We start from the raw sequence: 54,759 nt of genomic DNA on the forward strand, positions 1-54,759 counted from the left end.
ACGAGGGGCCGGGCTCGGGGCCGGTGGCGGCGCTCAGGGGCCGGATGCTGCTGTTCGCGGCGCCGGGAACGGCCCAGCGGCTGCCGTCCCTGCTGCGCTGGGAGGAGTTCGGCCGTACGGCCGCGATCCCACCGCTGCTGTGTCACGGCACCGGCGACGCGGTGACCGTCCCGCCCCCGCTGGGCACCGCGAAGTCCACGCTGACGACCCGCTGGCTGGTCGCCCCCGACACCCGTCATCCCTGGCTGCCGGGGCCGGAAATCCTGGTCTGGGCGGCCGTGCGGGCGGCCCGCACGGCGGTGCGGATATCGATTTTTCCCCCGGCCGATCAGGATGCTAAGGTCTACGACGTCAGCAGGCGCCGCTAGCTCAGTTGGTTAGAGCAGCTGACTCTTAATCAGCGGGTCCGGGGTTCGAGTCCCTGGCGGCGCACAGACAACGAAGGCCCTCCGTGCAAACGGAGGGCCTTCGACATTGCGGCGAGCCGTTCCGACACCCGAGCAAGCCGCGGATCCGGAGTTCGGGTACCCAGTGGCGCACAACACGGGCAGGCTCTTCGCGTCGTGGGGAGCCTTTCGCGTACCGCCGGCTACCGGGGCGTGATCTCCACGTTCCATGCCCCCGAGGCGGTCCGGCCCGTCACCTTCACCCGTGCTCCGTCCCCCGGCACCGTGAAGCTCTCGCCCACGCTGACGGGGGCGTCCGCGAGGGGTGGGTAGACGGAGTTCTCCCAGCAGGCCTCGGTGCGGGGGTGGGCGTCGATGACCTGGACGGGGCCGCCGCCGGACGCGGCGCCGCTGTGGACGCGGTAGACGAGCACGCCCTGCCGGCAGACCGCCGCGTCGTTGCCGACCGCCCCGCGCGCCTCGAAGGCGAGCGCGCTGTCGGTCCCGGTGCGCACGACCGCGAGTTTGGTGCCGCGCCCCGGTCCGAAGATCCCGGCGTTGCCGGGGCCGGTCTCGAGCGGCTCCAGGGTCAGCCGGGCCGGCCGCGGCCCCCGTACGCACGCCACCTGCCGTCCCTCCAGCCAGCCCATCTTCCACTTGTGCCAGGCGAACAGGTCGGGGGCGAGACCGAACTGGCTGCCCATCAGGTCCCAGTCGCCGACGTACGTGTCCCAGTCGCCCTTGCCGTCCATCGGCCGGTGGTAGAGGTCCGGCAGGTCGAAGACGTGACCGGTCTCGTGGGCCAGGACGAGCCGGTCCGGCGGGTGCTTCTCGAAGACCGTGACGACCCGCCGGATGTCCGTGCCGTCGGCGCGCAGCGGGACGTCCAGGTTGACGACCTTCGTGGCGTCCGAGTCGACGCCGGGCGCGTCCGGGTCGGCGACGAAGTAGACGACGTCGTAGCGCGAGAAGTCGACCTGCCCGTCGGATGCGGCGAGCGCGTCGCGCAGGTAGGCGGCCCGGTCCTTGGCACTCCAGTCGCGCTGTATGGCGTACGCCGTGGACGGGTGCGGCATCCGGATCCAGTGCCGCAGCGGGTGCGGGCGCAGGGTGAAGCGGCCGTAGGAGGCACGCTCGAAGAAGCGGGTGGTGGCCGGGAAGTGATCGGCGGTCAGTTCGGCGGGGCTGGTCATGGGCCGGGCGTCCGGGAAGGAGAGGAAGACCATCACCGCGTCGAGGGAGCGGGCCGGACGCGGATAGGCCGTGTTCCAGGTGTCCACCCCCTCCGAGTGGTGGGCCTCGGTGCGCTCCAGCGTGCAGGGCCCCGAGGAGAAGGGTTCGGCGACCGAGGGTCCGGTGACGAGGGACGTGGCGGCGAGGGCCGCCACCGTGGTGAACACGGCCGCGGTGCTGCGCAGTCGGGGGCGCGGAAGGGTGCGCGGAAACGGGCGCGACAACGTGACCTCCGGGAGCGGTTCGCGGGACACCGCACCCAGCCTGTTCGTATTTGCGGTAATACGCCCTGTTTATCTGCACCGGATGAGTGAGATGGCGTGACCTGTCGAACCGCCCGACACCCCCGAATCACTCACGGAACGTCACAAGCGGTCCCGGGACCGAAGAACCCGTCCAGCTGCGGGCAGAAACGATCTGTCAGAAGGGGTTGCCGGTCATCGAGACTGGGCAATGGCTGGAAGGGCCTGGGGGCAACCTCTATGATCGGCACACTTTCCTGCGCGGACAGCGATCGAGTGCACTGCGGGAGCTAGCGGTGAACGGAACGTCCGAAGGGCCGGCGCCCGCGACAGACCTCGACGGGGCAGCCGTGACAGAGAGTGACATCACTGCGTCTGCTCGTATCGAGCCCCCGACGCACCGCGCGGCTTTCGCGGCAGCGCCGCTGGCCATGGCGGTGGTGGACCGCGAGGGCACGGTCGTCGACGCCAACCCGGCCTTCGGCGAGCTGCTCGGCGCCGTGCCGGAGGAGCTGGCCGGAGCGCTCGCCGCCGATCTGGTGGACCTGGCCTCGGAAGCCCGCACCTGGCACACCTACCGCGAGGTACTGCGCGGCCGGCAGGCGAAGCTGCGCTGCAAACGCCGGCTCAAGCATCCCGACGGACACTCGCTGTGGGCGCAGATCACGGTCGCGCCGCTGGCTGAGGGCCCCGAGGGCTCCCCCGGTGTCCTGCTCTCCGTCGCCGACATCACCGCCCGGCGTGAACTCCAGGCGCGGCTGCGGCACTTGCAGATGCACGACCCGGTGACCCGGCTGCCCAACCGCACCCTGTTCTTCGAGCGGCTGACGGCCACGCTGGAGGCGGAGTCGTACGAACAGGGCGGCACGGGCCGGATCGGTCTGTGCTATCTGGACCTCGACGGTTTCCAGGCCGTCAACGACACCCTCGGCCACCGGGTCGGCGACCGGCTGCTGGCCGCCGTCGCCGAGCGCCTGACGCGCTGCGCGGACGAGGCGGGCCACGGCCGGGCGACCACTCCCCTGGTGGCGAGGCTGGGCGGCGACGAGTTCGCCCTGCTCGTCGAGGACTCCACGGGCACGGATCAGCTCGCCGACCTCGCCGAGTCGCTGCTGAAGGCGATCCAGGCGCCCTTCGACGTCTCCGGTCACCGGATGTCGGTGTCGGCGTCGATCGGGGTCGTGGAGCGACAGGCGGAGGGCACCTCGGCGACGGGTCTGATGCAGGCCGCCGACACCACCCTGTACTGGGCCAAGGCCGACGGCAGGGACCGCTGGACGCTCTTCGACCCCGAGCGCAACGCCCACCGTGTGACCCGTCAGGCCCTCGCCTCCACGCTCCGTCCGGCCATCGAGCGCGGCGAGTTCCAGCTGGAGTACCAGCCGCTGGTGTGTATGGAGGACGGCCGGCTGCGCGGGGTCGAGGCGCTGGTGCGCTGGAACCACCCGCAGTTCGGGATGCTGACGCCGAATCGGTTCATCGCACTGGCCGAGGAGGACGGTTCGATCGTCCCGCTCGGCCGCTGGATCCTGGTCACCGCCTGCCGGCAGGCCCGTCAATGGCAGCTGGACCACCCCGACGAGCCGCCGATCTTCGTCAGCGTCAACGTGGCGGTCCGCCAGGTCTGGGACTCCGACCTGGTCGCGGACGTGGCGAAGACCCTCGCGGAGACCGGCCTGGCCCCCCACCTGCTCCAGCTCGAACTCACCGAGTCGGCGGTGATGGGCTCGGCAGGCCGCCCGCTGCAGGCCCTGCAGGCGCTGAGCGACATGGGCGTCGGGATCGCCATCGACGACTTCGGCACCGGCTACTCGAACCTCGCCTACCTCAGCCGGCTGCCGGTCTCCGTCCTGAAACTGGACGGTTCCTTCGTGCGCGGATTCCAGTACGAGGGTGAGGGCGTCGCCCCCAACCCGGCCGACGAGGTCGTCGTCGAGGCGATGATCCAGCTCGCCCACCGCCTGGGCCTCACCGTCACCGCGGAGTGCGTCGAGACCTCGGCCCAGGCCACCCGCCTGCGTCGTATCGGCTGCGACACCGGCCAGGGCTGGCTGTACTCGCGGCCGGTGTCGCCGGATCGTATCTCCGGGCTGATGGAGGCCCAGGTCTGAGCGTCAGACCGTCGGCAACCCGTAGGCGTCCGCGAGGAGTTCGTAGGAACGCAGGCGTACGTCGCCGCTGTGGGCGTTGCCCGTGAGCATCAGCTCGTCGGCGCCGGTGCGCTTGTGGAGGTCGTCGAGGCCGGAGCGGACCTCGTCCGGGGTGCCGTGGATGACGTTGGAGTTCCAGGAGGCGGCGAACTCCTCCTCCATGGGGCTGAACTCGTAGGCCTCGGCCTCCTCGGGGGTGGGGACCAGGCCGGGGCGGCCGGTGCGCAGCCGGATCATGTTGAGGGCGGCTGCGCGGACCTGGCGGCGGGCCTCCTTCTCGTCGTCCGTGGCGAGGGCGGAGACGCCGATGAGGGCGTACGGCTCGTCGAGGACCGCGGAGGGCCGGAAGGACTCGCGGTAGAGGCCGAGGGCCGGGACGGTGTTCTGCGCCGAGAAGTGGTGCGCGAAGGCGAACGGCAGACCGAGGGTGCCGGCCAGCCGGGCGCTGAACCCGGAGGAGCCGAGCAGCCAGAGCGGCGGGCGGTGCGGGGACTGGACGCCGCCGGGCGAGGTCGCCTGGACCGGGCCGGGGACCGCGTGGATACGGCGGTATGGGTGGCCGTCGGGGAAGTCGTCGTCCAGGAAGCGGGTGAGCTCGGCGAGCTGCTCGGGGAAGTCGTCGGCGCCCTCGTTGAGCCGGTCCGTGCGTCGCAGGGCGGCCGCGGTGCCGCCGTCGGTGCCGGGAGCCCGGCCGAGGCCCAGGTCGATGCGGCCCGGGGCCATCGCCTCCAGGGTGCCGAACTGTTCCGCGATCACCAGCGGGGCGTGGTTGGGGAGCATGACACCGCCCGAACCGAGCCGGATGCGGGTGGTGTGGGCGGCGAGGTGGGCGAGGATCACCGCGGGCGAGGAGGACGCCACGCCCGGCATGGAGTGGTGCTCGGCGACCCAGTAGCGGTGGTAGCCGCGGGACTCCGTGAGCCTGGCGATGGCGACGCTGGTGCGCAGGGCGTCGGTGGCCGTGCGTCCGGCGCCGACGGTGACCAGGTCGAGTACCGAGAGAGGTACGGGGGCGGTGCCCTGTGCAGTACCTCGGATCTCGTCTTCCGCCACGGTGGGGTGCCTCCTGCTCATGTGCCGTGCGCTGTCGTCCTGGCCACAACAGGAGAGTGTCCCCGGTTATTCCCGGGGCTCGGTCGCATGTCTCCCTGGAGCCCCATCTTCCGTATCCCGTACGGCACTTGACCGCTTGTCGCAGGGACCTCCGGGTACCCGGGGCGCACAACCTCACAAACTGGAGGGATCGCCCATGACGCGGGAGAACACGTCGCGGCCGTCGGACCTCGGACCGCTCGAACCCGGCACCGCACAGCGCGCCCAGTTGTCCGTCCGTATCGCCGACATCGCGTGGACCGCGCTGAGTGTCGTCGCCGCCCTGTGGGTGGTGCTGGCCACCGTCGACGCCGTGCGCGGCACCGGCTCGTGGGCCTACTGCGCGGTGTCCCTGGTACTGCTGGCCGTCGGCCTGACGATGCGCGTTCTCGGCATCCGCCGACGGGCCCGGACCAGCCTGTGAGGGAGGACACCGTGGAACGCGTCAACACCCTGCTCAGCAGGCATCTGTGGCTCCGGTTCGCGCTGTCCGTATTGCTCGCCTCCGCCATGGTCCTGCTGCTGTTCCCCGAGCAGTCGACCGCGTCGGTCCTGGTGCGCGTCGCCTTCGCCTCCCTCGGCGGGATCGTCGTCGTGATCGCCGTGCGCCGCAGGGAGAAGCGGGTCGCCGGATCGACCGGCGGTCTCGTCTCGCTGGACGGGAAGCTGCGCCGCGGCGAGGTCCCCACCGCGCCCGAGGAGCGGCAGGCCATGCGAGACCTGGTGGAACAGCGTCTGCATCGCACCCGGCATCGTGTCGCGGCCCAGATCTTCCTCGCCGTTCTGTCGGGAGCCGTCGTGGTGCTGACGGCCCTGACCGCGGGACCGCGGCAGACACTCGGCTTCGCCGGGTTCGGCGCTGCCTTCCTGGGCTGGCTCGTCCTCCAGGGCAACCTCCAGCACCGCCGGCTGCGCACCATGCGCACGGCGCTCACCACCGACGTCCCGCAGGAGCGTCGGTGGTGAGCGCCTGAAGCCACCTCGTGTCAGACCTGGACGATCGGCTCCTTCGTGAACAGCGCGCCCAGCGCGGGGGCGTTCACCCTGCGGTCCGTCAGGCGCAGGGCCTCCCAGACGGTGACCTGGTTCGCGGTGAGGACGGGCTTGCCGAGTTCCTTCTCCAGGGCCGGGATGTGGGTCGCCGTGTGGAGGGCGGTGTCCGGGAGGAGGACCGCCTCGGCGTCCGGGGAGTCGGCCGCCCGGGCCAGTGCGAAGACCTCCTCCTCGCCCCAGGTGCCGACCTCCGCCGCCGTGATGATCCCGGCGCCGTGGACCTGGACGACCTCCACTGCGCCCGCCCGCAGGAACCGCACGAACAGGTCCGCCACGTCGTCCGGGTAGGTCGCCGCGACCGCCACCCGCCCGGCCCCGATCTCCCGCGCCGCGTGCACGAAGGCGAAGGAGGTGGAGGAGGCGGCCATGCCTGCCGTACGGGCGAGGGCACGCACCTGCTCCTGCGCGCCCTCCCAGCCGTGCACGAAACTGCCGCTGGTGCAGGCCCAGACGACGGACTCGGCACCCGACATGCGCAGTTCCTCGACGCCCGCGGCGAGCCGTTCCGCCGAGCCCATCTCCAGCAGCGCGTCCACGCGGTGGGCGTCGGTGCCGATGTCGGTGTGGACCACGTCCAGGCGGATGTCGCTGCCCAGCAGCTGTTCGATGCGCGGATAGTCGTCCTCCGCGGAATGGCCCGGGTAGAGGAATCCGAGTGCGGTCATGTCCAGCCTTCCTGCTGCTGTTCTTCGTCCGGCAGTACGGGGCGTACGGGACCGCTCCTCGCCGCCGGGTCGATCAGCGCCTGGTACGGTCCCACGGCTCGGGTACCCAATCGGCGCAGCGCCGCCCACATCGTCACCTGGTTGGCCGAGATCACCGGGATGCGCAGTTCCGCCTCCAGTTGCGGGATGACGTCGTAGGTCGGCAGGTTGGTGCAGCTGATGAACAGCGCCTGGGCGTCGTGCCGTACGGCCTGGTGCGCCATCTCGGAGACCTGGCGGTACGGCACCTTCCAGATGTGCCGGGTCAGGCCCATGTAGGCGCACCCGGTGACCGTCACGCCCGCCTCGGCGACGTACTCCTCCAGGGACCGGGTCACCGACTCCGTGTACGGCGTCACCAGCGCCACGCGCGCCACGCCGAGCTCGGCGAGCGCGTCCAGCAGGGCGCCCGAGGTGGTCAGGGACGGGACCGCGCCCGCCCTGGTCATGGCGGCGCACATGGCCCGCTCCCCGGCGGTCCCGCCGACGAAGCTGCCCGAGGTGCAGGCGTAGGCGACGACCTCGGGGGCGATCGCGTGGAGGGTGCGCACCGCCTCGTGCAGGGTCTCGTGCTCGCTGACCAGGCGGGCCAGGTCGAGGCTGACCTCGACGGGGACGTACGGCGTGCGGGTCAGATGGAGCGAGATCTCGTCGGGGACCCAGCGCCACAGCTCGCGGTCGAGCGCGAAGTCGAAGGGGGCGACGACACCGACACCGCGCTGAGGGCGCGGACCACCCGGAAAGGAAACGTCCATGGCAGAGACCGGCCTCACGGTGAGAGACGGTGGGACAGCGGAACGTGCTCAACGCCTGTGTTGACGAAGGTAGGTTCGGGTGCGAGCGTGGTCAATCCGCCCATGTCACGCACACATCACATCGGTGTCACCGCCGGTGTTCCCGCCCACGTCAGACACCCGGCAGCCCCGCGACAATCCGCAGAAAACGGTGCCTCGATGTCCGTCCCCATCCTTCTGGTCCTTGACGCGGACCCCCCGCCGCGCCTCGGGAGCCTCACCGGCCGGGCCCGGATCCTGCACACCGACGAGGCCGGGCTCGCCGAGCGGCTGCCGGTCGCCGACGTGCTGCTGGTCTGGGACTTCACCTCGACCGCGGTGCGCGAGGCGTGGCCGGGCGAGGGCTCGCGACCGCTCTGGGTGCACACCGCGAGCGCGGGCGTGGACCATCTGATGTGCCCCGAACTCGTCGCCTCCGACACGAGGGTGACCAACGCCCGCGGTGTCTTCGACCAGCCGATCGCCGAGTACGTGGCCGCGCTGGTCCTGACGATGGCGAAGGACCTGCCCCGGACCCTGGAGCTGCAACGCGAGGGCGTGTGGCGGCACCGGGAGTCCCAGCGGGTGGCCGGCACGCGCGCGTGCGTGGTCGGTTCCGGGCCCATCGGGCGGGCGATCGTGAGCACCCTCAAGGCGCTCGGTATGGTCACCGCCCTGGTCGGCCGCCGCTCCCGCACCGGGATTCACGGCCCCGACGACCTCGACCGTCTGATGGCCCGCGCGGACTGGGTGATCGCGGCCGCCCCGCTCACCGCGGAGACGCACGGCATGTTCGACGCCCGCAGGTTCGGGATGATGCAGCCCTCCGCCCGCTTCATCAACATCGGCCGGGGCCAGCTGGTCGTCGAGGACGCGCTGGTGGAGGCGTTGTCCAAGCGGTGGATCGCCGGTGCCGCCCTCGACGTCTTCGACACCGAACCCCTGCCGCCCGACAGCCCGTTGTGGCGGGTCCCGGGACTGATCGTGTCCCCGCACATGAGCGGCGACACGATCGGCTGGCGTGATGAACTCGGCGCCCAGTTCGTGGAGTTGTACGACCGCTGGGAGGCGGGCCGCGCGCTGTCGAACGTGGTCGACAAGCAACGCGGGTACGTACCAGGGCACTGAACGTCGACGGAGGGGCACAGATGCAGGACCTCACCGAACTGACCGCCGTACAACTCGTCGAGGGTTACCGCAAGGGCGAGTTCAGCCCCGTCGACGCGACCCGGGCGGCCCTGGAACGGGCCGAGCGGATCCAGCCGGAGGTGAACGCCTTCGTGCGCGTGACCGGGGAGGAGGCCCTGACGCGGGCCCACGCGTCGGCCGACCGGTGGCGGCGCGGGGAGCCGTCCGGCGCGGTCGACGGCGTGCCGGTCACGGTGAAGGACATCCTGCTGATGCGCGGGGTCCCGACGCTCAAGGGCTCCAGAACGATCTCGGAGCAGGGGAGTTGGGAGGAGGACGCCCCTTCGGTGGCCCGGCTGCGGGAGAGCGGCGCGGTCTTCCTCGGCAGGACCACGACCCCGGAGTTCGGCTGGAAGGGCGTCACGGACTCGCCGTTGTCGGGTGTGACCCGCAATCCCCACGACCCGACGCGTACCGCGGGCGGCTCCAGCGGGGGCGCCGCGGCGGCCGTGGCGCTCGGCGCGGGGCCGCTCGCGCTGGGCACGGACGGCGGGGGCAGTGTCCGTATCCCGGCCGCGTTCTGCGGGATCTTCGCTCTGAAGCCGACGTACGGCCGGGTGCCGCTCTACCCGGCGAGCGCCTTCGGGACCCTCGCCCACGTGGGCCCGATGGCCCGCGACGCGGCCGACGCGGCGCTGCTGCTCGACGTGATCGGGGTGCCGGACTCCCGCGACTGGTCGGCGCTGGGCCCGGCGGCCGGCCCGTACACGGCGGCGCTGCCGGGCGGGGTACGGGGCCTGCGGGTCGCGTACTCCCCGTCCCTCGGCGGCCAGGTCGCCGTGCAGCCCGGGGTGGCTGCCGCGGTCCGCCGTGCCGTGGAACGCCTCGCCGAACTCGGCGCGTACGTCACCGAGGCCGACCCCGACTTCGCCGATCCGGTGGACGCCTTCCACACCCTGTGGTTCAGCGGGGCGGCCCGCGTGACCCAGCATCTCGGTCCGCACCAGCGGGAGTTGCTGGACCCGGGGCTCCGGGAGATCTGCGGTCTGGGGGCGCGCATGAGTGCGCTGGACTACCTCGCCGCGGTGGACGTCCGGATGGAACTCGGCCGCCGGATGGGGCGTTTCCACGACTCCTACGACCTGCTGGTCACCCCGACCCTCCCGATCACCGCGTTCGAGGCGGGCACCGAGGTGCCGAAGGGCTCGGGGCACCACCGCTGGACGGGCTGGACGCCGTTCACGTACCCCTTCAACATGACGCAGCAGCCGGCGGCGAGCGTGCCCGTAGGCACCGACGGCGACGGGCTGCCGGTGGGACTCCAGATCGTGGCCGCCCGGCACCGGGACGACCTGGTGCTACGGGCGGCTCACGCGCTGTACGAGGCCGACGCGGCGGGCATCCGGCCGCCTGCCCGGGTCGGCGTGGAGTGAGCGCTACGCCCGGCTGAAGCGGAGGCTCTCGCCGAGGGCGCCCGCCCGCCAGAGGTCGTTGCAGCCGTCGGCCAGGGCGTCCAGTCCGTCCACGACCTGCCCCCACACGATCCCCGGCACCCAGCCCACGTCGCCGTTCAGGAGCAGGTTGTTGCGCTCGTAGAACAGGGCCAGGTCGACCAGGGTGGTGCCGGCGCGGACCTCGCGGTCGTAGCCGTAGGACTTGGTGCCGAGTTCGGCGCCCGCGAAGGAGAAATAGCAGAGATCTCCGGGAATTGGAGTAACTGTCGGATTTTCCAGTGGTGGTTCCGTTTCCGCGAAAGGTGGGAAAAGGGCGTAGATCTCATTGCGCGCGTATTTCGCGTGATAGACGTCACCGGCGAGCGGGAGCGCGTCCCACACTGCGCCGCAGGTGATCGGTGCCCGGTCGTCGAGAAGCTTTGCCGTGGCGGTGATCCCCCGCTTGACCAGCGAGACTTCGATGTAACGGTCAGCCATGCATTCCATGGTGCCCCGCCGGTCAAGAGGGCATCGGCGCGGAACGGGGCTCAAATCGGCCTGCATAAGTCGCATCCGGTCGGGTAGCCGCGCCGCCATGGCTCCACCACTGGAACATGGCGAACACATATCCGGGACCACCCGCCGATCGCTGCTCGCGGGGGTGGCGGCGCTCGGTGCCCTGGGCGCGGCCGGCTGCTCACGCGTGGCCACCGCCTCCGCCACAGGCGGCGGTGAACTGCTCGACCGGCTGCGCGCGGCAGGTGTCGTACGGCTGGGAATCGCGGGTGAGATCCCCTTCGGGTACATCGACAAGAACGGCGATCTGACCGGGGAGGCACCCGAACTCGCGAGGGTCGTGTTCAAGCGGCTCGGGGTGGACCGGGTGCAGCCCGTGCCGACCGAGTTCGGGTCGCTCATCCCGGGGCTCACGTCGCAGCAGTTCGATGTCGTGGCCGCGGGGATGTACGTGACCCCCGAGCGCTGCGAGCAGGTCATCTTCGCCGACCCCGACTACCAGATCCAGGACTCCTTCGTCGTACGGAAGGGGAATCCGCTGGGTCTGCACAACTACCAGGACGTCGTCAAGAAGAAGGCGCGGTTCAGCACGGCGACGGGGAACGCGCAGATCGACTACGCCATCGCCGCGGGGTACAAACGGAGCGACATCCTGCTCGTCCCGGACCAGGTGGCGGGGCTGAACGCCGTGGAGGCCGGCCGCGTCGACGTGTTCGCCGGGACCGCCGTCACCACCCGTGCGGTGGTACAGAAGTCCAGCAAGGCGGAGGCGACCAAGCCGTTCTCCGCGATCGTGGACGGCAAGCCGCACATCGACGGCGGCGCCTTCGCGTTCCGGCCGACCGAGACGAATCTGCGGGACGCCTTCAACGTCGAGCTGCACAAGCTGAAGAAGAGCGGCGAGGTGCTGAGGATCCTCAGGCCCTTCGGGTTCACGCAGGCCGAGATGACGGACCTGACCGCGAAGGAGCTCTGCGGCGGATGACTACCGGACTCTGGGAACTGGTCCTCAAGGGCATCTGGACGACCGTCCAGCTACTGGTCTTCAGCTCACTCCTCGCCGCCGCCGTGTCCTTCGTGGTCGGCGTCGCGCGCACCCACCGGCTGTGGATCGTCCGCTTCCTCGCGGGCTTCTACACCGAGGTGTTCCGCGGGACCTCGGCGCTGGTGATGATCTTCTGGGTGTTCTTCGTGCTGCCCCCGGCCTTCGGCTGGCAGCTGGTCCCGATGTGGGCGGGCACGCTCGCACTCGGGCTGACCTACGGGGCGTACGGCTCCGAGATCGTGCGCGGGGCGCTCAAGGCGGTCGACCCGGCGCAGCAGGAGGGCGGGATCGCGCTGAGCTTCACGCCCTGGCAGCGGATGCGGCTGATCCTGCTGCCGCAGGCGGTGCCGGAGATGATCCCGCCGTTCTCCAACCTGCTGATCGAACTGCTCAAGGGCACCGCGCTGGTGTCCGTGATGGGCATGGGCGATCTGGCGTTCAGCGGCAACCTGGTGCGGCTCGCCCTCCAGGAGAGCGCCGGGATCTACACGTATCTGCTGCTCATCTACTTCGTGATCGCGTTCCTGCTGACCCGGTTGATGCGCGGTCTGGAGAAGAAGCTCAAGGCGGGGGTCGGCAAGGAACCCACGCGTGAGGTCAAGGTGCCCCAGCCTGTCGGAGGTGGTGTCGGATGACATGGGACTGGAGTGCCGTAGGCGACTTCATGCCGCAGTTCTGGGACGGACTGCTGGTCACCCTGCAGGCCCTGGCGCTGGGCTCGCTGATCTCGTTCGCGCTCGGGCTGGTGTGGGCGCTGCTGATGCGCGCGCCGTCGCGGTTCGTGCGCTGGCCGGTGGGGGTGGTCACGGAGTTCGTGCGCAACACCCCGCTGCTGGTCCAGCTGTTCTTCCTCTTCTATGTGCTGCCCGAGTGGGGTGTGACGCTCTCGGCGCTGGCCACCGGTGTCATCGGGATCGGGCTGCACTACTCGACGTACACCATGCAGGTCTACCGGGCCGGTATCGAGGCGGTGCCCGCCGGCCAGTGGGAGGCGGCGACGGCGCTGAACCTGCCGCGGGTGCGGACCTGGCAGGTGGTGATCCTGCCGCAGGCGATCCGCCGGGTCGTGCCGGCCCTCGGCAACTACGTGATCTCGATGCTCAAGGACACACCGCTGCTGATGGTGATCACGGTCCTGGAGATGCTCGGCCAGGCGCGGCTGTACTCGCAGCAGCACTTCCAGTTCACCGAGCCCCTGACCGTCATCGGCGTGGCCTTCATCGTCATCTCCTATCTGGCCTCCCTTCTTCTGCGATCCCTGGAGCGACGTCTTGTCCGCTGACACCCCTCTCATGAAGGAATCCGACGCCAACACCAACCCGCCGGTGGACGGCAGCGAGCTCATCCGCTTCGAGAACGTGACCAAGCGCTTCGGGTCGAACACGGTCCTGGACCGGCTGAACTTCTCCGTGGACTCCGGCAAGCACGTGACGCTGATCGGTCCCTCGGGGTCCGGCAAGACCACGATCCTGCGGATGCTGATGACGCTGACCGAGCCCGACGAGGGCACGGTCTCCGTCGACGGCGAGAAGCTGTTCCCGGCGCCCGAGAAGCAGCTGCGCGAGGTGCGGAAGAAGATCGGGATGGTCTTCCAGCAGTTCAACCTGTTCCCGAACATGTCGGTGCTCAGGAACATCACCGAGGCCCCCGTCACCGTGCTCGGCCTGCCCAAGGACGAGGCGGAGGCACGCGCGCGTGAGCTGCTCGACCTGGTGGGGCTCGCCGACAAGGCCGGCGCCCGGCCGACCCAGCTGTCCGGTGGGCAGCAGCAGCGGGTGGCGATCGCGCGGGCGCTGGCCATGCGGCCGCGGGTGCTGCTGCTCGACGAGGTGACCTCGGCGCTCGACCCGGAGCTGGTCGCGGGCGTGCTCGACGTACTGCGGGACATCGCCCGCACCACCGACATCACGATGCTCTGTGTGACCCACGAGATGAACTTCGCCCGGGACATCTCCGACCAGGTCCTGATGTTCGACTCCGGTCGCATCATCGAGTCGGGAACCCCGGAAAAGATCTTCAGCGACCCCGAGCAGGACCGCACCCGGGAATTTCTCAGCGCGGTTCTCTGACCACAAGAAGTGAACGAAGTTCAATCTTCGAGGTCCCCGGCTCGGGTGGTGCCTGTGGCATATGCCAGCGTGTCAGCGCCCCTGCTGGGAGGCCCGGGCCGGGGCCTGAATCTCGTCAACACCCGCTCACTACCGGCCTTTTGACGGCTATCGTGGGAGGGATCGCTTTTCGGATACTGCCCAGTAGTAGTGCACCGAGCGAGCCGCAGGGGGAAACACCGTGGCGCTGAAGCACGAGCCGACCGCGCCGTACCACTCGGCCCAGGACGCACTGCGCGTCCTGGAGACGGTGGCACGGCACTCCACCGGAGTCACCGACGTCGAACTCGCCCGCACCACCGGTCTGGACCCCGAGCGGCTGACCGCGCTCCTGAGGATGCTGCGCCGCGAGGGATACGTCGAGCAGGTCGCCGACGGCGCGTACGTGACGGGCGAGGCCCTGACCAGGCTCAGCTCCACCCACGAACGCGACCAGGCCCTGCGCGCCCAGCTCCAGCGCACCCTGGACGAGCTGCGCGACTCGATCGGCGCGGCGATCTACATCAGCCGGTACGTCGACGGCGAGGTCACCATCTCCCAGTACGCCGACGGTCCCGCGACCCCCGCGGTCAACGAGTGGGTGGACTTCCGCTCCTCCGCGCACGCCACGGCCCTCGGCAAGAGCCTGCTCAGCCAGCTCGACCACAACGGCCGCCGCGACCACCTCTCGCGCCACCGCATGACCCGCCTCACCTCGCGGACCATCACCAACGACAGGCTGCTGCTCTCCCGCCTGGAGGCCCAGCCGCCGACGGTCCCCCACCTCGACCTCCAGGAGTACGCGGTGGGCACGGTGTGCGCGGCCGTCCCGATCACGGCGGGCTCGTCGGTGGGCTGCCTGGCCCTGTCCCTCCCGATCGCCCAGGCCCATCGGCTCCGCCAGGCGACGGACCGGTTGAACAGGGCCGCGGCACCGGTCCTGCTGTCCCTGGCGATCTGAGGCCCCCGCAGGTGGTCGGAAGCACCCCCGCGGACCGGGTATTATTTTCCCTGTCGCCAGCCGCCGAAGGCGGAGGGCGAGAGTCATGCGCCGCTAGCTCAGTTGGTTAGAGCAGCTGACTCTTAATCAGCGGGTCCGGGGTTCGAGTCCCTGGCGGCGCACCGGTGAAGGGCCTCTCGTGGGAGCGAGGGGCCCTTCGGCGTACCCCGGCCCACCGCGGGGCGGCTGGGGGTCTGGGGGTTATCCCCCAGAAGACACAGCATCAGCGGGTCCGGGGTTCGAGTCCCTGGCGGCGCACCGGTGAAGGGCCTCTCGTGGGAGCGAGGGGCCCTTCGGCGTACCCCGGCCCACCACAGGCAGGGTCTTCGGCGTCCCGCAGGCGGCGGTACGTCCGCTCGCCGGGTGGTCGCCACCAGACCGGGTCGGCGCACCGCACCCCTTCCTTCCGCAGCCGGGCCCGGTGGATCTTGTTCGTCGCGGTGACCGGCATCCGCTCGACCACCCGTACGAACCGGGGTGCCATCTTCGTCCCGAGATCGGGCTGGGCGGCCAGGAAGTCCGCGAAGGCCACCGGCTCGAAGGTCCCGGCGATCGTCGCCATCACCTGGTCCCCGGTCACCGGATCGGGCACCGCGTACACGGCGACGGCCGCCGCCCCCTCGTACCGCGCGAGGATGTTCTCGATCATCGCGGCGGCCAGGTTCTCGCTGTCGACGCGGAGCCGGTCGTCGGTGCGTCCGGCGAAGTAGAGGTAGTCGTCGGCGTCCCGGTAGAAGAGGTCGCCGGTCCAGTACCAGCCGTCCCGGAGCCGCTCGGCCTGCGCCTGCGCGTTCCGCCAGTACCCCTCGAAGGGGTTCGGCCCCTTGTTCACCAGTTCCCCGATCGCCTCGTCCCCGTTCAGCAGCCGCCCGGCCGCGTCGAGAACGGCGGGCGGGCACTCCGCTCGTGTCTCCTGATGCAGTACGGCGAGCCCCGGCCCGGCCCGGCCGACCGCCCCCTCTGGAGTGCCGGGCGCCCACTGGATCGCCGCCCCGCCCTCGGAGGACCCGTACCCCTCGACCAGCCGCACCCCGAACCGCCGCTCGAACGCGGCCGCGTCCACCGCACCGGCCTCGGTGCCGAAGCCGAGCCGCAGGGGGTTGTCCCGGTCGTCCTCCCGCGGCGCGGTGGCCAGGACGTACTGGATCGCCCGGCCGACATAGGTGAAGTACGTCGCCCCGTACTCCCGTACGTCCGCCAGGAACCCCGACGCCGAGAACCGGCGCCTGAGCGCGACCCCCGCCCCGCTCGCCAGCGCGGGCGCCCAGTCGGCGATCACCGCGTTGCCGTGGAACATCGGCATGCAGACATAGTGCACGCCGTCCGGGCCGAGCCGGAACTGGTCGGCCAGCGAGCGCCCGGCGGCGGCCAGGCGGCCCTGGGAGCAGAGCGCCGCCTTGGGGGCGCCGGTCGAGCCGGAGGTGAAGTAGAGGAGGAGGCGGTCGTCGGGGGCGGCGCGGGAGGCGTCCGGTTCGGCGCCGGCGTAGGGCGCGAGCAGGGTGTCGTACTCCTCGGTGCCGGTCACCAGCAGGCGGACACCGGGCAGGTCGAGGCCCCGCAGCAAAGGCAGTTGGGACGGCTCGGTGATCAGCAGGCGGCACTCGGTGTGCAGGATGTCGCGGGCGAGCTCGGGTCCCCGGCGGGTGGGGTTGATACCGGCGACGGCGGCACGGGAGAGCGCGGCCGCACTCAACCACAGAGGATATTCAGGGGTGTTGTCGAGGAGGACACCGATATGGGCGCCCGGCGGCAGCAGATCGGTGAGCAGGGCCGCCCGTGCGGCGGCGCCCGCGGCCACCTCGTGGTGGGTGTGCGCCCGCCCCTCGAACCACAGCCCGGGACGGTGGTCGCCCCACCGCCCGGCGACGAGCTCCGCGACCGTGCGCATCCTGGAGTCCATGGATCCGCACGGTAGTTGACGGACCGTCAGATGTGGAGCCCTAGGACAGCGCGGTGACGGCGATCATGAAGACCCCGCAGACCAGTACGACCACACCGGCGCCGGCGACCACCGCGCAGGCGGCACACCCGTGCCCGCCACGGCCGGGGCGGGCCGTCGCCACGACGTCCGGGCCGTCGGCGTAGTGGACGGTGACGATGTCGCCCTCGAGCGTCGTCCCCGGACCGCCCTCCTCCTCGAACCGGACGACCCGGCCGTCACGGGCCCTGAACTCGTACACATGGCGCAGGCTGGTGTACACCCGGGTGTCACCGCCCCCGCGCGCCGTCGCGTACACCCGCAGGCACCGCGCCTCGGCGGTCAGCCCGCTCTGCCAGGCACTGCGCGCCCGGTTCCAGCGCCGCACCACGAGGTACGCGCCGAACAGGGCCACGGCCATGATCTGGACGGGAATGAGGTAGAAGAAGACGTCCATGACAGATCCCCCGAGGTCAGGCACCGATCGCATGATCGTGTGGGGGAACCTACCCCGGGGGAAGCCTGGACTGCCTCAAGCGATGCTCAGAACGTGACGTCCGAGCAGGCGTAGAACGCGTTCGTGGTGTCGGCGACCGTCCACACCGCGACGATGACGTGCCGTCCGCTGAGCCCGGACGGCAGGGTGCCGCTGTGCGAGAGGGTCGAGGGGGGTCGTTGGCCGTTGTAGGGGACGGTCAGGAACGGGGTGAGGTTGAGGTCGGAGCGGGCGAGGTTGTGGTTCTGGTTCCAGCCCGCCCTGGTGACGTAGTACTTGAAGTCGGTCGTGGCGTGCATGGCGGTGAACTGCCAGCGGAACGTGTAGCTCTGACCGCCCGTCACCTTGGTCGCCGGCCAGGCCGTGCCCGCCGGTGTCCTCGGTGCGCTGAGCTGGCTGAAGCGGCTCGCGCCGCCGTTGCATATCTGGCCGTCGGCGGGTCCGGCGGCCGGGAAGCCCTTGAGGCCCTCGACGCTCTGCGGCTCCCACTGGATGTCGCCGCAGTTCGTCACGGTGCCGTTCTGGCAGAGCTTCTGCCTGCTGATGGGGAGGTCGGTGTAGCCGTGGCCGCTCGCACCGCCGGACGAGAGCACCAGCGCGCCCGTCGTCGTGAGCCCGAGCGCGGCGGCGTACCACTTGGTCTTTTTGCGCATGCTGCCGCTCCTGGAGAACGTGGGGGATGTTCCGTGAGGCGTGCAGGTCTAGACCAAGTCCCAGAATATTGCCGTTACTTGAGCATGTCCAGACCAATCACTGGCCCGTCTCTCCCCGTCCCGAACAGAAGGCCACCGTCAGGTCCTTGACCAGCGCCCTGCGTTCGTAGTCGTCCATCTCCACCAGGCCCCGCATGGTCAGCCGGGTCACCGTGTCCTCCACCGAGTCCACGACCGACGTCAGCACGGTGGCCCGGTGCTGGGCGTCCAGGGCGGCGATACGGCGGCGGTGCATCGCGGCGGCGACCTCGGGGGCGTACTCGATGCGCAGCGGCTGGACCGAGAACACCTCGACGCCGACGGGCGCCGTCTCCGCGGCCACCAGCCGGGTCAGCGCCTCCCCGGCCGCGTCGGCCGAACCCCGGCCGGACCCCGGCGCCTCCACCGGGACCCTGGCCAGCGCGGCCTCGACGCACTCGCGCAGATACGTCTCGTGGTCGTCGACGCCCAGCGTGGCCCGCGCGGTGTCCCGCACCCGCCACACCACGAGCACGACGACCCTCAGCGCGACCCCGCTCGCGTCGGCGGCGTGCATCGGCTCGCCGCGCCAGTGCCGCAGCCGTACGTCGACCCGGCGGCGCAGCAGCAGCGGGTTGACCCACATCAGACCGGTGCGCCGGACGGTCCCGCGGTAGCGGCCGAACAGCCCGAGCACCCAGGCGCGCCCGGTCCGGCCCCGGGCCAGTCCGCCGAACCCGAACAGGCCGAGGGCACCGGCCCCGGCGTACGCCGCCCACTGCGCCGGACCGAGGCCCGCTCCCGCGTACCACGGCAGCCGCAGCGCCTGCAGGGCGAGCGGCGGCAGCACGCCCGCCCACCACGAGGTGACCGCGCACCCGGCCAGCCCGCAGGCGCCCGCGAGGACGCCCACCGAGCCCGGCAGCACCCGTGCGGGGTGCTCGGCCAGTTCGGGGTCGACCTCGGGGGCGGACCGCGGGGTGACCTGAGCGGGCCCGCGCAGCCGGGGCTGCTCCCCCGTGCCCTGCCGGCGCGCCACCACCGCGGGCCTCAGCGGCACCGACACCGGGTCGGGGTCGTCGCGGAACAGCAGATGGACCGGGATCTCGGTGGTCGCCTCGTTCTGGATGAGCCGGGCGGGACGTGCGTGCCCCTCGGACTCCGGTGTGGGTGAAGTGGTCGTGCTCATGCGTGTCTCCAGCCTCCGCGCCAGATGTCACAACAGGTGATTACGAGAAGAGCCGCCGCCAGGTCTCCGGTCCCGGGTAGCCGTCCGCCGCGCCGCCGCGCCAGCCCTGGGCGCGCTGGAAGGCCTCGACGCCCCGCCGGTCCGGCTCGCCCCAGCGTGGCCCCGGGGGGCTCGTGTAGTACTTGCCGAACCCCTTCTTGACCAGCTGTCTGCCGAGCCGGGTGACGTACTCGTTGGTCGCGCCGGGCCGGAACATCGCGCGGCCCGGGTAACCGGGGACGCCGTGCGAGGAGGGGGCCGGCGGTCCCGCCGCCCCCGCGACGACGTCCTTGCCGCCGCCGGTGATCAGCAGCGTCCAGGTCTGCGCCCCGGGCAGCCCGTCCGCGTCGTCGCCCCGCCAGCCCTGCGCCTGCTGGAACGCCTGGGTGGCCCTGCGGTCCGCGTCCGTCCAGCGGGGGCCGGGACCGGAGGTGTAGTAGCGCCCGGCGCCGCGCTTCACGAGCATGCGGCCGAGCTGGGTGACGTACTTGTTGTTGGCCCCGGGACCGAAGTAGGCGGCCCCCGGGTAGGGCGTCACCTCCGGCGCCTCGGGCTTGGCGGTGTCGGGTTCGGGGGTGCCTGTTTCGCCGCCCGCCGTACCGGCCGCGAGCCCCTTGTACCGGTAGGCGACGTACCGGGCCGAGTTGCTCCAGTAGGCGTACGGGGTGGCCTGCTTGCGGGCGTTCGGGCGGGTCTCCTCGTAGGCGAGGTAGTAGGTGTGCGTGTAGTCCGTCCAGCCGCCGAACAGGACGACGTGGGAGCCGTTCTCGGGGTTGTCCGGGTTGTGGAAGAGCAGGATGTCGCCGGGCTGGAGGTCGTCCTTGGCGATCCGCACCCCGTACTGGCCGAGGCTGCCCGTCCACTCGTTGCCCGGCAGGTTCCAGGCCATGGACACGAAGCCCGAGCAGTCCTGCCGGTAGCCGTCGCCCCAGTACGCGGACATGCTGTACGGCACCTTCGCGGCGACCCACAGCTTGGCGCGCCTGATGATGTCGGCACGGGTGGTGACCGGCGTCCTGATGACCGCCGGCCGTCCGCCGGGACTGTGCAGCGGGGCCTTGTGGCCCTGCGGGGTGGTGGGTTCGTCACCTGCGGGAACGCCCGGACGGGAGGGGACGTGGGGGGCGGCGAAGGCCGGGGCCGCGTGCATCGCACCGAGGGCGGTGGAGGCCGCGGCGGCGAGGATGAGGGCCCGGGCGGCGGCGGGGTGGCCACCGGTCGACCGCGGGAGGACACGCCGCCAGTGGACGCATCCGGGGCAGTCGCAGTCGTCCGCGGGATCGATGTCCTCGAATACCGGAGTCTCCATGCGACGCCCCTCACACTCCAGGTCAAAATGTCCGCAACTGTGCACATTGCCCAGTTTCTCAACTGTCGCCCCGACGCGCATGCTGACGGTCCGAATGATGTACGGCGTCCCGGAGCACCCTTCGGCGTCCGGTACAGTTGCGCAGGTCAGCAGGCGCCGCTAGCTCAGTTGGTTAGAGCAGCTGACTCTTAATCAGCGGGTCCGGGGTTCGAGTCCCTGGCGGCGCACTGACGAAGGGCCTCTCGTGAGAACGAGGGGCCCTTCGACGTATCCCCGGCACACCGCGAGACCGGCTGGGGGCCCGGGGGTCGCCCCCCGGAAAGACACAGCATCAGCGGGTCCGGGGTTCGAGTCCCTGGCGGCGCACTGTCGAAGGGCCTCTCGTGAGAACGAGGGGCCCTTCGACGTATCCCCGGCACACCGCGAGACCGGCTGGGGGTCTGGGGGTTACCCCCAGAAGACACAGCATCAGCGGGTCCGGGGTTCGAGTCCCTGGCGGCGCACAGACAACGACAGGCCTCCGTGAAAGCGGGGGGCCTGCCATGTTTCCTGGAGCTGCTTCGACGCCCGGGGACGGCCGAGGGCCCGGGGGTCGGGTCCCTGGTGGCGCGCGGGCATGTGAGGTTTCTCGCTCGGGCCGGGGGGCCTTGTTGTATGACAGGCGCCACATTGAACGCGTATGACCGGTAAACACCGCGTTTCGCATCTTGCGATCATGATGAGCACCGTAGAACCCTGGATTTCAAGATGCTGCGTATACGCGGCAGTTGGGGGGCAAGGAGCCGGTTGCCGGTCTTGCGGGGAAAGGGGGCCCCGTTGCCGAGGACGCCGAGGGGGGCGTCTGCAACCGGAAGGTCGCGGTTACCTGTCTATTGCTGTGAAGATTGTGGTGACTGCGGCCCACCACTGATACGCCTGTGAAGGTCGAGGGGGACCAGAGCAGTCGTAAGGAACCGACGACACGCGGTTGATCCGTGTGTGGGGGGATGACTCATGACGTCGACGCCGACGGGCGCCCGGCAGAACTTCGACCCGTCCGAAACGACGCAGCTCAGGCTGCCATCACATCGGACCGGCGCACTGGGCCGGATAAAGAAGACGCTTCCGAAGTACGACTACGAGCACTACAGCAGACTGGCAGGACCCCTCACACAGCCCGACCCGGACAAGCCCTACAAGGTCCAGTACCGCTCGCTGATCTCGCAGGAGCCGCACCGCATCCGGGTCGCCCTGATGCTGGCCGCCGCTCCGCTGCTCTCGCTGGTCCTGCTGGCCTGGCTGCTGCAGCCCGAGCACTGGACCGAGCGCGACTACCCGGCCTTCTCCTGGCTGCCGGCCCTGGACATCGTCATGCTCGTCTCGATCGGCCTGATCGAGTTCTTCCGCTGCATGAACGTGCTGTCCAACGCGCACGCCACCCTGGTCGCCCGCGACCCGGTACCCGTCGTGCCCGAGACCGGCACCAGAGTGGCGTTCCTCACCTCCTTCGTGCCCGGCAAGGAGCCGCTGGAGATGGTGACGAGAACGCTGGAAGCCGCGGTGAAGATCCGCCACCGCGGCCTCCTGCATGTCTGGCTCCTCGACGAGGGCGACGACCCGGCGGTCAAGGAGGTCTGCGCCCGGCTCGGCGTGCACCACTTCTCCCGCAAGGGCGTGGAGAAGTGGAACCAGCCCAAGGGCCCGCACCGCGCCAAGACCAAGCACGGCAACTACAACGCCTGGCTGGACGCGCACGGCGACCACTACGACTACTTCGCCTCCGTGGACACCGACCACGTGCCGCTGCCCAACTACCTGGAGCGGATGCTCGGCTTCTTCCGCGACCCGGACATCGGCTTCGTGATCGGCCCGCAGGTGTACGGCAACTACGACAACTTCGTCACCAAGGCCGCCGAGTCCCAGCAGTTCCTCTTCCACGCGCTGATCCAGCGCGCCGGGAACAGGTACGGCTCCCCGATGTTCGTGGGCACGTCAAACGCCGTACGGATCAGGGCGCTGAAGCAGATCGGCGGCCTGTACGACTCGATCACCGAGGACATGGCGACCGGTTTCGAGATGCACCGCCACAAGAACCCGGCCACCGGCCGCAAGTGGCGCTCGGTCTACACCCCGGACGTGCTCGCGGTCGGTGAGGGGCCCAGCGCCTGGACGGACTTCTTCACCCAGCAGATGCGCTGGTCGCGCGGGACGTACGAGACGATCCTCAAGCAGTACTGGAAGGGCTGGTACTCGCTGCCGCCGAGCAAGCTCTTCAACTACACGATGATGATCATCTTCTACCCGATGTCCGCCCTCAACTGGATCCTCGCGGCCCTGAGTTGCGCGCTGTTCCTGGGCCTGGGCGCCTCGGGTGTGAACATCGACCCGACTGTGTGGCTGATGCTCTACGGCAACGCCTCCGCGCTCCAGATCGGCCTGTACATCTGGAACCGCCGGCACAACGTCTCCCCGCACGAGCCCGAGGGTTCCGGCGGTGTCGCGGGCATGGTGATGTCGGCACTGTCCGCCCCGCTGTACGCGAAGGCGCTGGTCGACGCGCTGCTGCGGCGCAAGAGCACGTTCGTGGTGACGCCCAAGGGCGACTCGGCCAGTCCCGACCGCTGGTTCGCGACCTTCCGGTACCACTGGTACTTCATCGCGATCTTCGGTGGCTCGATCGGCACCGGTGTCGCCCTCGGGCACTCGCACCCCGCCATGATCACCTGGGCGATCTTCGCCATGCTGATCACCGCGACGCCGATCCTCACCTGGCGGCACATGCTGCGGCAGGCGAAGAAGAAGCAGGCGGGCGGATCTCCGGCGGCCGTGGTCCCGGCTCAGGTGCCGGCGCAGCCGCAGTACCAGCCGCAGCCGCTGCCGACGCAGCACGCCCCGGCCCACAAGCCGACCTGGGCCGACTCGAACGCGCGCAACGAGGGCAACGACCAGACGATGCAGATCGCCCTCGGTGGACTTGGGGGACGTAAGGAATGAACGACCGTGCAGGCCGCCGCCGCGCCCGTCGGCTCGCGATCGGTACGGCGGTGGTGCTCGCGCTGGCCGGGATGAACGGGCCGTGGGTGTACCGCTTCGGGACCGGGAAATACCACCAGTACCAGATCAACAAACCGGAGTACAAAGCCGACAACGGCAAGTGGGACATCGTCCAGTTCCCCGAGAAGTACCGGCAGAACACCATCCACGCGGCGCTGCTGCGCACCGGGAAGGTGCTGCTGGTGGCGGGTTCGGGCAACAACCAGGACAACTTCGACGCGAAGAGGTTCGACACCCGGATCTGGGACCCGGTCAAGGGCACCATCAAGAAGGTGGACACGCCCAAGGACCTGTTCTGCACGGGGCACACACAGCTGGCGAACGGCAATCTGCTGATCGCCGGTGGCACCAAGCGGTACGAGAAGCTCAAGGGTGACGTCACCAAGGCCGGCGGCCTGATGATCGTCCACAACGAGAACCCGGACGAGCCGATCACCCTGCCGGCGGGCACCAAGTTCACCGGCAAGGAGGGCGGCAAGACCTTCGTGTCCAAGGACCCGGTCGTCGTGGAGCGGGCCACGAAGGTCTTCGACAAGGCGACCGGGAAGTTCCTGCGCAACGACCCCGGGCTCGGGCGCATCTACGTCGAGGCGCAGAAGAGCGGCCGCAAGTACGAGACCGGTACCCAGGACAACTACCGGATCCAGGGGCTCACCGGGACCGACGCCCGTAACACCTACGGCATCGCGCAGAAGCTCGCCCTCGACAAGAAGGACTTCCAGGGGATCCGGGACGCCTTCGAGTTCGACCCGGTCGCCGAGAAGTACATCAAGGTCGACCCGATGAAGGAGGCCCGCTGGTATCCGACGCTCACCACCCTGAGCGACGGGAAGATCCTCAGCGTCTCAGGGCTCGACGACATCGGGCAGCTGGTGCCGGGCAAGAACGAGGTCTTCGACCCGAAGACCAGGACGTGGACGTACCTTCCGACGACCCGCCAGTTCCCGACCTACCCCGCCCTGTTCCTCATGCAGAACGGCAAGGTCTTCTACTCGGGGTCGAACGCGGGGTACGGGCCGGACAACGTGGGCCGTGTGCCGGGCATCTGGGACGTGGAGAGCAACAAGTTCACGAAGATCCCCGGGCTCAGCGACGCCGACAGGATGGAGACCTCCGGGACCGTGCTGCTGCCGCCGGCGCAGGACGAGAAGTTCATGGTGATCGGGGGCGGCGGGGTCGGTGAGTCGGCGCGGTCCAGCAACAGGACGCGGATCGTGGACATGAAGGCGGCCGACCCGAAGTTCGTGGACGGGCCGACGCTGGAGAAGGGCACGCGGTATCCGCAGACGTCGATCCTTCCCGACGACAGCGTGCTGGTGTCCGGGGGGTCGGAGGACTACCGGGGTCGCGGTGACTCCAACATCCTCCAGGCCCGGCTGTACCACCCGGACACGAACTCCTTCGAGTCGGTGGCCGATCCCCTGGTGGGGCGGAACTACCACTCCGGGTCGCTGCTGCTGCCGGACGGGCGGGTGATGTTCTTCGGGTCGGACTCGTTGTACGGGGACAAGGCGAACACGAAGCCGGGTGTCTTCGAACAGCGGATCGAGATCTACACGCCGCCTTACCTGTACCGGGATTCCAGGCCGTCGCTGTCCGGGGGGCCGCAGACGATCGCCCGGGGTGCGTCGGGGACGTTCACGTCTCCGCAGGCCTCGGTGATCAAGAAGGTGCGGCTGATCCGGCCCAGCGCGTCGACCCACGTGACCGACGTCGATCAGCGGTCCATCGAGCTGAAGTTCACGGTCTCCGGGGACAAGGTCAAGGTGACGGTGCCGGAGAACAAGAACCTGGTGCAGTCGGGGTGGTACATGCTGTTCGTGGATGACGATCAGGGGACGCCGAGCAAGGCTCAGTGGGTTCGGGTGCCGTAATGCCAAAGACGCTCCCGCACCCTGGATTTCGGGTGCGGGAGCGTTTTGGGCTGGTCGCGCGCACGCGGCGGAGCCGCAGATCGATACAGCCCCGCGCCCCTAGGAGGTTGAGGCCTCTGCCAGCTTCATGGCGTAGGTCGGCCACCATTGGCCCGCCTTCGGGCCGCCCTTGCACTCGCCGTCCGACTCCCCCGGGCGCTTGACCCAGAGGTACGCGTCCACCAACGGGTCCGCCGTCTTGATGGTCGGCGTCTCCCCCAGCGCCCGGCCCGGCGGGTTGCACCAGCGTTCGTTCTCGTCGCCGGACTTGTAGGGGCCGTTGCCGTTGCGGCTGGTGTCGATGACGAAGTGCTTGTTGCCCACCTTGGAGGAGAGCTCCTTGCCGTAGGCGATGGAGTCCTCGGTGGAGTAGAAGTTGGAGACGTTCACCGAGAAGCCGTCGGCCTTGGCGATGCCCGCCCACTTGAGGGGCTCGAAGATCTGGTCGGGGTGGCCCCAGCCCGCGTTGCCCGCGTCCAGGTAGACCCTGGTGTTCTTCAGGGACTTGAGCTTTGCGACGGCGCCGCTGAGGACGTCGTAGCGCTCCTCGTGGAACTCGTCCTCGGTGCAGCCGTCGACCAGGTGCAGTACGGCGTCCGGTTCGAGGATCACCGTCGTCGCGCGGTCGCCGATGCCCGCGGCCACCCCGTCGATCCAGGTCCGGTAGGCGTTGCCGTCGGCGGCGCCGCCCTGGGAGTACTGGCCGCAGTCCCGGTGCGGGATGTTGTAGAGGACCAGGAGAGCCGTACGTCCGGCCTTGTCGGCGGCCTCGGTGAAGCCGCGCGCCTCCTGCTCCGGGTTCTCCGGACCGATCCACTCGCCGGTCGGCTGCTGGGCGATCTTGCGGATCTGCTCGGCCTTGTCGTCCTGGCCGCTCTTCACGTACGCGGCGACCTGCTTGGCCGCGTTGCCCGCGGGGTTGACCCAGAACGGGTCGGCCTCCTTGGGCTGCTGGGTGATCACGGCACCCGGTTTACCGCCTTCGCCCGTCTTGTCGCCGTCGTCCGGCGAGGAACACGCGGCGAGCAGCAGTGCCGCCCCCAGCACCGCCGCGGAAGCCCTCGCACGGGTCCTCCCCCTGGCCCCCCTGCTGACGTACATCCATTTCCCCCCTGGGTGCACCATGCCAAGTCCCAATCGTGACACACCCGTCGCGCCGCCCACGAGATCGCCGGAGCCTTGTCCAGGAGCTGTTACAGCGTCGAGGGCCGGGGTAGATGCGCGTCTGTACGAGGGCGCTCGTCCATGAAGGGGAGTGCGTCTGGGATGCAGGACACCACGAGGGAGATCCGGCTGGCCTCAGCGCTGGTGGAGGCGGCGGACACCCTCGACGAGGGTTTCGAGGCGCCGCAGTACTTACAGCGGGTGTCCGACCACTGTGTGGAGTTGCTGGACGCCTGGGCGGCCGGGGTGATGCTGATCGACGCGGGCCGGCCGGTGTCGCTGGCCGCCAGCAGCCGCAACGAGGACGTGGTGCTGGAGCTGCTGGCGGCGCAGCACGGCGGCGGTCCCTGTGTGGACAGTTACGGCTCGGGAAGGCCCGTGCCGCCCGTCTCCGTCCGGGTCGCCCACGCGAGCGCCCGCTGGCCCGACTTCACCGAACGGGCGCTGCGGCACGACATCGTGACGACCTACGCCGTTCCGATGCGCCGCCAGGAGAACCTGTTCGGCGCTCTCAACGTGTTCGTGCCGACGCTGCCCGACGACACCCCGGCCGATGCCGCGCCGGAGCTCCACATCGCCCAGGCGCTCGCCGACGCCGCCGCTCTCGGCCTGGAGAACCACCGTACCTGCGAGCAGTACCGCACCTTGTCCGGGCAGTTGCAGGAGGCGCTGTCCAGCAGGGTCCGCATCGAGCAGGCCAAGGGCAGGCTCGCCGAGCGCTGGGGAGTCCGCACCGACCAGGCGTTCTTGGCGCTCAGGCAGTACGCGCGACGGCACCGGCTGCCGCTGGACCGGGTGGCCGGCGCGGTCGTCGAGGGCGTCGAGGGCGTCGCGGACCACGTCGAAATGCGCCGGGAGCTCGACGGAAACGCCGACGGACCCGCGTAGAACCCTGGGCGACCAGGACGTATGACGGAGAGCCAAAGCCCCGGACCTGGCGCCAACCGCCTCTAGGCCCGGGCGCTCATCCGTTCTAGAGTCATCTCATACGGCCCCAGCCCCTGGCCGCAGTCATCACCACCGAGCTTCCAGGCCTCCCGCGCCTCGCCGGGTTACTCCCGCAACCCGAGCGCGCGCGGTCGAGGACCGGCCCGGTCGGCGACCTCCGGGGGGAGCGGATCGCCGGCCGGGCCAGGTAGAGGTCCTAGGAGCCGGTCAGATACGCGGAGACGACGACGTTCGCCGTGTAGCTGCGGCTCGTCCGGTCGAAGGTGCCGCCGCAGGTGATCAGCCGCAGTTCGGCCCGTCCCGAGGTGTGCTGCCCGTAGGCCCGTCGGGCGTCGAAGCGGTCGCGGGTGAGGACCTGGACGTCGTCGACGGTGAACTCGGCGACCCTGCCGTCGTCGCGGACCACCCGGACCGTCTCGCCGGGCTTGAGGGCGCTGAGCTTGTAGAAGACGGCGGGCCGGGTCTCGGTGTCGACGTGGCCCACCATCAGCGCGGTTCCGGCAGCCCCCGGTTCCGCGCCGGCCGCGTACCAGCCGACGACCCCGGGCTGGTCGAAGGGCGGCGGGTCGGGGGCGCCCCGCGCGTCCAGGCCACGGGCCACCACCGGCGCCTGCACGCCGAGCTCCGGGATGTCCAGGCGCTGTGGCCGCGCACCCGTCAACGGCCGTGCGGGGGGCGGGAGTTCGAGATCCGGCGGGCGGCCGACGGCGGCCGCGTCGCCCGTGGTGGGCGCGGACCCGCCGTGCCGTAGGTCGCTCACCTCGCGGCCCCACAGCCACAGGCCGAGCAGCAGCACGGCCCAGGCCACTGCGGTCAGCAGGCGTCCGGTCCCGGAGACACCGTCCTGTCCCGCGGGTTCGCCGCCCTGGTCCGAGAAGCGGTCGGACATCGCCGGTCAGTCCGTCCTGCGGCTCCGGCGGCTGCTCCGCAGCACGACGGCCACCGCCGCGACCCCGGCGAGCACCAGACCGGTCACCGCGTGCCCGGTGCCGGGGCCGGTGGCGCGGGGCTGCATGGCGGAGAGGTGGGTGGCGGTCCAGCCGCCGCCCGCGTTCACGGGTGCGGCGGGGGATGCGGGGGCGGTGGTGCTCTTGTCCGCTACGACGGTGATCCGGCCCTTCACCTCGAAGTCGGCGCAGGTGATCTTCACGTCGTACGAGCCGGGCTTGACCGAGGAGCGGACGCGGGTCTCGCCGGCGAGACTGCCGCCGGCCCCCGTCAGACGGGCGTCCGCGACGAACGCGGCCGAGGCGGCGGTGGCCGTCCTCCCCGCGCAGCCGGTGACCCGCAGCGTGAGGTCGGCGCCGGGTGCGGGGGACGACGGGGTCACGGTGACACTGCCACCGTCCGCGGCCCGGGCGACCGGAGCGAAAGCGGCGACGGCCAGGACCGCGGTACAGAGAGTGAGGCGTAGGGAACCCATCGTGAACCTCCAGATATCTGGAGAATCCCCCGGGGAGCCCGGTCCCGCATCCCGGGCGGTCCGGTACTGCTCCAGACGGGTCGCGGTGTCCGGGGGCGCGGCGCGGGAAGTGACCGCGGGTTGAGATGCCCTGGCACGGCCGTTGCCGCCGTGGGGCGACTGCATAGCATGGTCGTCTCACACGTACGCATGCACCAGGAGCCCGCGCCCATGACTGACCGCAAGCCCATCGAATCGTGGCTCACCGACATGGACGGGGTGCTGATGCACGAGGGCGTCCCGGTGCCGGGTGCGGACGCCTTCATCAAGAAGCTGCGGGATTCGGGACGGCCGTTCCTGGTGCTGACGAACAACTCGATCTACACCGCGCGTGACCTGCACGCCCGGCTGAACAGGATCGGCCTGGACGTCCCGGCGGAGAACATCTGGACCTCCGCCCTGGCCACCGCGACTTTCCTGGACAACCAGCATCCCGGCGGAACCGCCTATGTGATCGGGGAGGCGGGCCTGACCACGGCGCTGCACGACGCCGGGTATGTGCTGACCGACTCCGACCCGGACTTCGTGATCCTGGGCGAGACCCGCACCTACTCCTTCGAGGCGCTGACCAAGGCCATCCGGCTGATCAACAACGGTGCCCGATTCATCGCCACCAACCCCGACAACACCGGCCCCTCCCCCGAGGGCGCCCTTCCGGCCACCGGGTCCGTCGCCGCGCTGATCACCAAGGCGACCGGCAAGGAGCCGTACTTCGTCGGCAAGCCCAACCCGCTGATGATGCGGACCGCGCTGAACACCATCGGCGCGCACTCGGAGACCAGCGCCATGATCGGCGACCGTATGGACACCGACGTCCTGGCCGGGCTGGAGGCCGGGATGGAGACCTTCCTCGTGCTGACCGGGCTGACGAGCAGGGCCGACGTCGACCGGTACCCGTATCGGCCGACGAAGGTCGTCGACTCCATCGCGGATCTCGTGGACCGCGTCTGACGGTCGCGTCCCCTGGCGCGGAGGGTGTCGCGGCCCGGTCAGCGGCGCCTGCGGGCCAGCAGGATCGCGCCGCCGGTGACGAGGAGTGCGACGGTGGCGGCCATCGCGACGCCGGACGTGCCGAGGCCGGTGCGGGCGAGTTCGTCGGCGAAGGGCAGCGGGGTGTCGCTGGTCCCGGGGGCCGGGGTGCGGTCCGGTCCGGCGTCGATGCCGAACCGGTAGTCGTTGGACTGTCCGACCCAGTCCCCGTCGTCCGTGTGGCGCTGCACGACGGCCGCGGCGGCGGTGACACGGTTCGGGACGGCGTCCGAGGTGATGCCGAGCCTGACCTTCACGGTGCGTGTCCTGCCGGCGGCGACGGTGAAGCCGGGGAAGCCGTCGTCGAAGGCGCCGACGAGTTCGTTCGCGTCGGTCTCCTCGAAGCGGACGGGGTGGGGGCGTTCGCCGTCGTAGAACTCCAGACGGGCCTGGGACGGTGCGAGTGCGCTCTTGTCGTCGACGAGGACGACGACGGGGTGGATGTCCGTGCGGGTGCGGTCGGTGGTGTTGGTGAGGTCCAGGTACCAGGTTCCGAGGCCGCCACCGGCGGCGTAGGTGTCCGGGCCGCCGTGGATTCGGGTGGTGATCGGGAATCCGTGCCCGTCGGGGCCGGGATCGGCGTGGGCGCGCGGCATGGGCGCGGTGAGGAGGGCGGCTGCCGCTGCGAGGCTGACGTTGACAGGCGTACACAGTCGCATGAACACATGACCATGCCGGACGGGGACGGCCGGACGGCGGCGCCATTCCGCTCGGCGCCCTCGAACGTCCCGGAGACCGCCCGATCGGCCGACCGCACATCCCGTCCCCGTCAGCCGTCGGCCCTTCCGAACAGAGGCCCCAGCAGCAGCTGAGCCGCCCCCTGCGCGACCGCCCGCGCACCACCGGGCGCGAGCCGTACCGGTACGGCGTCCTCGCCCCGGGTGCGTTCCGCCAGCGCGGCGGCGACACCCCGTACGAACACGTCCGGTGTCGCGGTGACGGTACGGCCGCCGAGGAGCACGAGGTCGATGTCCAGCAGGCCGACGAGGTTCGCGGCACCCGCGCCGAGCACCCGGGCCGCCTCCTGCGCGTCCTGCCGGGTCATCGCCCCGAGGCACAGCGCCTCGACGCACCCCCGGTTCCCGCAGGTGCACGGCGGTCCGTCGAGCTGCACGACCTGGTGCCCGAACTCCCCCGCCCCCGTCCGGGCTCCCCGGTGCACCGCACCGCCGATCACGAGTCCGGCCCCGAGTCCCGTCCCGAGGTGCAGGTAGGCGAAGGAGCCGCTGCCGCCCTCGCCGGCCGCCGCCAGTCCCAGCGCCGCCGCGTTCGTGTCCTTGTCCACCACGACCGGCACCCCCAGCCTGTGCTCCAGCACCTCGCGGAGGGGGAAGCCGTCCCACTCGGGAAACCCCGTCACCCGGTGCAGGACCCCCCGCACATGGTCGAGCGGGCCGGGCAGGGCGACACCGACGCCGAGAAGGGAAGGCACCCCGGCGGCGGCGGTGTTCCCGGCGAAGGCTTCGCCGAGCACCGCTTCGACCGCGTGCCCCACCTCCGCCACGACGGCTTCGGCGCCCGCCCCCAGATCCAGCGGAGCACACCGCTCCGCCACGACTGCCCCGTCCAGGTCGACGACCAGCGCCCGCAGCGCGTCCCGGTCAAGGTGGACGCCCACCGCGTGGCCCGCCTCGGGGACCAGCCGCAGCACGGTCCGCGGTTTGCCGCCGGTGGAGGCCCGGCGGCCCGCCTCCGCCGCGAGGCCCTCGTCCCGCAGCCGTCCGGTGATCTTGCTGACGGCCTGCGGGGTCAGCCCCGTGCGCTCGGCGAGTTCCAGCCGGCTGATCCCGTCGGCACCTGCACGGCGCAGCAGGTCGAGCACGAGCGCGGCGTTGTGGCTGCGCAGGGCCAGGAGGTTGACGCCGCCGTTCGTCCTGTTCACGCGGTCCATTGTCCTCTGCGCTTGCACTTTGGCAACACCGTTGCGAAAGTGGACGGCATGACTGCTGCTGACCTCCGCGTGGGCCTCGTCGGCTACGGCCTCGCGGGCTCCGTCTTCCACGCCCCGCTGATCGCCGCCACCGAGGGCCTCACCCTCGACACCGTGGTCACCTCGAACCCCGAGCGGCAGGAACAGGCCCGCGCCGAGTTCCCGGACGTCCGAACGGTCGCGGGCGCCGACGAGCTGTTCGCGCGCGCGGCCGACCTGGACCTCGTCGTGATCGCGTCCCCCAACAGGACGCACGTCCCGCTCGCCACCACCGCCCTCAAGGCGGGCCTGCCGGTCGTGGTCGACAAGCCGATCGCCGGCACGGCGGCGGAGGCGCGCGCACTCGCCGCCCTCGCCGAGGAGCGCGGCCTGCTCCTGTCCGTCTTCCAGAACCGGCGCTGGGACAACGACTTCCTGACCCTGCGCCGGCTTCTCGACGAGGGCGAACTGGGCGACGTATGGCGGTTCGAGTCCCGTTTCGAGCGGTGGCGGCCGCAGCCGAAGGGCGGCTGGCGCGAGTCCGGCGACCCCGCAGAGGTCGGAGGTCTCCTGTACGACCTCGGCAGCCACGTCGTCGACCAGGCCCTGTCCCTCTTCGGTCCCGCCGCCTCCGTGTACGCCGAGGCGGACATCCGCCGCCCGGGCGCCTCGATCGACGACGACACGTTCCTCGCGATCACCCATGCGAACGGCGTCCGCTCCCATCTGTACGTGTCCGCCACCACCGCCCAACTCGGCCCCCGGTTCCGGGTGCTGGGCTCGAAGGCGGGCTACGTGAAGTACGGCCTGGACCCGCAGGAGGCGGCGCTGCGGGACGGCGAGCGCCCCGGCACGTCGTCCGACTGGGGCCGGGAGCCCGAGTCGGCGTGGGGCCGGCTCGGCTCCGGGGAGTCCCCCCTGACCGGCGGCGGCAGCCCCGTGCCGACCCTCCCCGGCGACTACCCGGCTTACTATGCGGCCGTGGCCAGGGCTCTGACCGAGGGCGGCACCAACCCGGTGACCGCGCTGGAGGCGGCCGCCACCCTCGACGTACTGGAGGCGGCGCGCCGTTCGGCCCGCGACGAAGTGGCGGTGCAGCTGTGACGCACAACTCCGGGCTGACCCCGAAGTTCCAGCCGGAACTCACCCCGCCCCTGGAGGAGCTGGAAGCACAGGAACGCCACCTGGTCTTCCGGCAGTTCACCCACGAGGACGCGTGGGCGCTGGGCTCCCTGCTCGTCGAACTGGCCCGGGAGCGGCAGGCCCCGGTCGCCATCGACATCCGCCGCGGCGGCCAGCAGCTCTTCCATGCCGCCCTTCCCGGCTCCACCCCGGACAACGACGCGTGGATCGACCGCAAGCGGCGGGTCGTCGAGCGCTACGGCTCCGCCTCCTACCTGGTCGGCGCCCGCTTCCGCGCCAAGGGCAGCACCTTCGAGGAGTCCTCGCGCCTGGACCCCGACACGTACGCGGCCCACGGCGGCTCCTTCCCGGTCACGGTGGAGGGCGTCGGCGTCGTCGGCACGGTCACGGTGTCGGGACTGCCCCAGCTCCAGGACCACCGGTTCGTCGTGGAGGCACTGGAACAGTTCCTGGGCCAGGGGGACTGACGGGAAGATCCCGAGGCACCCTCCGGTTGGCACCCGTGACCTTCACACCGACCGGAGGAGATCACCCGATGACCGTCAAGGACCTCAAGGAAGCCGTCGGACGGTACGGCATCTGGAACGGCGGCGGGCTGCGCTCGAAGGAACCGGACCGCCGCGGGGAGATCGCCGAAGCGGCGGCCGAGTTGGAGGAGCTGGGCTACGGCGCCCTCTGGATCGGCGGCAACAGCGACGCCGACCACGCCGCCCCGCTGCTGGAGGCGACCTCCCGGATCGTCGTGGGCACCAGCATCCAGAGCATCTGGGAGCACGAGCCCGAGACCGCCGCGGCCCGGTACGCCGAACTCGACACGGCCCACCCGGGCCGCTTCGCCCAGGGCCTCGGCGTCAGCCACGCCAAGCTCGCGGACCAGTACCGCCGCCCGTACTCGGCCCTGGTCGCCTACCTGGACGCCCTGGACAAGGCCGGCGCCCCCGCGCACGGCCGCCTCCTGGCAGCGCTGGGCCCGAAGACCCTGGAGCTCTCCCGGGACCGCGCGGCCGGCGCCATCCCGTACCTGGTGACCGCGGAGCAGACCGCCAGGTCCCGTGAGCTGCTGGGCGAAGTCCCGCTGCTGGCACCGGAGTTGAAGGTCGTACTCGAAACCGACCCGACGACGGCCCGCACCCTGGCCCGCAACTACCTGTCCATCTACCTGGGCCTGCCCAACTACACCAACAACTTCCTCCGCAACGGCTTCACGGAGGACGACATCAAGGACGGCGGCAGCGACCGCCTCATCGACGCGGTCTTCGCCTGGGGCGACGAGACGGCGATCCGGGCCCGCGTCGACGACTTCTTCGAGGCGGGCGCGGACCACGTGGCCCTGCAGATCGTGGACGGCGGCCCGCGCTACGACCTCCCGAGGGATGCCTGGCGCAGGCTCGCGTCGCTGCTGGCCTAGCTGTACCGCCCCGAGCGCTCAGGCGTCCTTGAACTCCTGCCGCTGGCGCCCGAGTCCGGCGATCTCGAGCTCCACCACGTCGCCGCCCCGAAGGAAGGGCTTGGGCTCGGGCGCGCCCAGGGCGACCCCGGCCGGCGTGCCGGTGTTGATGACGTCACCGGGGTACAGGGTCATGAACTGGCTGACGTACCGCACCACTTCACCCACGGGGAAGATCTGCTCGGCGGTCGTGCCGTCCTGCTTCAGCTCCCCGTTGACCCACAGTTTCAGCGAGAGGTCCTGGGGGTCGCCGACCTCGTCCGCCGTCACCAGCCACGGGCCCAGGGGGTTGAACGTCTCGCAGTTCTTCCCCTTGTCCCAGGTCCCGCCCCGCTCGATCTGGAACTCCCGCTCGGACACGTCGTGCGCGACCGCGTACCCGGCGACGTGGGCGAGACCCTCCTCCGGGGACTCCAGGTACCGGGCCGTGCGGCCGATCACGACCGCAAGCTCGACCTCCCAGTCGGTCTTCACCGACTTCCGGGGGACCAGGACCGTGTCGTAGGGACCGACCACGGTGTCCGCGGCCTTGAAGAAGATCACCGGCTCGGCGGGCGGCTCGGCGCCCGTCTCGCGGGCGTGGTCGTGGTAGTTCAGGCCGATGCAGACGATCTTCCCGATGCGGGCGACCGGCGGCCCGACCCGCAGCCCGGTGGCGTCCAGCGCGGGCAGTTCACCGGTCTCCGCGGCCGCGCGGACCCGGCCGAGTGCCGCGTCGTCGGCGAGGAGCGTCCCGTCGATGTCGTCCACGACACCGGACAGGTCCCGCAGGACCCCGTCGGCATCGAGCAGCGCGGGCGTCTCCGTTCCCGCCGTACCGACTCGCAGCAGCTTCATGATCACTGTCTCCCTAGCTCGCGGGGTGTCGTCCGGCGGGTGCAGCCATCGGATGACTGGTCGATCCTCCAAGCTCGGTGTCCACTCCGCAATACCCGGTTCACGGACTGGACCGGTCAGCGGTAGAGGGCTGCCCTCTCGACCGCGGCCCACGTCGAACTGGTCACCACGTACAGCGCGGCCGCCAGCGGCACCACGGCCACGGTGAAGAGCGTGAAGAAGGACATGAAGGGCATCAGCCTGCTCACCGCGCCCACCCCGGGCACCGCCTCTCCGCCCGGCCCGCCGGAGGCGCCGGGCAGCGTCGGATTGGCGGCCATCATCCGCTTCGTACGGCGGAAGTTGAAGCAGGCGACGAGGGTGACCACGACGAACAGCCCGACGTACACGAGGCCCGCCCCGCCGAACGCTCCGCCGTCGCCGAGGGCGTCGGCCCAGCGGCCGCCGAGCGGGGCGGCGAACAGTTCGTGACTGAGCAGCTCGTTGGCCCTGCCGCCGATCGTCGTGTTGGAGAAGAGGTGGTACAGCAGGAAGAACGCGGGCAGCTGGAAGAGTCCGGGCAGGCAGCCGGACATCGGTGACACCTTCTCCTCGGCGTGCAGTTCCAGCACCGCCTTCTGGAGCTTCTCGGGACTGCCCTTGTGCTGCCTGCGCAGTTCGGCGATCTTCGGCTGGAGCCTGGTGCGGGCCTTCTGGCCGCGGGCGGCGGCGCGGGACAGGGGGTGCACGAGCAGTCGTACGAGGGCGGTGAACAGGACGATCGCGGCGGCGGCCGCGGTGGCGCCGAAGAACGGCTGGAGCAGGTCGGCCAGGTCCTGGACCAGGCCTGCGAACACGGAGAAGACGGACATGGGTGAGCCCTCCGGGGGTCTCGTCGTGCCGGAAGTGACGAAGGCGGCATGACGACCCGCGCGGGGTGTCCTGGCAGGAGCGGTCCCTACGCGACGGTCGCCGGGAGGGCGTGGCCGGGCGCTCGGGGGCGGGGGCGGCCCTTGGCGTCGGGGTCGCGTTGCGGGAGGAAGGCCGTGCGGCGGTCGCGGTCGCGGATGGCCGTACGGACCCGGGTGGGCGGTACGGCGGGCGCGCAGCGCGAGGCGATCAGCGAGCAGGCGGCGAACGCGGAGCCGGCCGCGGCGGTCGCCGCCAGCGCGACGGCGGCGGAGAGGCTGCCGGTGTCGAGCAGGACGACGTCGAGGACGAGAAGCAGCAGCACGGCGGCGGGACGCACACTCGTCCAGCTGCGGATCATGGCGCTCCCCCTCTCGCTGCGGTCTCCCCTCGGTTATACCTGATCGGCTCGGTTATACGTGATCGGCCAGGAGCGGCTGCAACAGCCTCCTCGGCTTGAGCAGGGCCCGGCTGACCGGGTCCGCGGGGCCGGGATCGAGTCCGGGGCCCGGGATCATGAGGACGTCCCCGACCGGTACGACGGTGGCGCAGGCGGGGCATTCGCCGTAGGAGCCGATCTCGGTGCCGCACTCCGCGTGCTGGAAGATGCGCAGCGCGGGCTCGCCGTGGTGTTCGCGGCCCCAGCGGCCGAGGGCGCGCAGGGCGGGCCACAGGGCGATGCCGCGGTCGGTGACGACGTACTCGTCACGCGGCGGCGACTCCTGGTAGCGGCGTTTTTCGAGGATGCCCTCCTCGGTGAGCATCTGGAGGCGGCCCGCCAGGACCGCGCGCGGGATGCCGAGGTGGACGAGGAAGTCGTTGTAGCGCCGGACGCCGTACAGGGCGTCGCGGACGACGAGCAGGGTCCAGCGCTCGCCGACGATCTCCAGCGCGCGGGCGATCGAGCATTCCTGTGTCGCGTAGTCCTTGCCCAGTGCCATGACGCCCACTGTAACCATTTTCCTTCCGTAGGTTCAATGAACGAACCTACTCTGTTACGGTGACCCCCATGGCTAGGTTCAACGAACGAACTCTCCCCGATGCGAAGCCGTCGGCCGCCCCCGCGGAAGCACCCCCGCACCCCGGCGCCACCCTCGCGCTGACCAGCGCCGCCACCGTCGTGGCCCTGATGACGTACACCGCGCCGATGGTCACGCTCCCCGAGGTCGCCGCCGCCCTGCACACCCCCGTGTCCGCCCAGGCCTGGCTCCTGAACGGCACCCCGCTCGGCCTCGCCGCCCTCCTCCTGGTCGCCGGCAGCCTCGCCGACGACTACGGCCGCCGCCGGATCTTCGTCGCCGGCACCCTGGCACTGGGCCTCACCACCGCCCTCGGCGCCCTGACCTCGTCCACCTGGCTGTTCACCCTCGCCCGCATCGCCCAGGGCGCGGCCAGCGCGGCCCTCCTCGCGAGCAGCCTGGGCCTGATCGTCCACGCCTTTCCCAGCCCGCGGGGCCGACTGCACGCGACCGGGGTGTGGGGCGCGTTCGTGAGCGGCGGCATCGCACTGGGCCCGATCGTCACCGGCGCACTGCCGAACTGGCGGATGGCGTACGGGGTTCTCGGCGCCGCCGCCGTGCTCGTGGCCGCCCTGTCCGCACGGCTCCTGTCGGAGTCCCGGGCCCCGCGCGGCGGCCGCCCCGACCTCGCCGGCGCGGTGACGTTCGGGCTCGCCCTGGTCGCCCTGGTCGCGGCGCTCACGCTCGGCCGGGACGGGTGGCTGCGGGCGCCGGTGGGCCTGCTGCTGCTCGCGTTCGCCGTGCTGCTGGGACTGTTCGCCGCCGTGGAGCACCGCACCCGTACCCCGATGATCGACCTGGGCCTGCTCCGCCGGCGCCACTTCCTCGCGTCCTCCTCCGGCGGACTGTTCACAGGGCTCGCGGTGATCGGCCTGTTCAGCTTCCTCCCGGCCCTCCTCCAGCAGACCCTCGGCCTGTCCGCGATGGACACGGCCTGGCTCTTCCTGCTCTGGTCCGGCCTGTCCTTCGCGGTGGCCCTCCAGGTCCGGCGGCTCGCGGGCCGGGTACCGCCGCGATGGCAGCTCGCGATCGGTTTCCTGCTGCACGCGGCGGGCGTCCTGGCCATGCTGGGCTCACTCGACGCGGGCTCCTGGGTACGGCTGCTGCCTGGCCTGATGATCGCGGGCGTCGGCAGCGGCCTGCTGAACGCCGCGCTTCCGCTGCTCGCGGTGGAGTCGGTACCGGCGGGGCGGGCGGCGATGGGCTCCGGCGCCCAGCAGACCTTCCGGTACATCGGCTCCTGCGCCGGAGTCGCCCTGACGCTCGCGATCGCCACCTCGTCGGGAGCCGGCCTCGCCCACGGCGCGGACCTCGCGATGCTGGTGTCGGCGGGGCTGGCACTCGTCGCCGCCGCGAGCGTGGTCGCGCTGCGGGAGCGCTGAGCCCTCCGGGAGCGACCACCCCTGCACGACACCCGCGCGATCGCGACGCCCATGCCGACCGGACTGGCACTCGCCGCCACCACGAGCGTGGTCGCACTGCGGCAGCGCTGAGCCCTCCGGGGGCGACCACCCCGGCACGACACCCGCGCGATCGCGACGCCCATACCGGCCGGACCGGCACTCGCCGCCACCACGAGCGTGGTCGCACTGCGGCAGCGCTGAGGGCTTCGGGGCGGCGGGTATTGCGGGGCGGCGGAGGGGTCGGGGCAGGCGGGGCTGCCCGGCTACTGCGCGGCGGCGGAACGTTCGAGGCGGGCGGCGCTGCCCGGCTACTGCAAGGCGGCGGAACGTTCGCGGCTGGCTGGGCTGCCCGGCGCCGGAGGGGGCGGGGCAAGCGGGGCTGCCCCGACCCCTGCGCCGCGGCGGAACGTTCGAGGCGGGCGGCGCTGCCCGGCGCGGGAGCGTTCGGCGGGCGGTGCGGGGCAACCGGCGCCCTCGACGCGGTCCCGGTGCGGACATCGCGGGAGCGCCCACGTGCTCAACGCGGCCGCATCGAGACGAGCTTGCCCCACACCACCAGCCGGTACCGGGACGTGTACTCCGGGGTGCAGGTGGTGAGGGTGATGTAGTACCCGGGGCTGGTGTACCCGTAGGCGGGATGGACCGTCGAACGCGGGACAGGGCGGATCACCCCGGAGTCGCGGGCCGAGGTCTGGCCAAGGGTCCTGTCCACCACGTACGTGTAGACCGCGGCCTCGGTCTCCACCTGGAGGGTGTCCTTCGGGGCGAGCCGGTTGATGTACCGGAAGGGCTCGCCGTGGGTGTTGCGGTGCCCGGCGAGCGCGAAGTTCCCTGCCTGGCCCGGCTGTTGACTGTTCCGGTAGTGGCCGACGTACCCCTTGTTGAGCACGCTCTGCTTGTCCACACCCTCGGCGACGGGGACCCGGAGGTGGAGACGGGGGATGGAGAGGACGGCGTACGCCCGGTACCCGGCGGGGTTCGCGCCGGCGGTGTCCGGGACGGTGACGCGGACGCGCCCCTCGCCCGGGGCCGGAGAGGAGTCCGTGGCCGGAGACCCCGAGGAGGCGGCCGTACCGGAGTCGCTACCCGCGCCCCGCCCCCACTCTCGCCCCCACTCCCGCTCCAGCGCCTCGACCTTCCGCTGAGCGCCCTCCTTGGCCTCCCGGTTGGTCCACCACAGCTGGTGCACGACGAGCAACAGCAGCACGATCCCTGCGGTGACCAGGAGTTCTCCACCGGTCCACCACGCCCGTCGGCGACGCTCACGGCGGCGCCGGGTTCCGTGCTCAAGGACGACGACCCGCATGGCGTACGTCTCCCTCCACCGGGCCCGCACGATAAGGGCTCCGCCGCCAAGTGGCCAGGCTTCCTGCCCGCCGGAAGCCCGCCCGGAGCCCGCTACGCAGGCCGCCCGCAGGCCGCCCGGAGCCCGCTCGGAGCGCGTTCGGAAGCACATCCGGAAGTCCGCCCAGAACGACCACCCCTTGTCATAACCATTGGAGAAATAGAAAGCCCGATAGAAAGAAAGCGCTGTCACACCTCTCGACAACCTCACCCACCACACCTGATGCTTCGTGGTGGCACGCGGGGGACGAGTTGGGCGAGCCACTTGGTTTTCACTGCTCGGCCGCTGTTGAGGGACAGCGGCCGAGCCCCACAATGAGGTGGAGAAGACAGCCATGATCCGACGCAGAACGCTGCTGACAGCCGCAGGAGGCACTCTCCTCGGCAGCGCCCTGGCCACCGGCACCGCCCGTGCGGACGCCACGATCGCCGTCACCCCGGGCACGTCGTACGGCACCTGGGAGGGCTGGGGAACCTCCCTGGCCTGGTGGGCCAACGTGTTCGGCGCCCGGGACGACTTCGCCGACATCTTCTTCACCACCAAGTCGACGTCCTACAACGGCACTTCGCTGCCCGGCCTCGGCCTGAACATCGCCCGCTACAACCTGGGCGCGAGCAGCTGGAACACGGTGAACGGCTCGTCGATGGTCGCGTCGGCCAACATCCCCGCCTTCAAGCAGATCGAGGGCTACTGGCAGGACTGGAACAACGAGGACCCGACGTCGAGCGCCTGGGACTGGACGGCGGACGCCAACCAGCGGGCCATGCTGGTGAAGGCGACGTCCAGGGGTGCGACCTCGGAGCTCTTCGCCAACTCCCCGATGTGGTGGATGTGTTCCAACCACAACCCGTCGGGCGCCTCGGGCGGCGGCAACAACCTCCAGACCTGGAACTACCGCCAGCACGCCTCGCACCTGGCCGCGACCGCCCTGTACGCCAAGAACAACTGGGGCGTGAACTTCGCGACGGTCGATCCCTTCAACGAGCCCTCGTCGTCCTGGTGGACGGCGACCGGCACGCAGGAGGGCTGCCACATGGACGCGACGGTCCAGGCGGCCGTACTGCCGTACATGCGCAGCGAGTTGAACGCGCGCGGCCTGACGGGGACGAAGATCTCCGCGTCGGACGAGACGAGTTACGACCTCGCCCGCACCACCTGGAACTCCTTCAGCTCGACGACGAAGGGGTACGTGAACCGGGTCAACGTCCACGGCTACCAGGGCTCGGGCGGCCGCCGGGACCTGCTCTACACGGACGTGGTGACCACGGCAGGCAAGGCCCTGTGGAACTCGGAGACCGGCGACAGCGACGGCACCGGCTACACCATGGCCTTCAACCTCCTCTACGACTTCCGCTGGCTGCACCCCACGGCCTGGGTCTACTGGCAGGTCATGGACCCGTCGACGGGCTGGGCGATGATCGCGTACGACCAGAGCACCCTCCAGCCGACGGCGGTCCAGACGAAGTACTACGTCATGGCCCAGTTCGCCCGGCACATCCGCCCCGGGATGAAGATCATCGACACGGGGGTGAGCAACGCGGTCGCGGCCTACGACTCCTCCGCCAAGCGCCTGGTCATCGTCGCCCTGAACACCGCCACGTCGGCCCAGACCCTGACCTTCGACCTGTCGAGGTTCACCACGGTCACCGGCGGCTCCGGCGGCCTGGTTCCGCGCTGGAACACGGTGACGACGGGCGGCGACAAGTACGCGTCGTACTCCAACACCTACCTGAACGGGAAGTCGGTGGCGGTGTCCTTCGCGGCGAAGGCCGTGCAGACGCTCCAGATCGACGGTGTGACGATCTGAGCCCGGTGCGGACCGGGCGCGGGCGGGGTGCCGGACGCCGTTGACCTGCCGTCCGGGCCCTGGCCTGCACCTCTCTCCCCCCATGTCACTGATCGGCAGTACGGTGTCATCCATGCGCCCCGACACGCCTGCCGAGAACGTCGACCACACCGCCGAAGCGGCACGCCTGGAGCGGACCGCCGACCGGTATCCCGAGGACGCCGAAGCCCTGCTCGTGCAGGCCGCGGCCCATCTGGAACTGGCCGGCGACCGCCCCTCCGCGACCACCCTCTACGACCGTCTGCTGGCCGCACAGGCCGGCCTGGAGGACCCGTTTCTCGTCCGTGCCCTGAAGGCCGCGAACCTCTGGGAGTACGGCCATGAGGCCGAGGCCCGCGCGATCATCGACGGCGTCCGCGCGGCGGCACCCCGGGACCCGGCCCCCTGGGTGATCGTGGCGGAGGCCCTGGAGTCCCACGACGAGCTGGAGCAGGCGCACGAGACGTTCACGGAGGGGGCGCGGGTGCTCCTGACGGACGTGGCGGAGCCGCCGTACTCCACACACCCGCTGCTCTTCGGCCGCCACCGCGTCCGGCGGATGCTGAACGCCGCCCACGACGAGTGGGACATGCTGGCCGACACCCTGCACTCGTCGTCGGGCTCACCGGTCCCGCTGGACGAGCTCCACGACCCGAAGCGGGTGTGGTCCCTGGGCTCCGACAACCCGGCGGAACTGCAGGCGGAGATCTCCCGCCTGCGGGCCGAACTCGGCACGTTCAGGGAGGCGTTGTCCCGTCCCTTCCCGGTGGCGGTGCTGCACTGGCCGGCCGCCGAACTGGCGGAACTGGTGAACGCCTACCCGTCGCTGTCGTCGGAGTACCCCTCCCACGACGACCACCTCGCGACGATAGAGGCGTCCCTGCGCGAGCTGTCCTCCTCCGGCACCCAGAACCTGGGCATCGTGACGGGCACGGTCCCCTCGTACGAGGCGTTCGCGGCGTCGGAGGGCTCGTCCCCGGCGGACACGACCCTGCTCCCCCAGTACGCGACCATCCTGGCGGCACGGGGACGCGCGGTGGAATGGCCCCCGCAGCGGGGCACGACGTGCTGGTGCGGTTCGGGCCGGGTTTACGGGGAGTGCCACGGGGAGTGAGCGCGGCGGAGTGAGCCCCGGAAGTGACGGGGGGCCGGGAGTGACGGGGGCCCGAGAAGCTGCTGGCCGGCTGCTCGGGCCCCGTCTTTTGTCTGGCCTACTCGCTCAGCCACTCGGTGGCGTTGAGGGCGAGGGCGGCGTTGGTGGCGCCGGTGTCGTTCCAGCCGTCGTAGAGGGTGTTTCCGGACTGGCCGGTGCCGTCGTCGATGGGTGAGCTGTCGCCCCAGAAGGCGACGCGGCCGCTGCCGAAGGTGCTGGTGGCGAAGAAGGCGCCGGTGTTGCCGGAGTAACCGGAGCGGTAGACCAGGCCCTTGACACCGGAGTCGTCGGCGGGCTTGAGGGTGGCCGTGGTCCCGTTGGCGATGAGGCTCTTGGTGACGGTGCCGAACGAGCCGTGCAGGACCGCGTTGCTGCTGTCGGTGATCGCCTGCGGGTAACCCGAGCTGATGTTCAGCGAGTCGATCGAGAAGCCGAACGGGTCGGTGGAGTCGACGCTGTTGTTGCTCATGAGGTCGTTGAGGATGTCGACCGCGTCGGCGCCGTCGTTGTTCCGGTCGGAACCGGTGTGGTCGGAGATCATGAACAGCCCGCCGCCGTTCTTCACGAAGTTCATGATCGCGGTCTTCTCGGCGGTGGTGAAGAGGACGTTGGGCTCGGGCAGCACAAGCGTGTCGAAGTTGGAGAGGTCGTTGGCCGAGGTGCCGCCGTACGTAAGGGCGCTGGTCGAGGTCTTGAGGCTGTAGTCGCCGGTCTTCTGGAGGGCTACGCCCCAGGAGGAGAGGGCGCCGGTCCAGTCGGTCTCGGCGGAGGGCGATGCCTTCTGCCCGGTGGGGTCGGGCTGGCTGGTGGAGATGATCCAGTCGGCGTTGCCTGCCGTCTCGGCGTGGGCGTTGTCGAAGAGGACACGGTGGGTGGTGGCAGCGGCTGCGGGGGCAGCCGCCTGAAGGGTGGCGCCGGCGGCCAGGAGGCCGAGGACGGTGAGGGCGGTGGTGAGGCGGCGGGGGGTGGTGGTACCGAGGCCGGGCATCGCGTGAACCTCCGTGCGTGGGGGGCGAGTTGGGAGTAGGAACGCCGGTGCGGGGGCCGGATCTTCGCGCGTAGAACAGTGAACGGACCATTGACATGTCCACCGCTCAACAGGCCAGGACGCTACACAGAAGATCACCGGGGTCGGCAGGGGCGCCGAGGGGTTCACGTAGACCTCTTATGGACCTCTTACTCGCCGATACCCTCCGCCGGCCGGAGGTGAACGGCGTGGTGGCCGACCCCTGGAGGCCGGCCACCACACTGGTGGGCCCCAATCCCTCCTTCAGATGGAGGTGCCCGTGACCGCCGTGCCGGACCTGGTCACCGTGTACGTCAGGATCGCCCCGCTCCAGAAGTGGAAGGTGAGGGTCACGGGGGCGCCGTCGGTGACCTCGCCGAAGAACGCGCTCGGCAAGGTGATCGTGTCTGCGGTGTAGTCCACCGTGAAGGCCACGTTGAACTGCTTGTACGTCGTCCAGGACTGCGGACCGGCGGGGCTGCCGTCGGCGTAGACGGCTTCCATGGTCGCCAACTTGTCACCGTTGAACGCGGTGGGTATCACCAGCGAGGTCGTCGTACCCGTCGCGCTCGTCAGTACCGGCTTGTCGGAGATGATGACGTTGACGGCCCAGGGGATTCCCTCCGTGAACCGGAGGGACAGAACGGCGTTCGTGCCGTACTCCTGCGACGCGGTCAGCCGGCCGAGAGCCGCCGCGGCAATCGTCAGCGTGCTGCCGCTGACGGTGTAGTCCACACCGCGGACCAGGTGACGGGCGCCGACGACATCGATTCTCGTCAGCCGGGTGCCGTTGAGGTTCAGCGTGATCGTCGCGTCCGTCGGGGTCTTGCCCTTGGGTACGAAGAGCTGATCGGTGGACGCGGTGCCGGAGCGCCCGGTCCAGCTGGAACGTATCTGCGCATAGAGGCTCGGGTCGTTCCACTGCATGGTGCGGCGGTTGAAGCGACTGCCGTTGTCCCACAGCATCGTGGTGAGGCCCCGGTAGCGGGCGTAGTAGCCGAGATACTCGAGGTACTTGAGCGTCTCGCCCTGTTCGACCGTGCCGGGGCCGGAGTCCCAGCCGAGCAGCCCGTACTCACCGACGACGACCGGGATCCCCTTGGCCACGAAGGACCTGTGCAGCAGGTCGAAGGTGTCGGTCAGGTCCTGCTGGGTGGCCGCGTTGAAGGTCGTGTAGCCGGCGAGGTTCACGCTGAAGGGCCAGAAGCTGTAGTAGTGGATCGAGGCCACGAGGTTCGGGTCGTCGAGCGCGGCGAAGGTCGCGAGCAGGGTCTCGATCTTGGCCTGATCCGGGGTGTCCCCCAGGGTCGGCATGACAAGCAGCCGGTGGGCGTTGTTTCCACCGGTCGCGCGCACGACGGAGTGGAAGGTCGTGTTGAGTTCGTTCATCAGAACGGCGTTCTGCGCGTCGCCGGAACTGCCGTTGAAGAAGGGCTCGTTGATGCTCTCGAAGAGCAGTCGGCGCGGCTCGTCCCGGAAGGCGGCGGCGATCTGCTGCCAGGTGGCCGTGTACTGGGCGAGGACCGCGTCATGCTGGGCCGGCATGTTCGGCACCCACTGCCACGCGTCGCCGTGCATGTTGATCAGAACGTAGAAGCCGTCGGCCAGGGCCCAGTCGACCACCTCCTTGAGCCTGGCCAGGAACGCCGGGTCGAGGGTGTAGGCCGGAGCCGGGCCCTCGTGCTGGCCCCAAGTCACCGGAATCCGGATGCTCTTGAAGCCCTGCGCCTTCAGCCTGCGGAAGAACGCCCGGGTCACCCGCGGGTTCCCCCACGCCGTCTCGTCGGCGCCGATGGCCTCGAAGGTGTTGCCCAGGTTCCAGCCGGGCTGCATGTCCGCGACCACGTCCAGCGCGGACGCCGACGCGGCGGAACCGGTGGCACTGGCAGCGGCCTGGGCGGCCGACGGGGTGGCCAACGCCGCGACGGCGAGGGCCACGGAGGTCGTCACGACCTGTCGGCGAGTGAAACCGGCTGAACTCGGCATAGAGCTCTCCATTGAGTCGAAAGACCTGCCCTCACGTCGAAGGCTTCAACTCAACGTCGAAGCGCTTCGACACGCTGCGGGAGCCTAGCGCAGGCTGGCGACGGTGAGAATGGGCTGATCCGCATGGAATCTGGATCGAGCACAAAGGGCGACGCGTCGAAGCGCTTCCCTCCGACGGGGCGGCAGACGCGGTGTCTCCCTGAGCTCGGCGGCCCTTTGGCATCGGGCGGCGCCGGGGACGACCACAACTTCGCCGGCCCAACTTTGGGGCGTTGATCATTTGCGAAGACATGAGTCGTGACGGCGTCGCCTGCTACAACAGAGCCGTTGCCGGACCTGAAGCGAATGGGGAACATAGCGTGGCCCAACCGGGGGATCTGTCACAACCAGTCGCGGGCGTGTACGAAGAACTCGTCACCCAGCGCATGCAGGCACAGATGGAACAGCTCAACGCTGCTGGCTGGAAGGCCGTCGACGATGAGGTCAGCGAAGAATCGTCTCCCCATGTGCTTGCCCGCCACATCAGCCGGGCCATCGGGCGACGACTCAGCCAACTGCCGCCCGAGAAGCGAGTCGCCGTAGCCAACCGGGTCATCGAGTCGCTCGCGTCCGCCCCCTCGGAAGGGGGTCCGGATGACGTCGTCGAGCTCATCGCCGACGGCCCTCGCCAACTTCTGGCACTCGCCGAGAAGGAGGCGCCCGGTGTCTACGCGATGCGTCCGCTGACACCGCTCTCCGAAACCGCGCTTATCACCAACTCCCCCGAGGATCCGAGTCTCGGCAGCGAATTGCGCGCCGAATTGGCCACTGCAGACCGTATTGACCTGCTCTGCGCTTTTGTGAAGTGGTACGGCCTGCGCGTACTCGAAGACTCACTCCGCGCCGCCAGGGACCGCGGCGTTCCGATCCGGGTCATCACGACCACCTACATCGGTGCCACCGATCGCCATGCGCTGGACCGTCTTGTCCGCGACTTCGGCGCCGAAGTGAAGGTCAACTACGAGATTCGCTCAACACGGCTCCATGCGAAGGCCTGGCTGTTTCGACGCCAAAGCGGCTTCGATACAGCGTACGTTGGTAGCTCCAACCTCTCGAAGGCCGCCTTGCTCGACGGCCTCGAATGGAATGTACGTCTGTCGTCGGTAGCCACTCCGGCAGTGCTCAACAAGTTTGAGGCCACCTTCGAGGCGTACTGGAACGACATCGCTTTTGAGGCCTACGATCCAGATCGCGACGCCCGCAAGTTGGACGAGGCTCTGGGTATGGCGGGTGGCTCCCTGTCGAGCCAAGACGCCAAGATCAGCCTCTCGGGCCTTGAAGTTCGCCCATACCCGCATCAGGCCGACATGCTGGAGCGACTGCGTGTTGAGCGCGAGGTCCACGGGCATCAACACAACTTGCTTGTGGCCGCGACCGGCACCGGTAAGACAGTCATGGCCGCCCTCGACTACCGCAATCTGCATCGCGAGTGGGGAGGTAGGCAATATCCACGCATCCTTTTCGTTGCGCACCGTAAAGAGATTCTGAAGCAGTCACTGCGCATGTACCGCGAAGTCCTCGATGATGCATCCTTCGGTGAAACGCTATTCAGCGGCGAGCTTCCACGCGACTGGAAGCACGTGTTTGCCAGCGTTCAATCGCTCACGGACCAGCGACTCGACCAATTCGAGCCGGAGCACTTCGACATCATTGTCGTCGACGAGTTCCACCACGCCACGGCTGCCACGTATCGTCGTGTCCTCAATCACTTCAGGCCGAAACAACTTCTCGGCCTGACCGCCACTCCTGAGCGCGCTGACGGCCTAAATGTGCAGGATGAATTCTTCGAAGGACGTATCGCCGCCGAGATGCGGCTATGGGAAGCCCTCGACAACGACCTCCTCTGCCCGTTCCACTATTTCGGCGTGCCCGACGGGACGGACCTCAGCCGCCTCAACTGGCGTTCCGGAACATACGATCAAAGTCAGCTAGGCGATCTGTTCTCCGCCGACCATGCTCGGGCCCGTATCGTCCTCAAGCAGGTGCGGGACAAAGTGTCCGACCCTTCCAGTATGCGGGCGCTCGGCTTCTGCGTCAGCAGGAAGCACGCCCACTTCATGGCGAAGTACTTCAAGGAAGCAGGCCTCAAGGCTGAGGCCTTGGACAGCGCATCGAAACCCGAAACCCGTGACAAGGTGCTGTCCCAGCTCAAGTCCGGAGAGATCCAAGTCATCTTCTCCGTTGACCTCTTCAACGAAGGCCTGGATATCCCCGACGTCGATACGCTGCTCCTCTTGCGTCCCACGGGTAGCGCCACCGTCTTCCTTCAACAACTCGGTCGAGGCCTGCGCCGCACGCCAGACAAGCCCGTACTCACGGTGCTCGACTTCATTGGGCAACATCGCGCCGAGTTCCGGTTCGAGGAGCAGTTCCGGGCGATGACGAATCTGTCGCGCAGCAGGCTCCTTGAACACGTCGAGCGCGACTTTCCGCTCTTGCCGTCCGGTTGCCAGATCATCCTTGAGGGTAAGTCCAAGGACCTTGTACTGAATAATATTCGCACTCAGATTAAAGCAACCGTTCAGACCCTTGCAAAGGAAGTCAAAGCCTTCGATACGCCTCTCCTTGCCGACTATCTGAGGGAGAGCCGCCGCGAGGTCAGGGAGCTATACAAGTCGAGCAATTCATGGACCTCAGTCCTACGCCGCGCCGGACTAAGCGACCTTCCCGAACAGGCCGGCGAAGAAGACCTCTTGAAGCGTGTGCACGCATTTTTGCATGTCGACGACCTCGAACGCACCGAAACGTACACTCGCCTGTTGAGCGATGACGCGCCAACGTATGAGTCGCTGACCCCGAGAGATAAAACGTTCGCACGCATGCTCTTCTTCAACCTCTGGGACAAGGCTGGTGGGTTTAGCTCCTATACGCAGGGACTTGAATCACTGCGCGAGCAACGAGCATTTCGGAGCGAACTCCGGCAGGTACTGACACATGTGATGGGCCAGGCTGATCACTTCCCCATCTCACTGGAAGGCCCGCACGCACACATTCCCCTGAAAGTGCACAGCGCGTATAACCGCTCGGAGATCCTGGCAGCGCTTGGCGTGGCCCGTCTGGGCGGTCAGATGCCCGGCTCCTTCGCACAAGGCGTCCTGTGGGACGAGCAGAACCAGACAGATGCATTGCTGATCACCCTTGAAAAGAACGAGAAAGATTTCTCCCCCACCATCAGGTACAAGGACTACGCGTTGAGCCCCTCCCTGTTCCACTGGGAGTCACAGAGCACGACCGCAGACACCTCACCCACAGGTCTGCGCTACCAGCAGCACACCGTGCGGGGAAGCCATGTGCTGCTCTTCATGCGGCGCTACAAGGACACCGACATCGGCAAGGCCCAACCGTGGATGCTCCTCGGTCCAGCGACTTACGTCCGGCACGAGGGCAGCAAGCCCATGGCCATCACCTGGCAGCTGCAACATGAGCTGCCTGCGGACGTGTGGTCGTACGCGACCATCGCCGCGGGATAGCCGCTGAGCACTCAGACAACGTCAGTACGCTCAGCCTCGAAGTGGGTTTGTGCCCGATCAAGTACGTCATCGGGGTCATGGCCGTGTGCGCGTAGCCAGTGCAGCACGTCGGTCACAACCCCGATGGCAGCCTCTTCTGCCAACGCCACGCTCAGCACACTGCCACCGCTGAACATGGCTGCACCACGCGCGAGTTGCCATGAGCCATACAGGTCAAGGATTGTTTCGGCCCGGGTGACACGGGGGCCATTCGACTGGCCACACGTGGCGGAGACATTTGTAGCCAGCTCACACCACACCACCTTGGACTCATTCCGAAGAAACGCACCCCATCGGTGATTCGTCAGAGCATCAACGAGCGCCATCCCTCGGCCTGACTCCAGTGCGCTACTGGCAGCGAGCAGGGTGGGCAATGCCCGCGCATCGGGGTCCTCAACTTCCAGGCGCAGATACGACTCGTTCATCGCCATACGCAGCGTCGCGGGTGTTCCCTCGCCGACATGTTGAACGACGTTGGTGACCAGTTCTGATACGCAGATCTGCGCCACGTCCACGTGCTCACCCAGCCCCCACAGGGTGAGCCGGAGCTTCAGCATTCTTCTCAGCTCGGATAGTGCACTCGACTGGGCAAGCAACTGGTGCCTCCAGGGCTCACGCTCGACGCGACCGCTCACATAGATCATCGTCGACCACCTTTCACACGCTCCGTAGCGCACTGTGCACGCGCCCATGACTCTCAGTCACAGAGTTGCAGTGCATCGCCCGCCGTGCAACATGCATGAAGAGATTCCCTCTTTAGGGTGATTGGCCTTTCCTGGCCCTTCCGGTGGGATGGAACGTCCGCTAATCCACGAGGAGTTGCCATGGCCGGATCCCCCACAGCCCGACGCCGTCGTCTAGCGATCGAGCTAAAGCGGCTACGCGAAGAGAGCGGCCTGACCTGCAGCCAGGTGGGCAAGGAGTTGGACTGGAGCAGCTCCAAAATCAGCCGCATGGAGACGGGGCAGGGACGCGTCCAACCTTCAGACGTCGATGCCTTGTGCCGGTTCTACGGGACCCTCGATGACCTGCGCGATCTTCTAAAGTCACTGGCCAAAGAGTCCAAGACAAAGGGGTGGTGGCATGCGCACGGCGACGCGATCCCTGCCTGGTTCTCCGTGTATGTCGGCCTCGAGCAGGCAGCTTCCAGCCTGCGTACCTATCAAGCCGAGTTCATCCCCGGCCTGCTCCAAAGCGCGGAGTACGCAGCCGATCTGAGTCGCGGTTGGGTCGACCACACCCCAGAGGACATTCGGCGGATGGTTGACGTCCGGCTGTGCCGTCAGGACCTGCTTACCAGCGAGAGTGCGCCTGACTTGTGGGCAGTTGTCCATCAGAGTGCCTTGCTGCACACAATCGGTAGCCGTCCGGCCATGGCACGCCAACTCGAACGTATGCTGAAAATGCAGCAGTTGAAGAACATCACCATCCAGGTGCTGCCATTCGACGCAGGCGCCCACCCCACCACCGGGTCATTCACGATTCTCGGCTTCCCGGAGCAGGAGGACCCAGACCTGGTCTACCGGGAAGGACTTACCGATTCGGTCTACCTTGAGGAACCGAAGGACGTGGCCCTGTACACGAAGGCGTTCGACCATCTCAGGGCCCTGGCGTTGAGCCCCCAGCGCTCGACCTCACTGATCGCAAGACTGTTGGAGGAGAACTCCCGATGATGCCGCCGAAGAGCACACTCTGGCGTAGGAGCAGCTATAGCAACGGCATGGGGGGCGAGTGCTTGGAGATGTCCCCGCTCTCCGAAGCCATCGCAGTACGCGACTCGAAGATGGCCACGGGGCTTCAACACCTCATGTTGAGTACTGCGGCATGGCAGAGCTTCATACGCTCCCTGCCACCCTTGGACGAAGAGGCCTCTAGCTGACGGGCTGCCGCGGATCGCGCACGATTTCTCCAGCTCTCTGCAGGAAGGCGGCATGAGCCTCCGCCATCTCTACCCTCACCCGATCAAAGCTGGACCAGTCTGCAGACGAGCCCGTGGAACCCAGACTCTCCACATGGAGCAAGCAGCTCACTGCAGCTACCGACTTCCCCGTGAGCGCGTAGGCCAACACGTTTGCTGGGGTTGGCCCCCATAGCGCCAATTGGCTAGTTTTAGTCTGCAATTCGAGCGTGCACTCTCGCAACTCGCGCCCTGCAGCCTCATCAAGCCTCACTCCGCTCCGCGCCTGAGGTGCGATGCGCGCCAGCGCATCATCGAGAGCCGCATAAGCCGCAAAGAGGGCGCCAAAGGACTGGTGTCGCTGACTGCGCACCCATTGCCAGTGTTCTGCTGCTGCCTGGCCATGCACCTGCGCCAACGCCGCCTCAACTGCCTTACGTCCGCCGGCCTCTGCTCCGCGCTGGGCGTACTTGCCAGCGATCACAGCCCCGATGACTGCGGACACGAAAGCGATAACACCTGCGATGACCGTCCCCGTCGCCTCACTCATCCCCCCATCCTCGCCTGGGCCTGGCGCTGCCACAACGTGCACCAAGACGCCTGTGTCACCTGCCGCACTTCGCGAGCTCTGAAGCCATTAACCTCACCACATGACGACGTCCACGCCCGGGTTCCAACCCGGCGCCATCCTCACGCGTGCACAGATCCATCCCGTACTCGGAGGCAGCGGCTACGCCGGAATCTGCCCAGCGAAGGAGAAACGGAACGTCCTAGTTTTCTCCGACAGTAAGGTCGGTGAGCGCTACGGATATCGTGATGGGTGGCTCGCCGAGGACGATGACCGAGGCCCCATATTCACCTATACCGGAGCGGGAAAGCGAGGCGACCAAGTCTTAGAGGGCGGAAATGCTGCGATCCTTGAGCACGCCGAAAAGGGACGCACCATACATTTATTTGTCGCCGTGGGCAAGCTCCCCGGGAGCGACACTCGAACACATAGATACATAGGGAAATTCGAACTTGATAAACATAAGCCGTTCGACGTAGCAGAGGCGAAAGACGAACTAGGTCAAGACCGCTACGTCATTGTCTTCCGACTGCGCCCCATCGGGTTTCACATACGAGAGACTTCCGACACTCTCCAACCCGCACCCGAATCCCGGTTTCGGTTCAACCGTTCCGCGGGCCGGTTCGCCCGGGCGACTCGACGCCAGAGGCGCCAACGCCAGCCCCGCACTGAGGTCGACCAGGTAGGAGCGGCCCGCGATGAACTGGCGGATACCTTCGAGGAGCGTCAGGCCTCTGGAGGGGAAACGATCGGCCAACTGGAGTTGTCGATGCGTAACTCGACAACTCGCCTCATGTTCGACCTTTACAACAGGACGAACAACACTGTGTATGAGCCGACAGGCAGCGCGGCGAGCGAGTCGATCACTAAGGCTCTCGCTCAACTCCTTCTTGCACGGCGCTACTTGAGAGGCCTCACACACGATCACCCTCTCCACCTCATGGTGCTCGCACCATCATTACCCCGTGAGGATCTCCGTGACCTGCTTGCCGAGCACGGGATCGGCATCGTGTATCGCAACGACAGCGGCGGCTTCTCTGAGGTAGAGGGGAGCACCCCAGCGTCCAGTAGCGCTCCTCGATCCTTGCGCTGCTTGGATTGCCCTGTACCCGTCTGACGAACGAGGTCCTGGCGTCCGTGAAAAGGACGCCAGGACCAAGGTGAGCCTGGTCGCGGAGCGCGAACAGATCAGTCGGGCCCGCCTGATTGACGGTGTGCGGCAGCGTGGTCAGCGGCGGCCGCCTCGGAGTTTGCCGAGGAGGCGTTTGGCCTGGGCCTGGCGGCGGGGGTCGGATGCGGTTCGGCGGGCCTGTTCGGCCGTGCGACGGCCTTGAGGGCTCCTTGCGAACTGCTTGATACGTTCCATCATGCGAGGCATGGCGGCTCCTTCCGACGGTACCGGCGCGTGCGCTTCCTCAGGCTCGCCTACCCGTTGAGGGACGGGTCAGCCCTCCCCGTCGGCGAAGGTTCGGCTGACAGCCGAGTCGTGAAGGAACGTCGCGGTGGTCCCCACGAAGCGGGCGGCGGCGTCGTCGAGCCAGGGGTGGTGCCCCGCGCCGGACTGGATGACGCAGTCGTAGTCGAAGATCGCGGCGTGTGTGGCGAGGCCGTCCAGGTCGCGGCGCCGTTCCAATAGGCGATCTGGCTGTGCGGGTTGGGCATGATGGGTGCCTCCCTGGGCGTAGGAGTCATGGCCCGCAACGTCCCCGGTCAGGAGCGCGCGTGAGCACAGTTGAGGGAGTCGAGGCCCGTGGTACGCGGCACTGTGAGACGACTGCTCTTGGAGTGCTGTTGCGGCATCAGGGGGTCGATCTGTCCGAGCCCATGCTGTTCGGTCTCGGTGGGGGGCTGTCGTTCGTCTACTGGGACAGCAAGAGCATGGGCTTTCCCTTTCTCGGAGGGCGGGTGCGGCCGTTCGAGCTCACCAGGAATCTGGCCGGCACACTCGGGCTGGATCTTCGGGTGCAGGAGACCGCCTCTCCGCGGAAGGGGTGGGCGAACGTGGTGGCCGCCGTCGACGCCGGGCGTCCCGTGGGGCTGCAGCTCGACAGTTATCACCTGGACTACTTCGGGTCGAAGGTGCACTTCGGCGGTCATGTCGTCGCCCTGTACGGGTAGGACGACCGCACCGCCTACCTCGTGGACACCGACCAGCAGGGCGGAGCTGTCTCCACCGGTCTGGACGGACTCGCCCGGGCGAGGGCCGCGCGTGGGCCGATGACCGCCCGGCACCGGTCCTTCACGCTCACCGTGCCCGAGGGGCTGCCCGTGCCGGAGAGTCGGATCGTCCCCGCGATCGCCTCCTGCGCCGACGCGTTCCTCAACCCGCCCATCGCCAACCTGGGGCATCGCGGCATCGACAAGGCGGGCAGGTTGGTACGGGCATGGTTCCGGCGGACCGACGACCCGCAGCGGGATCTGCCGCAGGCCGCCCTCCTGATGGAGAAGGCCGGTACCGGTGGCGCCCTGTTCCGCAACCTCTACCGCGACTTCCTCGCCGAATGCGCCCAGTCCCTAGACAGCGACCACCTGCGCACCGGTCACCGGCTGTACGCCGAGGCGGCCGTCCTGTGGACGGAGGTCGCCGCGTTGATCACGAGCGCCGGGGAGTCGGGCGAGGAGCAGTACCTCGTCCGGGCGGACACGACGCTCTGCGATCTGTCGTGTATCGAGCGCGAGGCCATGCAGGCGTTGAGTCGTCTGGGGAGCGAGGGTTAGGGGGGTGGCGAGGCTTGCTGAATCAGGTTGTCGCTCCGGGTCCGTCACTTCTCG

Annotated in this window: 50 protein-coding genes, 3 tRNA genes and 2 pseudogenes (2 of these 55 cut by a window edge); 29 read left to right on the top strand and 26 right to left on the bottom strand. The window is 69.4% G+C overall.

Annotated elements, in window-relative coordinates; genetic code table 11:
• On the top strand, positions 1-368 hold the 3' portion of the coding sequence (locus ACZ48Z_RS33085; protein WP_468739583.1) for a bifunctional DNA primase/polymerase. It extends 220 nt beyond the left edge of the window; only the last 368 of its 588 coding nucleotides appear in the window; its start codon lies beyond the left edge, outside the window; the stop codon is at positions 366-368.
• Positions 359-432, top strand: a tRNA-Lys gene (locus ACZ48Z_RS33090). The genes ACZ48Z_RS33085 and ACZ48Z_RS33090 overlap by 10 nt, the downstream gene beginning before the upstream one ends.
• A gap of 157 nt (positions 433-589) precedes the next feature.
• Here the strand turns inward: ACZ48Z_RS33090 and ACZ48Z_RS33095 are convergent.
• Positions 590-1,873 (bottom strand): M6 family metalloprotease domain-containing protein, encoded by a 1,284-nt coding sequence (locus ACZ48Z_RS33095; RefSeq protein WP_468739584.1) that lies wholly within the window; start codon positions 1,871-1,873, stop codon positions 590-592.
• A 284-nt stretch (positions 1,874-2,157) separates the two neighbouring features.
• Here ACZ48Z_RS33095 and ACZ48Z_RS33100 point away from each other — a divergent pair, with 284 nt between their 5' ends.
• Positions 2,158-3,972, top strand: coding sequence for a putative bifunctional diguanylate cyclase/phosphodiesterase (locus ACZ48Z_RS33100; RefSeq protein WP_468739585.1), 1,815 nt, complete (start codon positions 2,158-2,160; stop codon positions 3,970-3,972).
• Between the two features lie 3 nt (positions 3,973-3,975).
• On the opposite strand, the gene ACZ48Z_RS33105 is transcribed toward ACZ48Z_RS33100, so the two are convergent.
• Positions 3,976-5,085: an LLM class flavin-dependent oxidoreductase gene (locus ACZ48Z_RS33105; RefSeq protein WP_468739586.1), complete on the bottom strand. Its 1,110-nt coding sequence runs from the start codon at positions 5,083-5,085 to the stop codon at positions 3,976-3,978.
• Positions 5,086-5,260: 175 nt separating this feature from the next.
• Here ACZ48Z_RS33105 and ACZ48Z_RS33110 point away from each other — a divergent pair, with 175 nt between their 5' ends.
• Together ACZ48Z_RS33110 and ACZ48Z_RS33115 are read left to right on the top strand one after the other, a co-directional pair.
• Positions 5,261-5,527, top strand: coding sequence for a hypothetical protein (locus ACZ48Z_RS33110; protein ID WP_468739587.1), 267 nt, complete (start codon positions 5,261-5,263; stop codon positions 5,525-5,527).
• A gap of 11 nt (positions 5,528-5,538) precedes the next feature.
• Positions 5,539-6,069, top strand: a complete 531-nt coding sequence (locus ACZ48Z_RS33115; RefSeq protein ID WP_468739588.1) for a hypothetical protein — start codon at positions 5,539-5,541, stop codon at positions 6,067-6,069.
• Positions 6,070-6,089: 20 nt separating this feature from the next.
• On the opposite strand, the gene ACZ48Z_RS33120 is transcribed toward ACZ48Z_RS33115, so the two are convergent.
• Complete coding sequence (locus ACZ48Z_RS33120) at positions 6,090-6,821, bottom strand: maleate cis-trans isomerase family protein (protein WP_468739589.1); 732 nt, start codon at positions 6,819-6,821, stop codon at positions 6,090-6,092.
• Positions 6,818-7,615, bottom strand: a complete 798-nt coding sequence (locus ACZ48Z_RS33125) for a maleate cis-trans isomerase family protein (protein WP_468739590.1) — start codon at positions 7,613-7,615, stop codon at positions 6,818-6,820. Before ACZ48Z_RS33125 ends, ACZ48Z_RS33120 begins: the two co-directional genes overlap by 4 nt.
• A 198-nt stretch (positions 7,616-7,813) precedes the next feature.
• On the opposite strand from ACZ48Z_RS33125, the gene ACZ48Z_RS33130 reads away from it, so the two are divergent.
• On the top strand, positions 7,814-8,761 hold the full coding sequence (locus ACZ48Z_RS33130) for a D-2-hydroxyacid dehydrogenase (RefSeq protein ID WP_468739591.1): 948 nt from the start codon (positions 7,814-7,816) through the stop codon (positions 8,759-8,761).
• Between the two features lie 20 nt (positions 8,762-8,781).
• Positions 8,782-10,194, top strand: coding sequence for an amidase (locus ACZ48Z_RS33135; RefSeq protein WP_468739592.1), 1,413 nt, complete (start codon positions 8,782-8,784; stop codon positions 10,192-10,194).
• A gap of 3 nt (positions 10,195-10,197) precedes the next feature.
• Here the strand turns inward: ACZ48Z_RS33135 and ACZ48Z_RS33140 are convergent, their stop codons facing one another.
• A complete protein-coding gene (locus ACZ48Z_RS33140) occupies positions 10,198-10,692 on the bottom strand; it encodes a DUF3830 family protein (RefSeq protein ID WP_468739593.1) in 495 nt (164 codons plus the stop codon).
• Between the two features lie 97 nt (positions 10,693-10,789).
• On the opposite strand from ACZ48Z_RS33140, the gene ehuB reads away from it, so the two are divergent.
• The 6 genes from ehuB to ACZ48Z_RS33170 all read left to right on the top strand — a co-directional run bounded on the left by ehuB (position 10,790) and on the right by ACZ48Z_RS33170 (position 14,964).
• Positions 10,790-11,695 carry an ectoine/hydroxyectoine ABC transporter substrate-binding protein EhuB gene (gene ehuB / locus ACZ48Z_RS33145; RefSeq protein ID WP_468739594.1) on the top strand — a complete coding sequence of 302 codons (906 nt, stop codon included), beginning with the start codon at positions 10,790-10,792 and terminating at the stop codon, positions 11,693-11,695.
• On the top strand, positions 11,692-12,390 hold the full coding sequence (ehuC, locus tag ACZ48Z_RS33150; RefSeq protein WP_328747724.1) for an ectoine/hydroxyectoine ABC transporter permease subunit EhuC: 699 nt from the start codon (positions 11,692-11,694) through the stop codon (positions 12,388-12,390). Before ehuB ends, ehuC begins: the two co-directional genes overlap by 4 nt.
• Complete coding sequence (gene ehuD / locus ACZ48Z_RS33155; RefSeq protein ID WP_468739595.1) at positions 12,387-13,037, top strand: ectoine/hydroxyectoine ABC transporter permease subunit EhuD; 651 nt, start codon at positions 12,387-12,389, stop codon at positions 13,035-13,037. Before ehuC ends, ehuD begins: the two co-directional genes overlap by 4 nt.
• A 10-nt stretch (positions 13,038-13,047) precedes the next feature.
• A complete protein-coding gene (gene ehuA, locus ACZ48Z_RS33160; RefSeq protein ID WP_468739596.1) occupies positions 13,048-13,824 on the top strand; it encodes an ectoine/hydroxyectoine ABC transporter ATP-binding protein EhuA in 777 nt (258 codons plus the stop codon).
• A gap of 220 nt (positions 13,825-14,044) precedes the next feature.
• The gene (locus tag ACZ48Z_RS33165) at positions 14,045-14,803 is read left to right on the top strand and encodes an IclR family transcriptional regulator (protein ID WP_468739597.1); all 759 of its coding nucleotides are present in this window, start codon (positions 14,045-14,047) and stop codon (positions 14,801-14,803) included.
• A gap of 87 nt (positions 14,804-14,890) precedes the next feature.
• Positions 14,891-14,964 (top strand) — tRNA-Lys (locus ACZ48Z_RS33170).
• Between the two features lie 101 nt (positions 14,965-15,065).
• On the opposite strand, the gene ACZ48Z_RS33175 is transcribed toward ACZ48Z_RS33170, so the two are convergent.
• From ACZ48Z_RS33175 to ACZ48Z_RS33195, 5 genes are all read right to left on the bottom strand, one after another.
• Positions 15,066-16,742, bottom strand: coding sequence for an AMP-binding protein (locus ACZ48Z_RS33175; RefSeq protein ID WP_468739598.1), 1,677 nt, complete (start codon positions 16,740-16,742; stop codon positions 15,066-15,068).
• Between the two features lie 40 nt (positions 16,743-16,782).
• Complete coding sequence (locus ACZ48Z_RS33180) at positions 16,783-17,217, bottom strand: hypothetical protein (RefSeq protein WP_468739599.1); 435 nt, start codon at positions 17,215-17,217, stop codon at positions 16,783-16,785.
• Positions 17,218-17,303: 86 nt separating this feature from the next.
• Positions 17,304-17,909, bottom strand: a complete 606-nt coding sequence (locus tag ACZ48Z_RS33185) for a lytic polysaccharide monooxygenase auxiliary activity family 9 protein (protein WP_468739600.1) — start codon at positions 17,907-17,909, stop codon at positions 17,304-17,306.
• 97 nt (positions 17,910-18,006) lie between these two features.
• Positions 18,007-19,116 carry an SPFH domain-containing protein gene (locus ACZ48Z_RS33190; protein WP_468739601.1) on the bottom strand — a complete coding sequence of 370 codons (1,110 nt, stop codon included), beginning with the start codon at positions 19,114-19,116 and terminating at the stop codon, positions 18,007-18,009.
• A gap of 40 nt (positions 19,117-19,156) precedes the next feature.
• On the bottom strand, positions 19,157-20,464 hold the full coding sequence (locus tag ACZ48Z_RS33195; RefSeq protein WP_468739602.1) for a peptidoglycan-binding protein: 1,308 nt from the start codon (positions 20,462-20,464) through the stop codon (positions 19,157-19,159).
• 153 nt (positions 20,465-20,617) lie between these two features.
• Between ACZ48Z_RS33195 and ACZ48Z_RS33200 the strand changes: the two genes are divergently transcribed.
• The 3 genes from ACZ48Z_RS33200 (at position 20,618) to glxA (ending at position 25,371) form a co-directional block, all read left to right on the top strand.
• Positions 20,618-20,691: transfer RNA gene (locus ACZ48Z_RS33200), tRNA-Lys, on the top strand.
• 766 nt (positions 20,692-21,457) lie between these two features.
• Entirely contained in the window at positions 21,458-23,437 is a 1,980-nt protein-coding gene (locus tag ACZ48Z_RS33205; protein WP_468739603.1) for a glycosyltransferase family 2 protein, read from the top strand.
• A complete protein-coding gene (glxA, locus tag ACZ48Z_RS33210; RefSeq protein WP_468739604.1) occupies positions 23,434-25,371 on the top strand; it encodes a radical copper oxidase GlxA in 1,938 nt (645 codons plus the stop codon). Before ACZ48Z_RS33205 ends, glxA begins: the two co-directional genes overlap by 4 nt.
• A 99-nt stretch (positions 25,372-25,470) precedes the next feature.
• On the opposite strand, the gene ACZ48Z_RS33215 is transcribed toward glxA, so the two are convergent.
• A complete protein-coding gene (locus ACZ48Z_RS33215; RefSeq protein ID WP_468739605.1) occupies positions 25,471-26,511 on the bottom strand; it encodes a glycoside hydrolase family 6 protein in 1,041 nt (346 codons plus the stop codon).
• A gap of 165 nt (positions 26,512-26,676) precedes the next feature.
• Here ACZ48Z_RS33215 and ACZ48Z_RS33220 point away from each other — a divergent pair, with 165 nt between their 5' ends.
• Entirely contained in the window at positions 26,677-27,462 is a 786-nt protein-coding gene (locus ACZ48Z_RS33220) for a GAF and ANTAR domain-containing protein (protein WP_468739606.1), read from the top strand.
• A gap of 256 nt (positions 27,463-27,718) precedes the next feature.
• Here ACZ48Z_RS33220 and ACZ48Z_RS33225 read toward each other — a convergent pair whose 3' ends face one another.
• On the bottom strand, positions 27,719-28,411 hold the full coding sequence (locus tag ACZ48Z_RS33225) for a class F sortase (RefSeq protein ID WP_468739607.1): 693 nt from the start codon (positions 28,409-28,411) through the stop codon (positions 27,719-27,721).
• Between the two features lie 6 nt (positions 28,412-28,417).
• Positions 28,418-28,945, bottom strand: a complete 528-nt coding sequence (locus tag ACZ48Z_RS33230) for a hypothetical protein (protein WP_468739608.1) — start codon at positions 28,943-28,945, stop codon at positions 28,418-28,420.
• Between the two features lie 210 nt (positions 28,946-29,155).
• Here ACZ48Z_RS33230 and ACZ48Z_RS33235 point away from each other — a divergent pair, with 210 nt between their 5' ends.
• On the top strand, positions 29,156-29,935 hold the full coding sequence (locus ACZ48Z_RS33235; RefSeq protein WP_328747739.1) for an HAD-IIA family hydrolase: 780 nt from the start codon (positions 29,156-29,158) through the stop codon (positions 29,933-29,935).
• A gap of 38 nt (positions 29,936-29,973) precedes the next feature.
• Here the strand turns inward: ACZ48Z_RS33235 and ACZ48Z_RS33240 are convergent, their stop codons facing one another.
• Complete coding sequence (locus tag ACZ48Z_RS33240) at positions 29,974-30,672, bottom strand: hypothetical protein (protein ID WP_468739609.1); 699 nt, start codon at positions 30,670-30,672, stop codon at positions 29,974-29,976.
• A 110-nt stretch (positions 30,673-30,782) separates the two neighbouring features.
• Positions 30,783-31,904 (bottom strand): ROK family transcriptional regulator, encoded by a 1,122-nt coding sequence (locus tag ACZ48Z_RS33245; RefSeq protein WP_468739610.1) that lies wholly within the window; start codon positions 31,902-31,904, stop codon positions 30,783-30,785.
• 48 nt (positions 31,905-31,952) lie between these two features.
• Between ACZ48Z_RS33245 and ACZ48Z_RS33250 the strand changes: the two genes are divergently transcribed.
• From ACZ48Z_RS33250 to ACZ48Z_RS33260, 3 genes are all read left to right on the top strand, one after another.
• Positions 31,953-33,026, top strand: a complete 1,074-nt coding sequence (locus ACZ48Z_RS33250; RefSeq protein WP_468739611.1) for a Gfo/Idh/MocA family protein — start codon at positions 31,953-31,955, stop codon at positions 33,024-33,026.
• Positions 33,023-33,532 carry a heme-degrading domain-containing protein gene (locus tag ACZ48Z_RS33255; RefSeq protein WP_468739612.1) on the top strand — a complete coding sequence of 170 codons (510 nt, stop codon included), beginning with the start codon at positions 33,023-33,025 and terminating at the stop codon, positions 33,530-33,532. Before ACZ48Z_RS33250 ends, ACZ48Z_RS33255 begins: the two co-directional genes overlap by 4 nt.
• Before the next feature lie 68 nt (positions 33,533-33,600).
• The gene (locus tag ACZ48Z_RS33260; RefSeq protein ID WP_468739613.1) at positions 33,601-34,473 is read left to right on the top strand and encodes an LLM class F420-dependent oxidoreductase; all 873 of its coding nucleotides are present in this window, start codon (positions 33,601-33,603) and stop codon (positions 34,471-34,473) included.
• 18 nt (positions 34,474-34,491) lie between these two features.
• Here ACZ48Z_RS33260 and ACZ48Z_RS33265 read toward each other — a convergent pair whose 3' ends face one another.
• From ACZ48Z_RS33265 to ACZ48Z_RS33280, 4 genes are all read right to left on the bottom strand, one after another.
• Positions 34,492-35,349, bottom strand: coding sequence for a fumarylacetoacetate hydrolase family protein (locus ACZ48Z_RS33265; protein ID WP_468739614.1), 858 nt, complete (start codon positions 35,347-35,349; stop codon positions 34,492-34,494).
• Between the two features lie 116 nt (positions 35,350-35,465).
• Positions 35,466-36,200, bottom strand: coding sequence for a YidC/Oxa1 family membrane protein insertase (locus tag ACZ48Z_RS33270; RefSeq protein ID WP_468739615.1), 735 nt, complete (start codon positions 36,198-36,200; stop codon positions 35,466-35,468).
• Between the two features lie 86 nt (positions 36,201-36,286).
• The gene (locus tag ACZ48Z_RS33275) at positions 36,287-36,598 is read right to left on the bottom strand and encodes a DUF6412 domain-containing protein (protein WP_468739616.1); all 312 of its coding nucleotides are present in this window, start codon (positions 36,596-36,598) and stop codon (positions 36,287-36,289) included.
• A gap of 52 nt (positions 36,599-36,650) precedes the next feature.
• Positions 36,651-37,178: a winged helix-turn-helix transcriptional regulator gene (locus ACZ48Z_RS33280; protein ID WP_468739617.1), complete on the bottom strand. Its 528-nt coding sequence runs from the start codon at positions 37,176-37,178 to the stop codon at positions 36,651-36,653.
• 68 nt (positions 37,179-37,246) lie between these two features.
• On the opposite strand from ACZ48Z_RS33280, the gene ACZ48Z_RS33285 reads away from it, so the two are divergent.
• Positions 37,247-38,638, top strand: a complete 1,392-nt coding sequence (locus tag ACZ48Z_RS33285; RefSeq protein ID WP_468739618.1) for an MFS transporter — start codon at positions 37,247-37,249, stop codon at positions 38,636-38,638.
• A 538-nt stretch (positions 38,639-39,176) separates the two neighbouring features.
• On the opposite strand, the gene ACZ48Z_RS33290 is transcribed toward ACZ48Z_RS33285, so the two are convergent.
• Positions 39,177-39,965 carry a class E sortase gene (locus ACZ48Z_RS33290; RefSeq protein ID WP_468739619.1) on the bottom strand — a complete coding sequence of 263 codons (789 nt, stop codon included), beginning with the start codon at positions 39,963-39,965 and terminating at the stop codon, positions 39,177-39,179.
• Positions 39,966-40,338: 373 nt separating this feature from the next.
• Here ACZ48Z_RS33290 and ACZ48Z_RS33295 point away from each other — a divergent pair, with 373 nt between their 5' ends.
• Both ACZ48Z_RS33295 and ACZ48Z_RS33300 read left to right on the top strand, forming a co-directional pair.
• On the top strand, positions 40,339-41,811 hold the full coding sequence (locus ACZ48Z_RS33295; RefSeq protein WP_468739620.1) for a glycoside hydrolase: 1,473 nt from the start codon (positions 40,339-40,341) through the stop codon (positions 41,809-41,811).
• A 112-nt stretch (positions 41,812-41,923) separates the two neighbouring features.
• The gene (locus ACZ48Z_RS33300) at positions 41,924-42,943 is read left to right on the top strand and encodes an SEC-C metal-binding domain-containing protein (RefSeq protein WP_468739621.1); all 1,020 of its coding nucleotides are present in this window, start codon (positions 41,924-41,926) and stop codon (positions 42,941-42,943) included.
• A 103-nt stretch (positions 42,944-43,046) separates the two neighbouring features.
• Here ACZ48Z_RS33300 and ACZ48Z_RS33305 read toward each other — a convergent pair.
• A pseudogene (locus ACZ48Z_RS33305) lies at positions 43,047-44,083 on the bottom strand (hydrolase); the annotation flags it as partial.
• Between the two features lie 169 nt (positions 44,084-44,252).
• Positions 44,253-45,974 carry a cellulase family glycosylhydrolase gene (locus ACZ48Z_RS33310; protein WP_468739622.1) on the bottom strand — a complete coding sequence of 574 codons (1,722 nt, stop codon included), beginning with the start codon at positions 45,972-45,974 and terminating at the stop codon, positions 44,253-44,255.
• Positions 45,975-46,399: 425 nt separating this feature from the next.
• Between ACZ48Z_RS33310 and ACZ48Z_RS33315 the strand changes: the two genes are divergently transcribed.
• The gene (locus tag ACZ48Z_RS33315; protein ID WP_468739641.1) at positions 46,400-49,483 is read left to right on the top strand and encodes a DEAD/DEAH box helicase; all 3,084 of its coding nucleotides are present in this window, start codon (positions 46,400-46,402) and stop codon (positions 49,481-49,483) included.
• 11 nt (positions 49,484-49,494) lie between these two features.
• Here the strand turns inward: ACZ48Z_RS33315 and ACZ48Z_RS33320 are convergent, their stop codons facing one another.
• Positions 49,495-50,166, bottom strand: a complete 672-nt coding sequence (locus ACZ48Z_RS33320) for an ATP-binding protein (RefSeq protein WP_468739623.1) — start codon at positions 50,164-50,166, stop codon at positions 49,495-49,497.
• 180 nt (positions 50,167-50,346) lie between these two features.
• On the opposite strand from ACZ48Z_RS33320, the gene ACZ48Z_RS33325 reads away from it, so the two are divergent.
• Together ACZ48Z_RS33325 and ACZ48Z_RS33330 are read left to right on the top strand one after the other, a co-directional pair.
• Complete coding sequence (locus tag ACZ48Z_RS33325; RefSeq protein WP_468739624.1) at positions 50,347-51,195, top strand: helix-turn-helix domain-containing protein; 849 nt, start codon at positions 50,347-50,349, stop codon at positions 51,193-51,195.
• Positions 51,195-51,401: a DUF397 domain-containing protein gene (locus ACZ48Z_RS33330; RefSeq protein ID WP_468739642.1), complete on the top strand. Its 207-nt coding sequence runs from the start codon at positions 51,195-51,197 to the stop codon at positions 51,399-51,401. Before ACZ48Z_RS33325 ends, ACZ48Z_RS33330 begins: the two co-directional genes overlap by 1 nt.
• Here the strand turns inward: ACZ48Z_RS33330 and ACZ48Z_RS33335 are convergent.
• Positions 51,394-51,969 carry a hypothetical protein gene (locus ACZ48Z_RS33335; RefSeq protein ID WP_468739625.1) on the bottom strand — a complete coding sequence of 192 codons (576 nt, stop codon included), beginning with the start codon at positions 51,967-51,969 and terminating at the stop codon, positions 51,394-51,396. The genes ACZ48Z_RS33330 and ACZ48Z_RS33335 overlap by 8 nt on opposite strands.
• A 100-nt stretch (positions 51,970-52,069) precedes the next feature.
• On the opposite strand from ACZ48Z_RS33335, the gene ACZ48Z_RS33340 reads away from it, so the two are divergent.
• The gene (locus ACZ48Z_RS33340; protein WP_468739626.1) at positions 52,070-53,104 is read left to right on the top strand and encodes an SRA domain-containing endonuclease; all 1,035 of its coding nucleotides are present in this window, start codon (positions 52,070-52,072) and stop codon (positions 53,102-53,104) included.
• A gap of 327 nt (positions 53,105-53,431) precedes the next feature.
• Here the strand turns inward: ACZ48Z_RS33340 and ACZ48Z_RS33345 are convergent, their stop codons facing one another.
• Positions 53,432-53,620, bottom strand: coding sequence for a hypothetical protein (locus tag ACZ48Z_RS33345; RefSeq protein WP_468739627.1), 189 nt, complete (start codon positions 53,618-53,620; stop codon positions 53,432-53,434).
• 89 nt (positions 53,621-53,709) lie between these two features.
• On the opposite strand from ACZ48Z_RS33345, the pseudogene ACZ48Z_RS33350 reads away from it, so the two are divergent.
• Positions 53,710-54,705 (top strand): annotated as a pseudogene (locus ACZ48Z_RS33350) (BtrH N-terminal domain-containing protein).
• Between the two features lie 44 nt (positions 54,706-54,749).
• Here the strand turns inward: ACZ48Z_RS33350 and ACZ48Z_RS33355 are convergent.
• On the bottom strand, positions 54,750-54,759 hold the 3' end of the coding sequence (locus ACZ48Z_RS33355; protein WP_468739628.1) for a dihydrofolate reductase family protein. 599 nt of this gene lie beyond the right edge of the window; 10 of the gene's 609 nt are visible here — the last part of the coding sequence; its start codon lies off the right edge, out of view — the gene reads right to left on this strand; its stop codon occupies positions 54,750-54,752.

The sequence above is a fragment of the Streptomyces sp. NPDC031225 genome, assembly GCF_055570355.1.

What these genes read in the sequence shown, in the direction of transcription:
- ACZ48Z_RS33105 (WP_468739586.1), bottom strand. Translation starts at nt 5,085, where the DNA reads ATGAGCAGGAGGCACCCCACCGTGGCGGAAGACGAGATCCGAGGTACT.
- ACZ48Z_RS33110 (WP_468739587.1), top strand. Translation starts at nt 5,261, where the DNA reads ATGACGCGGGAGAACACGTCGCGGCCGTCGGACCTCGGACCGCTCGAA.
- ACZ48Z_RS33120 (WP_468739589.1), bottom strand. Translation starts at nt 6,821, where the DNA reads ATGACCGCACTCGGATTCCTCTACCCGGGCCATTCCGCGGAGGACGAC.
- ACZ48Z_RS33125 (WP_468739590.1), bottom strand. Translation starts at nt 7,615, where the DNA reads ATGGACGTTTCCTTTCCGGGTGGTCCGCGCCCTCAGCGCGGTGTCGGT.
- ACZ48Z_RS33130 (WP_468739591.1), top strand. Translation starts at nt 7,814, where the DNA reads ATGTCCGTCCCCATCCTTCTGGTCCTTGACGCGGACCCCCCGCCGCGC.
- ACZ48Z_RS33135 (WP_468739592.1), top strand. Translation starts at nt 8,782, where the DNA reads ATGCAGGACCTCACCGAACTGACCGCCGTACAACTCGTCGAGGGTTAC.
- ACZ48Z_RS33140 (WP_468739593.1), bottom strand. Translation starts at nt 10,692, where the DNA reads ATGGCTGACCGTTACATCGAAGTCTCGCTGGTCAAGCGGGGGATCACC.
- ehuB (WP_468739594.1), top strand. Translation starts at nt 10,790, where the DNA reads ATGGCTCCACCACTGGAACATGGCGAACACATATCCGGGACCACCCGC.
- ehuC (WP_328747724.1), top strand. Translation starts at nt 11,692, where the DNA reads ATGACTACCGGACTCTGGGAACTGGTCCTCAAGGGCATCTGGACGACC.
- ehuD (WP_468739595.1), top strand. Translation starts at nt 12,387, where the DNA reads ATGACATGGGACTGGAGTGCCGTAGGCGACTTCATGCCGCAGTTCTGG.
- ehuA (WP_468739596.1), top strand. Translation starts at nt 13,048, where the DNA reads ATGAAGGAATCCGACGCCAACACCAACCCGCCGGTGGACGGCAGCGAG.
- ACZ48Z_RS33175 (WP_468739598.1), bottom strand. Translation starts at nt 16,742, where the DNA reads ATGGACTCCAGGATGCGCACGGTCGCGGAGCTCGTCGCCGGGCGGTGG.
- ACZ48Z_RS33180 (WP_468739599.1), bottom strand. Translation starts at nt 17,217, where the DNA reads ATGGACGTCTTCTTCTACCTCATTCCCGTCCAGATCATGGCCGTGGCC.
- ACZ48Z_RS33185 (WP_468739600.1), bottom strand. Translation starts at nt 17,909, where the DNA reads ATGCGCAAAAAGACCAAGTGGTACGCCGCCGCGCTCGGGCTCACGACG.
- ACZ48Z_RS33190 (WP_468739601.1), bottom strand. Translation starts at nt 19,116, where the DNA reads ATGAGCACGACCACTTCACCCACACCGGAGTCCGAGGGGCACGCACGT.
- ACZ48Z_RS33195 (WP_468739602.1), bottom strand. Translation starts at nt 20,464, where the DNA reads ATGGAGACTCCGGTATTCGAGGACATCGATCCCGCGGACGACTGCGAC.
- ACZ48Z_RS33205 (WP_468739603.1), top strand. Translation starts at nt 21,458, where the DNA reads ATGACGTCGACGCCGACGGGCGCCCGGCAGAACTTCGACCCGTCCGAA.
- glxA (WP_468739604.1), top strand. Translation starts at nt 23,434, where the DNA reads ATGAACGACCGTGCAGGCCGCCGCCGCGCCCGTCGGCTCGCGATCGGT.
- ACZ48Z_RS33215 (WP_468739605.1), bottom strand. Translation starts at nt 26,511, where the DNA reads ATGTACGTCAGCAGGGGGGCCAGGGGGAGGACCCGTGCGAGGGCTTCC.
- ACZ48Z_RS33220 (WP_468739606.1), top strand. Translation starts at nt 26,677, where the DNA reads ATGCAGGACACCACGAGGGAGATCCGGCTGGCCTCAGCGCTGGTGGAG.
- ACZ48Z_RS33225 (WP_468739607.1), bottom strand. Translation starts at nt 28,411, where the DNA reads ATGTCCGACCGCTTCTCGGACCAGGGCGGCGAACCCGCGGGACAGGAC.
- ACZ48Z_RS33230 (WP_468739608.1), bottom strand. Translation starts at nt 28,945, where the DNA reads ATGGGTTCCCTACGCCTCACTCTCTGTACCGCGGTCCTGGCCGTCGCC.
- ACZ48Z_RS33235 (WP_328747739.1), top strand. Translation starts at nt 29,156, where the DNA reads ATGACTGACCGCAAGCCCATCGAATCGTGGCTCACCGACATGGACGGG.
- ACZ48Z_RS33240 (WP_468739609.1), bottom strand. Translation starts at nt 30,672, where the DNA reads ATGCGACTGTGTACGCCTGTCAACGTCAGCCTCGCAGCGGCAGCCGCC.
- ACZ48Z_RS33245 (WP_468739610.1), bottom strand. Translation starts at nt 31,904, where the DNA reads ATGGACCGCGTGAACAGGACGAACGGCGGCGTCAACCTCCTGGCCCTG.
- ACZ48Z_RS33250 (WP_468739611.1), top strand. Translation starts at nt 31,953, where the DNA reads ATGACTGCTGCTGACCTCCGCGTGGGCCTCGTCGGCTACGGCCTCGCG.
- ACZ48Z_RS33260 (WP_468739613.1), top strand. Translation starts at nt 33,601, where the DNA reads ATGACCGTCAAGGACCTCAAGGAAGCCGTCGGACGGTACGGCATCTGG.
- ACZ48Z_RS33265 (WP_468739614.1), bottom strand. Translation starts at nt 35,349, where the DNA reads ATGAAGCTGCTGCGAGTCGGTACGGCGGGAACGGAGACGCCCGCGCTG.
- ACZ48Z_RS33270 (WP_468739615.1), bottom strand. Translation starts at nt 36,200, where the DNA reads ATGTCCGTCTTCTCCGTGTTCGCAGGCCTGGTCCAGGACCTGGCCGAC.
- ACZ48Z_RS33275 (WP_468739616.1), bottom strand. Translation starts at nt 36,598, where the DNA reads ATGATCCGCAGCTGGACGAGTGTGCGTCCCGCCGCCGTGCTGCTGCTT.
- ACZ48Z_RS33280 (WP_468739617.1), bottom strand. Translation starts at nt 37,178, where the DNA reads ATGGCACTGGGCAAGGACTACGCGACACAGGAATGCTCGATCGCCCGC.
- ACZ48Z_RS33285 (WP_468739618.1), top strand. Translation starts at nt 37,247, where the DNA reads ATGGCTAGGTTCAACGAACGAACTCTCCCCGATGCGAAGCCGTCGGCC.
- ACZ48Z_RS33290 (WP_468739619.1), bottom strand. Translation starts at nt 39,965, where the DNA reads ATGCGGGTCGTCGTCCTTGAGCACGGAACCCGGCGCCGCCGTGAGCGT.
- ACZ48Z_RS33295 (WP_468739620.1), top strand. Translation starts at nt 40,339, where the DNA reads ATGATCCGACGCAGAACGCTGCTGACAGCCGCAGGAGGCACTCTCCTC.
- ACZ48Z_RS33300 (WP_468739621.1), top strand. Translation starts at nt 41,924, where the DNA reads ATGCGCCCCGACACGCCTGCCGAGAACGTCGACCACACCGCCGAAGCG.
- ACZ48Z_RS33310 (WP_468739622.1), bottom strand. Translation starts at nt 45,974, where the DNA reads ATGCCGAGTTCAGCCGGTTTCACTCGCCGACAGGTCGTGACGACCTCC.
- ACZ48Z_RS33315 (WP_468739641.1), top strand. Translation starts at nt 46,400, where the DNA reads ATGCAGGCACAGATGGAACAGCTCAACGCTGCTGGCTGGAAGGCCGTC.
- ACZ48Z_RS33320 (WP_468739623.1), bottom strand. Translation starts at nt 50,166, where the DNA reads ATGATCTATGTGAGCGGTCGCGTCGAGCGTGAGCCCTGGAGGCACCAG.
- ACZ48Z_RS33325 (WP_468739624.1), top strand. Translation starts at nt 50,347, where the DNA reads ATGGCCGGATCCCCCACAGCCCGACGCCGTCGTCTAGCGATCGAGCTA.
- ACZ48Z_RS33330 (WP_468739642.1), top strand. Translation starts at nt 51,195, where the DNA reads ATGCCGCCGAAGAGCACACTCTGGCGTAGGAGCAGCTATAGCAACGGC.
- ACZ48Z_RS33335 (WP_468739625.1), bottom strand. Translation starts at nt 51,969, where the DNA reads ATGAGTGAGGCGACGGGGACGGTCATCGCAGGTGTTATCGCTTTCGTG.
- ACZ48Z_RS33340 (WP_468739626.1), top strand. Translation starts at nt 52,070, where the DNA reads ATGACGACGTCCACGCCCGGGTTCCAACCCGGCGCCATCCTCACGCGT.